Source organism: Streptomyces sp. NPDC050549, assembly GCF_040655035.1.
GTDB lineage: Bacteria > Actinomycetota > Actinomycetes > Streptomycetales > Streptomycetaceae > Streptomyces.
Map to the genome: position 1 here is coordinate 57,672 of NZ_JBFAJD010000022.1, position 56,944 is coordinate 114,615.

47 protein-coding genes, 1 tRNA gene and 1 pseudogene (2 of these 49 only partly in view) are annotated in these 56,944 nt (G+C 70.2%); 26 read left to right on the forward strand and 23 right to left on the reverse strand.

The features are described from left to right. Window positions 1–1,073: the end of a glutamate synthase large subunit gene (gene gltB / locus AB0I51_RS28755; protein WP_362979966.1), read on the forward strand. It extends 3,523 nt beyond the left edge of the window; only the last 1,073 of its 4,596 coding nucleotides appear in the window; the start codon falls outside the window, past its left edge; the stop codon is at window positions 1,071–1,073. Then, window positions 1,066–2,529 (forward strand): glutamate synthase subunit beta, encoded by a 1,464-nt coding sequence (locus AB0I51_RS28760; protein WP_019067693.1) that lies wholly within the window; start codon window positions 1,066–1,068, stop codon window positions 2,527–2,529. The genes gltB and AB0I51_RS28760 overlap by 8 nt, the downstream gene beginning before the upstream one ends. Window positions 2,530–2,650: 121 nt before the next feature. Here the strand turns inward: AB0I51_RS28760 and AB0I51_RS28765 are convergent, their stop codons facing one another. The 3 genes from AB0I51_RS28765 to AB0I51_RS28775 form a co-directional block, all read right to left on the reverse strand. Then, window positions 2,651–3,361, reverse strand: coding sequence for a calcium-binding protein (locus AB0I51_RS28765; RefSeq protein WP_362979968.1), 711 nt, complete (start codon window positions 3,359–3,361; stop codon window positions 2,651–2,653). After that, window positions 3,358–4,521 carry a UDP-N-acetylglucosamine 2-epimerase (non-hydrolyzing) gene (gene wecB / locus AB0I51_RS28770; protein ID WP_362979970.1) on the reverse strand — a complete coding sequence of 388 codons (1,164 nt, stop codon included), beginning with the start codon at window positions 4,519–4,521 and terminating at the stop codon, window positions 3,358–3,360. Before wecB ends, AB0I51_RS28765 begins: the two co-directional genes overlap by 4 nt. 120 nt (window positions 4,522–4,641) lie before the next feature. Further along, window positions 4,642–5,886, reverse strand: coding sequence for a glycosyltransferase family 2 protein (locus tag AB0I51_RS28775; RefSeq protein ID WP_362979972.1), 1,245 nt, complete (start codon window positions 5,884–5,886; stop codon window positions 4,642–4,644). Between the two features lie 412 nt (window positions 5,887–6,298). Between AB0I51_RS28775 and AB0I51_RS28780 the strand changes: the two genes are divergently transcribed. Together AB0I51_RS28780 and AB0I51_RS28785 are read left to right on the forward strand one after the other, a co-directional pair. After that, window positions 6,299–8,155, forward strand: a complete 1,857-nt coding sequence (locus AB0I51_RS28780; RefSeq protein ID WP_362979974.1) for a polysaccharide deacetylase family protein — start codon at window positions 6,299–6,301, stop codon at window positions 8,153–8,155. 29 nt (window positions 8,156–8,184) lie between these two features. Beyond that, the gene (locus tag AB0I51_RS28785; RefSeq protein ID WP_362979976.1) at window positions 8,185–9,168 is read left to right on the forward strand and encodes a hypothetical protein; all 984 of its coding nucleotides are present in this window, start codon (window positions 8,185–8,187) and stop codon (window positions 9,166–9,168) included. A gap of 7 nt (window positions 9,169–9,175) precedes the next feature. Here the strand turns inward: AB0I51_RS28785 and AB0I51_RS28790 are convergent, their stop codons facing one another. Continuing rightward, the gene (locus AB0I51_RS28790; protein WP_362979978.1) at window positions 9,176–10,012 is read right to left on the reverse strand and encodes a chitosanase; all 837 of its coding nucleotides are present in this window, start codon (window positions 10,010–10,012) and stop codon (window positions 9,176–9,178) included. A 116-nt stretch (window positions 10,013–10,128) separates the two neighbouring features. On the opposite strand from AB0I51_RS28790, the gene AB0I51_RS28795 reads away from it, so the two are divergent. Genes AB0I51_RS28795 through AB0I51_RS28805 form a run of 3 tightly spaced genes read left to right on the forward strand, consistent with a single transcriptional unit; the run spans window position 10,129 to window position 13,112 of the window. Continuing rightward, window positions 10,129–10,848 (forward strand): VWA domain-containing protein, encoded by a 720-nt coding sequence (locus AB0I51_RS28795; RefSeq protein WP_362979980.1) that lies wholly within the window; start codon window positions 10,129–10,131, stop codon window positions 10,846–10,848. Further along, window positions 10,845–11,408, forward strand: a complete 564-nt coding sequence (locus AB0I51_RS28800) for a HutD family protein (RefSeq protein ID WP_362979982.1) — start codon at window positions 10,845–10,847, stop codon at window positions 11,406–11,408. Before AB0I51_RS28795 ends, AB0I51_RS28800 begins: the two co-directional genes overlap by 4 nt. 54 nt (window positions 11,409–11,462) lie before the next feature. Continuing rightward, complete coding sequence (locus AB0I51_RS28805) at window positions 11,463–13,112, forward strand: cytochrome bc complex cytochrome b subunit (RefSeq protein WP_362979984.1); 1,650 nt, start codon at window positions 11,463–11,465, stop codon at window positions 13,110–13,112. On the opposite strand, the gene AB0I51_RS28810 is transcribed toward AB0I51_RS28805, so the two are convergent. Together AB0I51_RS28810 and AB0I51_RS28815 are read right to left on the reverse strand one after the other, a co-directional pair. Beyond that, window positions 13,087–14,082, reverse strand: a complete 996-nt coding sequence (locus tag AB0I51_RS28810; protein ID WP_362979986.1) for an acyl-CoA dehydrogenase — start codon at window positions 14,080–14,082, stop codon at window positions 13,087–13,089. The genes AB0I51_RS28805 and AB0I51_RS28810 overlap by 26 nt on opposite strands. Next, window positions 14,082–15,221 carry an acyl-CoA dehydrogenase family protein gene (locus AB0I51_RS28815; RefSeq protein ID WP_362979988.1) on the reverse strand — a complete coding sequence of 380 codons (1,140 nt, stop codon included), beginning with the start codon at window positions 15,219–15,221 and terminating at the stop codon, window positions 14,082–14,084. The genes AB0I51_RS28810 and AB0I51_RS28815 overlap by 1 nt, the downstream gene beginning before the upstream one ends. 48 nt (window positions 15,222–15,269) lie before the next feature. On the opposite strand from AB0I51_RS28815, the gene AB0I51_RS28820 reads away from it, so the two are divergent. Genes AB0I51_RS28820 through AB0I51_RS28830 form a run of 3 tightly spaced genes read left to right on the forward strand, consistent with a single transcriptional unit; the run spans window position 15,270 to window position 17,893 of the window. After that, a complete protein-coding gene (locus tag AB0I51_RS28820) occupies window positions 15,270–16,058 on the forward strand; it encodes an SDR family oxidoreductase (protein WP_362979990.1) in 789 nt (262 codons plus the stop codon). 39 nt (window positions 16,059–16,097) lie between these two features. Then, a complete protein-coding gene (locus tag AB0I51_RS28825; protein ID WP_019067685.1) occupies window positions 16,098–16,709 on the forward strand; it encodes a TetR/AcrR family transcriptional regulator in 612 nt (203 codons plus the stop codon). A gap of 26 nt (window positions 16,710–16,735) precedes the next feature. After that, the gene (locus tag AB0I51_RS28830; RefSeq protein WP_362979992.1) at window positions 16,736–17,893 is read left to right on the forward strand and encodes an acetyl-CoA C-acetyltransferase; all 1,158 of its coding nucleotides are present in this window, start codon (window positions 16,736–16,738) and stop codon (window positions 17,891–17,893) included. Between the two features lie 25 nt (window positions 17,894–17,918). On the opposite strand, the gene AB0I51_RS28835 is transcribed toward AB0I51_RS28830, so the two are convergent. Genes AB0I51_RS28835 through AB0I51_RS28850 form a run of 4 tightly spaced genes read right to left on the reverse strand, consistent with a single transcriptional unit; the run spans window position 17,919 to window position 21,332 of the window. Further along, complete coding sequence (locus AB0I51_RS28835; protein WP_362979995.1) at window positions 17,919–18,971, reverse strand: nitronate monooxygenase; 1,053 nt, start codon at window positions 18,969–18,971, stop codon at window positions 17,919–17,921. Continuing rightward, entirely contained in the window at window positions 18,971–19,717 is a 747-nt protein-coding gene (locus tag AB0I51_RS28840; protein WP_362979997.1) for a CoA-transferase, read from the reverse strand. The genes AB0I51_RS28835 and AB0I51_RS28840 overlap by 1 nt, the downstream gene beginning before the upstream one ends. Beyond that, window positions 19,714–20,571, reverse strand: coding sequence for a CoA-transferase (locus AB0I51_RS28845; RefSeq protein WP_362979999.1), 858 nt, complete (start codon window positions 20,569–20,571; stop codon window positions 19,714–19,716). The genes AB0I51_RS28840 and AB0I51_RS28845 overlap by 4 nt, the downstream gene beginning before the upstream one ends. Continuing rightward, complete coding sequence (locus tag AB0I51_RS28850) at window positions 20,568–21,332, reverse strand: enoyl-CoA hydratase family protein (protein ID WP_362980001.1); 765 nt, start codon at window positions 21,330–21,332, stop codon at window positions 20,568–20,570. Before AB0I51_RS28850 ends, AB0I51_RS28845 begins: the two co-directional genes overlap by 4 nt. A gap of 85 nt (window positions 21,333–21,417) precedes the next feature. Here AB0I51_RS28850 and AB0I51_RS28855 point away from each other — a divergent pair, with 85 nt between their 5' ends. Both AB0I51_RS28855 and AB0I51_RS28860 read left to right on the forward strand, forming a co-directional pair. After that, window positions 21,418–22,206 carry an SDR family oxidoreductase gene (locus AB0I51_RS28855; protein ID WP_362980003.1) on the forward strand — a complete coding sequence of 263 codons (789 nt, stop codon included), beginning with the start codon at window positions 21,418–21,420 and terminating at the stop codon, window positions 22,204–22,206. A gap of 1 nt (window position 22,207) precedes the next feature. Further along, complete coding sequence (locus AB0I51_RS28860) at window positions 22,208–23,113, forward strand: SDR family oxidoreductase (RefSeq protein ID WP_362980005.1); 906 nt, start codon at window positions 22,208–22,210, stop codon at window positions 23,111–23,113. 33 nt (window positions 23,114–23,146) lie between these two features. Here AB0I51_RS28860 and AB0I51_RS28865 read toward each other — a convergent pair whose 3' ends face one another. Beyond that, a complete protein-coding gene (locus AB0I51_RS28865) occupies window positions 23,147–24,028 on the reverse strand; it encodes a hypothetical protein (protein WP_362980007.1) in 882 nt (293 codons plus the stop codon). A gap of 171 nt (window positions 24,029–24,199) precedes the next feature. Here AB0I51_RS28865 and AB0I51_RS28870 point away from each other — a divergent pair, with 171 nt between their 5' ends. The 3 genes from AB0I51_RS28870 to AB0I51_RS28880 all read left to right on the forward strand — a co-directional run bounded on the left by AB0I51_RS28870 (window position 24,200) and on the right by AB0I51_RS28880 (window position 28,220). Next, on the forward strand, window positions 24,200–25,573 hold the full coding sequence (locus AB0I51_RS28870; RefSeq protein ID WP_362980008.1) for a hypothetical protein: 1,374 nt from the start codon (window positions 24,200–24,202) through the stop codon (window positions 25,571–25,573). A gap of 161 nt (window positions 25,574–25,734) precedes the next feature. Next, a complete protein-coding gene (locus AB0I51_RS28875) occupies window positions 25,735–26,976 on the forward strand; it encodes a MoxR family ATPase (RefSeq protein ID WP_362980010.1) in 1,242 nt (413 codons plus the stop codon). Beyond that, window positions 26,973–28,220: a VWA-like domain-containing protein gene (locus AB0I51_RS28880; protein WP_362980012.1), complete on the forward strand. Its 1,248-nt coding sequence runs from the start codon at window positions 26,973–26,975 to the stop codon at window positions 28,218–28,220. Before AB0I51_RS28875 ends, AB0I51_RS28880 begins: the two co-directional genes overlap by 4 nt. On the opposite strand, the gene AB0I51_RS28885 is transcribed toward AB0I51_RS28880, so the two are convergent. Further along, the gene (locus tag AB0I51_RS28885; protein ID WP_362980014.1) at window positions 28,151–29,968 is read right to left on the reverse strand and encodes a beta-galactosidase family protein; all 1,818 of its coding nucleotides are present in this window, start codon (window positions 29,966–29,968) and stop codon (window positions 28,151–28,153) included. The genes AB0I51_RS28880 and AB0I51_RS28885 overlap by 70 nt on opposite strands. 87 nt (window positions 29,969–30,055) lie before the next feature. Between AB0I51_RS28885 and AB0I51_RS28890 the strand changes: the two genes are divergently transcribed. The 7 genes from AB0I51_RS28890 (at window position 30,056) to AB0I51_RS28920 (ending at window position 38,445) form a co-directional block, all read left to right on the forward strand. Continuing rightward, on the forward strand, window positions 30,056–30,946 hold the full coding sequence (locus AB0I51_RS28890) for an AraC family transcriptional regulator (protein WP_362980016.1): 891 nt from the start codon (window positions 30,056–30,058) through the stop codon (window positions 30,944–30,946). 11 nt (window positions 30,947–30,957) lie between these two features. Then, window positions 30,958–31,308, forward strand: a complete 351-nt coding sequence (locus AB0I51_RS28895) for a chorismate mutase (protein ID WP_362980018.1) — start codon at window positions 30,958–30,960, stop codon at window positions 31,306–31,308. A 153-nt stretch (window positions 31,309–31,461) separates the two neighbouring features. After that, window positions 31,462–32,031: a response regulator gene (locus AB0I51_RS28900; protein WP_362980020.1), complete on the forward strand. Its 570-nt coding sequence runs from the start codon at window positions 31,462–31,464 to the stop codon at window positions 32,029–32,031. A 56-nt stretch (window positions 32,032–32,087) separates the two neighbouring features. Next, complete coding sequence (gene pepN / locus AB0I51_RS28905; RefSeq protein ID WP_362980022.1) at window positions 32,088–34,571, forward strand: aminopeptidase N; 2,484 nt, start codon at window positions 32,088–32,090, stop codon at window positions 34,569–34,571. Between the two features lie 113 nt (window positions 34,572–34,684). Continuing rightward, a complete protein-coding gene (locus AB0I51_RS28910; protein WP_362980024.1) occupies window positions 34,685–35,515 on the forward strand; it encodes an NAD(P)H-binding protein in 831 nt (276 codons plus the stop codon). 117 nt (window positions 35,516–35,632) lie between these two features. After that, window positions 35,633–37,000, forward strand: coding sequence for an aminotransferase class I/II-fold pyridoxal phosphate-dependent enzyme (locus AB0I51_RS28915; protein WP_362980026.1), 1,368 nt, complete (start codon window positions 35,633–35,635; stop codon window positions 36,998–37,000). Continuing rightward, the gene (locus AB0I51_RS28920; RefSeq protein WP_362980028.1) at window positions 36,997–38,445 is read left to right on the forward strand and encodes a SidA/IucD/PvdA family monooxygenase; all 1,449 of its coding nucleotides are present in this window, start codon (window positions 36,997–36,999) and stop codon (window positions 38,443–38,445) included. The genes AB0I51_RS28915 and AB0I51_RS28920 overlap by 4 nt, the downstream gene beginning before the upstream one ends. Before the next feature lie 51 nt (window positions 38,446–38,496). Here AB0I51_RS28920 and AB0I51_RS28925 read toward each other — a convergent pair whose 3' ends face one another. Further along, window positions 38,497–40,299 (reverse strand): 5'-nucleotidase C-terminal domain-containing protein, encoded by a 1,803-nt coding sequence (locus AB0I51_RS28925; protein ID WP_362980030.1) that lies wholly within the window; start codon window positions 40,297–40,299, stop codon window positions 38,497–38,499. 127 nt (window positions 40,300–40,426) lie between these two features. Here AB0I51_RS28925 and AB0I51_RS28930 point away from each other — a divergent pair, with 127 nt between their 5' ends. Both AB0I51_RS28930 and pyk read left to right on the forward strand, forming a co-directional pair. Further along, entirely contained in the window at window positions 40,427–41,146 is a 720-nt protein-coding gene (locus AB0I51_RS28930; RefSeq protein WP_362980032.1) for an SIMPL domain-containing protein, read from the forward strand. A gap of 145 nt (window positions 41,147–41,291) precedes the next feature. Next, on the forward strand, window positions 41,292–42,728 hold the full coding sequence (pyk, locus tag AB0I51_RS28935) for a pyruvate kinase (RefSeq protein WP_362980034.1): 1,437 nt from the start codon (window positions 41,292–41,294) through the stop codon (window positions 42,726–42,728). Window positions 42,729–42,738: 10 nt separating this feature from the next. Here pyk and AB0I51_RS28940 read toward each other — a convergent pair. Together AB0I51_RS28940 and AB0I51_RS28945 are read right to left on the reverse strand one after the other, a co-directional pair. Next, window positions 42,739–43,366, reverse strand: a pseudogene (locus AB0I51_RS28940) (helix-turn-helix domain-containing protein). Window positions 43,367–43,590: 224 nt separating this feature from the next. Continuing rightward, window positions 43,591–43,665 (reverse strand) — tRNA-Leu (locus tag AB0I51_RS28945). A gap of 103 nt (window positions 43,666–43,768) precedes the next feature. Between AB0I51_RS28945 and AB0I51_RS28950 the strand changes: the two genes are divergently transcribed. After that, window positions 43,769–44,425, forward strand: coding sequence for a response regulator (locus AB0I51_RS28950; protein WP_019062225.1), 657 nt, complete (start codon window positions 43,769–43,771; stop codon window positions 44,423–44,425). Window positions 44,426–44,511: 86 nt separating this feature from the next. On the opposite strand, the gene AB0I51_RS28955 is transcribed toward AB0I51_RS28950, so the two are convergent. The 8 genes from AB0I51_RS28955 to AB0I51_RS28990 all read right to left on the reverse strand — a co-directional run bounded on the left by AB0I51_RS28955 (window position 44,512) and on the right by AB0I51_RS28990 (window position 53,975). Next, window positions 44,512–45,228 carry an ABC transporter ATP-binding protein gene (locus AB0I51_RS28955; RefSeq protein ID WP_362980036.1) on the reverse strand — a complete coding sequence of 239 codons (717 nt, stop codon included), beginning with the start codon at window positions 45,226–45,228 and terminating at the stop codon, window positions 44,512–44,514. Then, window positions 45,225–46,061, reverse strand: coding sequence for an ABC transporter ATP-binding protein (locus AB0I51_RS28960; RefSeq protein WP_362980038.1), 837 nt, complete (start codon window positions 46,059–46,061; stop codon window positions 45,225–45,227). Before AB0I51_RS28960 ends, AB0I51_RS28955 begins: the two co-directional genes overlap by 4 nt. 6 nt (window positions 46,062–46,067) lie before the next feature. Further along, window positions 46,068–47,867 carry a branched-chain amino acid ABC transporter permease gene (locus tag AB0I51_RS28965; RefSeq protein WP_362980040.1) on the reverse strand — a complete coding sequence of 600 codons (1,800 nt, stop codon included), beginning with the start codon at window positions 47,865–47,867 and terminating at the stop codon, window positions 46,068–46,070. Window positions 47,868–47,871: 4 nt separating this feature from the next. Then, entirely contained in the window at window positions 47,872–48,801 is a 930-nt protein-coding gene (locus tag AB0I51_RS28970) for a branched-chain amino acid ABC transporter permease (RefSeq protein WP_362980042.1), read from the reverse strand. Between the two features lie 133 nt (window positions 48,802–48,934). After that, a complete protein-coding gene (locus tag AB0I51_RS28975) occupies window positions 48,935–50,152 on the reverse strand; it encodes a branched-chain amino acid ABC transporter substrate-binding protein (protein WP_362980138.1) in 1,218 nt (405 codons plus the stop codon). Between the two features lie 222 nt (window positions 50,153–50,374). Further along, window positions 50,375–51,046, reverse strand: a complete 672-nt coding sequence (locus AB0I51_RS28980; RefSeq protein ID WP_362980044.1) for a hypothetical protein — start codon at window positions 51,044–51,046, stop codon at window positions 50,375–50,377. Between the two features lie 97 nt (window positions 51,047–51,143). After that, window positions 51,144–51,632, reverse strand: a complete 489-nt coding sequence (locus tag AB0I51_RS28985) for a hotdog fold thioesterase (RefSeq protein ID WP_362980046.1) — start codon at window positions 51,630–51,632, stop codon at window positions 51,144–51,146. A 63-nt stretch (window positions 51,633–51,695) separates the two neighbouring features. After that, window positions 51,696–53,975: an FdhF/YdeP family oxidoreductase gene (locus AB0I51_RS28990; RefSeq protein ID WP_362980048.1), complete on the reverse strand. Its 2,280-nt coding sequence runs from the start codon at window positions 53,973–53,975 to the stop codon at window positions 51,696–51,698. A gap of 320 nt (window positions 53,976–54,295) precedes the next feature. On the opposite strand from AB0I51_RS28990, the gene polA reads away from it, so the two are divergent. Beyond that, window positions 54,296–56,944, forward strand: partial view of a DNA polymerase I gene (polA, locus tag AB0I51_RS28995; protein WP_362980050.1) — the 5' portion only. It continues 78 nt past the right edge of the window; 2,649 of the gene's 2,727 nt are visible here — the first part of the coding sequence; its start codon is at window positions 54,296–54,298; its stop codon lies off the right edge, out of view.

A 56,944-nucleotide genomic window follows, 5' to 3' on the forward strand; every position in this document is an offset into this window, starting at 1 on the left:
TCATCGCCGAAGAGGTCCGCGAGATCCTCGCCGAGCTGGGCTTCCGCACCATCGAGGAGGCCGTCGGCCAGGCCGGCACGCTGGACGTCGAGCGCGCCGTGAACCACTGGAAGGCGCAGGGCCTCGACCTCGCCCCGCTGTTCTACGTGCCCGAACTCCCCGAGGGCGCCGCCCTCCACCAGGTCATCGAGCAGGACCACGGCCTGGAGAAGGCGCTCGACAACGAGCTGATCAAGCTCGCTGCCGACGCCCTCGCCGCGTCCAGCGCGACCGACGCCCAGCCGGTCCGCGCCCAGGTCGCGATCCGAAACATCAACCGCACGGTCGGCACGATGCTCGGCCACGAGGTGACGAAGAAGTTCGGCGGGGCGGGTCTGCCCGACGACACCATCGACATCACCTTCACCGGCAGCGCGGGCCAGTCCTTCGGCGCCTTCCTCCCGCGCGGTGTCACGCTGCGCCTGGAGGGCGACGCCAACGACTATGTCGGCAAGGGCCTTTCGGGCGGCCGGGTGATCGTCCGTCCCGACCGGGGCGCCGACCACCTCGCCGAGTTCTCCACCATCGCGGGCAACACCATCGCCTACGGCGCGACCGGCGGCGAGCTGTTCCTGCGCGGCCGTACCGGCGAGCGGTTCTGTGTCCGCAACTCCGGTGCCACCGTGGTCTCCGAGGGAGTGGGCGACCACGGCTGCGAGTACATGACCGGCGGCCGGGCCGTCGTGCTCGGCGAGACCGGCCGCAACTTCGCGGCCGGCATGTCCGGCGGCATCGCCTACGTCATCGACCTGAACCCCGACAACGTGAACGTCGGAAACGCGGGCGCCGTCGAGGAGTTGGACGAGACCGACAAGCAGTGGCTGCACGACGTGGTGCGCCGCCACGCCGAGGAGACCGCCTCGACGGTCGCCGAGAAGCTGCTCGCCGAGTGGGCCGTCTCCGTGGACCGCTTCAGCAAGATCATCCCCAGCGCATACAAGGCAGTGCTCGCCGCCAAGGACGCCGCCGAGCGAGCGGGTCTCTCCGAGACCGAGATCACCGAGAAGATGATGGAGGCGGCGATCAATGGCTGACCCGAAGGGCTTTCTGAACCACGGGCGCGAGGTCGCCAAGTCCCGTCCCGTGGACGTCCGTCTGAAGGACTGGAACGAGGTCTACGTCCCCGGTTCGCTGCTGCCGATCATCGGCAAGCAGGCCGGCCGGTGCATGGACTGCGGTATCCCGTTCTGCCACAACGGCTGTCCGCTGGGGAACCTGATCCCCGAGTGGAACGACTACGCCTACCGCGGGGACTGGACGGCAGCCTCGGAGCGTCTGCACGCGACGAACAACTTCCCCGAGTTCACCGGGCGGTTGTGTCCCGCGCCGTGCGAGTCGGCCTGTGTGCTGGGCATCAACCAGCCGCCGGTCACCATCAAGAACGTCGAGGTCTCCATCATCGACAAGGCCTGGGAGACGGGCGATGTCGCCCCGCAGGCCCCGGAGCGCCTCTCCGGCAAGACCGTCGCGGTCGTCGGCTCGGGCCCGGCGGGCCTCGCCGCCGCCCAGCAGCTCACCCGGGCGGGCCACACCGTCGCCGTCTACGAGCGCGCGGACCGCATCGGGGGTCTTCTCCGGTACGGCATCCCCGAGTTCAAGATGGAGAAGCGGCACATCAACCGCCGTATCGAGCAGATGCGCGCAGAGGGCACCCGCTTCCGCACGGGCGTCGAGATCGGCCGCGACCTCAAGGCCACCGACCTGCGCAAGCGCTACGACGCGGTCGTCATCGCCGCCGGTGCCACCACCGCGCGTGATCTCCCCGTCCCCGGGCGGGAGTTGACCGGTGTCTACCAGGCGATGGAGTACCTGCCCCTGTCCAACAAGGTGCAGGAGGGCGACTACGTCACCGCCCCGGTCTCGGCCGCGGGCAAGCACGTCGTCGTGATCGGCGGCGGCGACACCGGCGCGGACTGCGTGGGTACGGCGCACCGTCAAGGGGCCGCCTCCGTCACGCAGTTGGAGATCATGCCCCGCCCGGGAGACGAGCGGAACCCGGTCTCCCAGCCGTGGCCGACCTTCCCGATGCTCTACAAGGTGACGTCCGCGCACGAGGAGGGCGGTGAGCGGGTCTACTCCGTCAACACCACCCACTTCGAGGGCGACGAGGACGGCAACGTCCAGTGGCTGCACCTCGTCGAGGTCGAGTTCGTCGAGGGCAAGCTGACGCAGAAGCCGGGCACGGAGCGCAAGATCCCCGCCCAACTGGTCACCCTGGCCATGGGATTCACCGGAACCGACCGCGAGAACGGTCTCGTCGACCAGTTCGCCCTGGACCTCGACGAGCGCGGCAACATCGCCCGCGACGCCGACTTCCAGACCAACGTCCCCGGCGTCTTCGTCGCCGGTGACGCGGGCCGCGGCCAGTCCCTCATCGTGTGGGCGATCGCGGAGGGCCGCTCGGCCGCCCGCGGCGTCGACCGCTTCCTCACGGGCGCCAGCGAACTCCCGGCCCCGATCCGCCCGACGGACCGCTCGCTGATGGTCTGACGGTCCATCAAAAAACGTCCCGTACAAAGGCGTACGGGCGGGTCATCTGAGGGGAGACCCCCAGACCCCCCGACGGCGCCTGCCTCGTCCCCGACCGGACCCGGCAGGCGCCGCCGCATGACTACGGGCCGGAACTCGCCTTCAGGTCCTCGAACTTCACGGAGGCGTCCTCCGTGTACGCCCCCACCCTGCCCTGCAGGTAGGGGCGTTCGGCGTCCGTGAACGTCACCAGTGGCTTGCCGTCCACCGTGATCGCGAGGACCGCGGCGTCCTGTCGCACTCGCACCTGGTACCAGCCGCCGACCGGGTACTTCGTCCGGCCCGTCGCCAGGAAGCGCTGGCCGCCCGGATAGCCGGGGTCCCGCTTGCCGAGCTCCCAGCCGTTGGGCTTGAGGGTGATGTAGTAGAAGTGCTCGGGATCGGTGTACGCCCAGACCAGCCACGGCACTTCCCAGGGGTTCGGGTCGGGATCGCGCAGCTGCCTGATGGTCCGCATTCGTGCCTCGTACCGCACGTCGCCGTACGAGGCCGTGCTCACGACCAGTCCCGCGTGCGTGGTGCCCGGGTCCTCGGCGGCCCTGGGCGACAGCGACAGCGAGTTGTCGTCGCCCAGGTTGGTGCCGTGGCCGTTGAAGACCGAGACCCAACGGCCGTGCGTGGAACCGTCGGTCCAGGGTGCGGGCGGCGGTGAGTCGTCCGCCCGGCACCGGGTGAGTGTGACGGCCATCAGGACGGCCAGTGCGACGGCCAGGGTCACGGCGGAGACGACCCGGCCCCTGCGCCCCGGCGGAACCAGCGGGATCCGACCGGGGCGCGGGACTGACGGCGTCATGCCGTCGAGTATGGCCCGGACGCCGTGAGACCGACCGGTACATCGGCGGCGAAGTCCTCGGCCAACTGGGTGAGGATCCGGGACGCGGCCCGGCCGTCGCCGAACGGGTTGCCCGCGGTCGCCATCCGCCGGTAGACCGTCGGGTCGTCGAGCAGTTCTTCGGCGGCACTCACCACGGCGTCCGGATCGGTGCCGACCAGCCGGGCCGCCCCCGCGTCGACGGCCTCCGCGCGCTCGGTCGTGGTGCGCAGAACGAGCGTCGGCTTGCCGAGACTCGGCGCTTCCTCCTGGATGCCGCCGGAGTCGGTGAGAACGAGGTCGCACTCGGCGAGCGTCGCCGCGAAGTCCAGATAGCCGAGCGGCTCGACCAGCGAAACGCCCTGCCGGCCCTCCAGTTCGGGTAGCAGCACCTCCCGTACGGCCGGGCTCCTGTGCAGCGGCAGCACGATCTCCACGTCCCCGCGCGCGGCCAGTCGGCACAGTGCCCGGCCCATGCCCCGCATCCGCTCGCCCTGGTTCTCCCTGCGGTGCAGGGTCACCAGGACACGCCTGCCGGCGGTGCGGAACGCGGAGGTGCCGGTGCCCTCGGCCAGCACCCACAGCAGGTTGTCGATCACCGTGTTGCCGGTGGTGAACACCTGCTCCGCCGCCACGCCCTCGTCCGTCAGGTGCCGGGCCGCGCGCGCGGTCGGCGCGAAGTGCCAGCGGGCGATCCGGCCGATCAGACAGCGGTTGAGCTCCTCCGGGAAGGGGTTGTCCATGACGCCGGTACGCAGCCCGGCCTCGACATGGGCGACCGGGATCTTCTCGTAGAAGGCGGCGAGGGCGCCGGCCAGCGCGGTCGTGGTGTCCCCCTGCACCACGACCAGGTCCGGCCGCTGGTCGCGCATCACTTCACCGAGTTCGCCGACCAGCCGGGCGGTCAGCTCGGACAGCTGCTGGCGGTTGCGCATCACGTCGAGCGCGATCCGCACGTCGACGCGGAGCAGGCCGAGCATCTGGTGGAGCATCTCGCGGTGCTGGCCGGTGGTGACGACGATCGGCTCGAACTGCTCGCCGACGGCCATCGCCCGCGCCACCGGCGCCAGTTTGATCGCCTCCGGCCGGGTACCGAGCACCAGCATGGCGCGTACGGGCACAGCTGATGGGTTGGTGGACATGGAGCCCCTTTGTTTCCGGGCGCGCGCGGTCGGCGCAGCGGCCGCGCGACGGTGAGAAGAGGTACTGCGGGACGGGAAGGGCGAGGAGCCGCGCTCGGACTCGGCGCGGGCCGTACGGCCTCAGGTGCGTGCGGTCTTCAGCCAGGTCCGCTGGCCGGTGACCATGCGCCACAGGCCCCACCAGCCGGCGGCGAACCAGATGTAGCCGTAGAAGACGAAGACATGGGCGAGCAGCACCGAGCGCACGAGACCGAGGTCCCGCTCCCGCTTGGCGTACACGTAGCCGTACGCGTAGGCGGTCGTGAACGAGAGCACGTACGGGCCCAGCAGCCACATCGGTGAGACGAGCGGGTGTCCCGCCTCGACGGAGGCCACGGTGGTGGCGCCCAGAGCGACGAGGAACGAGACGGGCAGCAGCGAGGTGAGCAGGATGAGCACCGGGCTGGACAGGTGGTAGAGCAGATCCAGTGCCGGCCGGGTCGGAACGTCCCGCAGGATGAGGGGGACGAGACCGGCCGACTGGAGGTGTCCCTGGAACCAGCGGGATCGCTGGCGGACCAGGCGCCGCAGACTGAGCACGGCCTGCTGGGAGACCGCGGCGGTGGTGCAGTGCTGGTTGGTCCAGCCCTTGGCGATCAGCCGGACCCCGAGGTCGAGGTCCTCGGTCAGGCTGTCGCTCCAAGGGCCGTCGCCGTCCAGCGTGTTGAGCGCCGACAGCCGCATGAACTGTCCGTTGCCGCCCATGCCCACGCTGCCGATGAAGCGGCGCGCGCTCTGGAACACGTCGCCGTAGACGACGAACTCCATGTCCTGCATCCGGGCGAGCAGCCCGAGGTGCCGGTTGTACATGCGGACGCAGACCTGGACCGCCCCCGTACGCCCGTCGTCGAAGTAGGGGTCGACCGACTGCACGACGTGCGGATCGAGGCGACCGTCCGCGTCGACGACACAGAGGATGACCTCGGCCGGGTCGTAGGCGTCGAGGAGACCGGACTCCCTGAGGTGCCGCACCCCGTCGTTGAGCGCGGCGCCCTTGCCTCGGCGTGCGTTCGGCAGAGTGCGCCGGTGCAGCCGGACCCGGTGCGGATCGGCGGCCAGCGCGACCTCGGCGGTACGGTCGTCCGAACCGTCGTCGATAACCAGTGCGAGGAAATTCCCGGCTGGCAGTGAGGTAATGCGTGCCAGGCTTTCGGACAGCACGCTCTCTTCGTTGAGACAGGCCAGCAGGAATACGTAGAGTCGTTCTCCGTGAGGCGCGCGAGACCTGCGTACTCGGCGCCGCGAGGCAAGGAACAGGCCTGTGTTGTAGCAGCCGGCGAGCACGATCAGGGCGATACTCGACCACAGCAGAAATTCAGTGATCACAACTGCTCCCGGCAATGAACCCCGGTGTGTGCGCGTCGTCGCAAGCGTGCCCTGGCCAGCAGTATCAGGACTGCGCTCAGGCAGTAGAGCAGAAATCCGGCTCCCGCAACCGCCTGTAGTGTTCTGGCCAAAGGGAGCCCCGGAATCGCCTCGGGTGAGGCGATGGCCCCGGCCAAAGGCAGCAGTGTACCCAGAGCGGGTCGTCCATACATTGTTCCCCCAGTTGCAACACGCGTCCCCAACGCGTGGAAGGCGAACGTAGCAGAACTCCCGGGCGACTCAGCGCACTATGCGGAAAAGAGGGAATTCGCGGACCGGTCGCATTGACACTCTTCCGGAGCGCACAGAAGAATCTGGGTCTTCTTGTCAGCAAAACCCTTTGCCGGTGATCGGCAAAGTGGGGGGAAAGATCGTGAGAGCAGTGATCCCGTCCACGCGACGGAAGGTCTTCAGGATTTCCATGCCGCTGCTGGTCGTCGCCACCCTCGTGAGCGGCGGTTTCATGGCGGCCGGCGCCCAGACGTCGCCCAAGGGGGACCATCGTCCGGGTGCGCCGCGCGGCCCCGTGTCGGGGCTGAGCCGTATCGACCTCAAGGGCTGGGCGAAGGCCCAGCTCACGGCCGACAAGGCACGCCACGACCGGCCGCACAAGGGGGCTGCCGACCTGGCGAGCCAGACCAGGCTTCCGCTCGCCACCCCGTCCACGGTGACCCGGCAGGCGAGTCTGCGGACACCGGTCGCCGCCGCCGCGACCAGCCCCACGGCTCTCGTCCTCTACGACACGGCAGGCCCCTACGGGCAGTTGGGCGAGCTGTACGCGATGGCCGCGGCCAACCTCGCCGGCCACTTCGGCAGCGTGACGGCCAAACCCGTGCAGCAGTACACCGCGGGGATGGTCAACTCGTACACGGCCGTGGTCTACATCGGCTCGACCTACTACGGCGGTGACGTCCCGGACGCCGTCCCGGCCGCGTTCTACCAGGACGCGATGTCCACCACCAAGCCCGTGACCTGGATCGGCGCCAACATCTGGGGCATGGCGAACGCCGACGGAGTGGACCGGTTCAGCCAGAAGTACGGCTGGGACCCGACCACCTCCTACTACGAGGACGGCGGCTCGGTCGGCACCGTGACGCAGGTGTCGTACAAGGGCCAGACGCTCACCCGGAACATCCCGCCCGGACAGGACGGCGGCGTGCTGCGCCCCAACGTCCTGACGGGTGCCGGCTATCCGGCGGTCACCCGGCTCGCCGAGGGGCTGGACAGCTCGAACGGACACACCTTCGGGTGGGCGGTCCGCTCGTCCAACCTCACCTACATCGGTGAGATCCCCTTCGCCTACGTCTCCGAGACCGACCGGGTCATCGCCTTCGAGGACCTCCTCTTCGACGCGCTCGCACCGGCCACGCCCGAGCAGCACCGTGCGATGGTGCGCCTGGAGGACATCAGCCCCAACTCGGATCCCACCGAGCTGCGGGCCATGGCCGACTACCTCTACTCGCAGCACATTCCCTACGGCATCAACGTGATTCCGGTCTACACGGATCCCAAGGGCACGTACAACAACGGGGTCGCGCAGACGTTCACGCTGGCACAGAAGCCGCAGGTGGTGAGCGCGCTGAAGTACATGCTCGCCCGGGGAGCGGTCCTGATGGACCACGGCTACACGCACCAGTACGGCAATGTGGCCAATCCCTACAACGGCGTGACCGGTGACGACTTCGAGTTCTACCGGTCGCACATCGACTCCGCGAACAACGTCGTCTACGACGGTCCGGTCGCGGAGGACTCCACTCTGTGGGCGCAGACCCGGGTCACCAGTGCGCTGGCGGCTTTCACGGCCGCCGGACTGCCGAAGCCGACGCTGTGGACGACTCCGCACTACGCGGGTTCGGCAGCCGACTACAAGGTGTTCAGTTCGAATTTCTCGGCGCGACTGGAACGTTCGTTGTATTTCTCGGGGACACTCGGCGGGAAGTCGGCCGGTGCCAACACCTTCATCGGGCAGTTCTTCCCCTATGTGGTGCGTGACGTGTACGGAACCAAAGTCATTCCCGAGAACATCGGCAACTACGAGCCGGAGGCATTCAACAACCATCCGGCACGGCTGCCGGCCGACCTCGTCGCCGCCGCCAAGGACAATCTCGCCGTACGGGACGGCTTCGCCAGCTTCTTCTACCACCCGTACTTCCCGCTCCAGCCGTTGAAGGACACGATCGACGGCATCAAGGCACTGGGCTACACCTTCGTCAGCCCGGCCGGCCTGTGAGGGCATGCCTGAAGAGGAGGACCGTCGCCATGGCGGCGACGGTCCTCCTCGCCGTGAGCGGCTGTGCCTCCGGCGGCACCGCCCCCCTCCCGACGATGCGCGGTTTCGCGCTGCCGTCCTGGAACCGCACCGACTACGACAGCCCTGCCGCCCCCCGCTATCTGCGGGACATCCGCGCGACCGGGGCGCGCTGGGTCACCTTCACCCCGACCTGGTACCAGACGCGCGTCACCGACTCCGGCCCGCACACCACGGAGGAGACCGCGAGCGACGCGAGCCTGCGGCACATCGTGGCGCGCGCCCACGAGGCCGGTCTCAAGGTGATGATCAAGCCGCACATCGACCTGCCCGGCGACGTCGACCGCGCGGAGATCCGCCCCCGCGACCGCGCCGCCTGGTTCGCCGCGTACCGCCGTTTCATCACCCACTACGCGGACCTGGCGACGGACACCGGCGCCGAGCAGTTCGCCGTCGGCACCGAACTCGCCGGTGTCTCCGGTGACACCGCCGCCTGGACACGGGTGGTCGAGGCGGTCCGCGACCACTACGACGGGCCCCTGACGTATGCCGCCAACTACGACGAGTACCAGAAGATCCACTTCTGGAAGGCCCTCGACCTCATCGGCATCGACGCCTACTGGCCGCTGTCGGCGAAACCCACTGACGGCACCGCGGGTCTGCGCCGGGCCTGGCAGCCGATCCGCGAGCGGCTCGCCGCGTACGCCGGGCGCCAGGGCCGGCGGATCCTGTTCACCGAGGCCGGCTACGTCAGCCAGCGCGGCAGCACGACGGCACCGTACTCCTGGACCGTGAGCCGCACCCCGGCCGCGGCCGAACAGGCCGCCGCCTACCGGGCGTTGCTCGACTCCTTCGAGGGGCGCGCATGGTGGGCCGGCGTGTGCTGGTGGATGTGGGACGACTGGCCGGACAGCGGTGAGACACCGGGGAAACTGGCGTACACCCCGCACGGCAAACCGGCGGAGGCCGTACTGCGCGACAGGTGGGCCCGGTGAACGCCTGCTACGGCACCCGGTACGTCTCCCCGTACACCTTCCACACCAACGGCGTCCGCAGCGTCAGGTTCCCCTCCTCCAGGAACTTCCGCTGGGCCGTGTCCACGCGGGAGGTGTCGATCCCGGGGTGCTTGGCCCGCATCGCGGCGCGGCGGACGTCGAGGAAGGCGCTCAAGTAGGCCTTCTCGTCGCCTCCTCGGGCGGGAGGCGCGGCCCGCTGCATCGCGCGCTCCCGGATGCCGTAGAAGCCGTCCGTGCCCGGACCGTGGAAGACGATCGCGTCGTAATAGATGAACTGCCCGAGCGAGCCCAGGCCGTCGCGTTTCGCGGCGCTGACCGCAGGGTCGAAGTAGATGCGGTCGCGCTCCTCCTCCTGCGCCGCCTGGAAGGCGGGGACCTTCGCCTCGGCGCGCCAGGCCGCCGGGAAGCCGGGGTCCAGGCCCTGGTGGGAGTCCGTGCCGTCGACGCTGCGCAGCGCGGGGAGGTATCGGGCGAGGCCGTTGTCGGAGTGGGCGGCGGTGTACTTCTCGACGAGGACGAGCAGGTCGTGGGTGCCGGTGCAGAAGCCGATGATGCCCGCGGTGTAGCCCTGGCCGTCGCCGATGTCCTGCACATATCCGTACGCGCTGCGCCAGTCGAGCGTCGAGTTCTCGGCGCTGGCCACCAGTTCCTGCGCGAGGTTCTTCATGGCCGGCGCGGCCAGTCCCTCGGGTGCTCTGCGTTGTGCCGCGGCGGACGCGTGCGCGGGCCGCGGGTCGTCGTGGGCGGTGGGCGAGGAGCCGTAGGCCGTCGCGGCGAGGACGACGGGTACGGCGGCGAGGATCAGGACGCCGACGCGTTTCATGGGACCCAGAGTAGGGGCGGTTACGTCCCTTATTCCGGGGGTTGGGGGGACATTGGGACTGCCCGACCTGCGTGGCGTAATCTCGATGCTTTCGCCGTGATCCGAAGGGAGTCCCTGTGGCCGCGATCTCGCTCAGCAAGGTCGAGGAGACCGCGCCCGCGCTGGTGAGCCTGTACAAGAGCGCCGGGGTCTCGCTCCGCAAGCACGGGCTGGACGGGCAGCGCGCGGCCGTCTATCTGGTGGTCGACTACTCGGGCTCCATGAAGCCGTACTACAAGGACGGCAGCGTGCAGGCGCTGGCCGACCGGGTGTTGGGCCTGTCCGCGCACCTGGACGACGACGGGACGGTGCCGGTGGTCTTCTTCTCGACGGACGTCGACGCCGTCACGGACATCGCCCTCGCCGACCACCAGGGCCGGATCGACCGCATCGTCGCCGGGCTCGGGCACATGGGCAAGACGAGCTACCACCTCGCCATGGACGCCGTCATCGACCACTATCTCGACAGCGGCTCCAAGGAGCCCGCGCTAGTGGTCTTCCAGACGGACGGCGGCCCGATCAACAAGCTCGCCGCGGAACGGTATGTGTGCAAGGCCGCGAAGCTGCCGATGTTCTGGCAGTTCGTCGGGTTCGGTGACGCGAAGAGCAAGCAGTTCGAATTCCTGCGCAAGCTCGACGAGTTGGCGGTGCCGCAGAAGCGGGCGGTCGACAACGCGGGCTTCTTCCACGCCGGTTCGGATCCGCTGCGGATGTCCGACGCGGAGCTCTACGACCGGCTGGTGGGCGAGTTCCCGCAGTGGCTGTCGACGGCTCGTGAGCGGGGGATCGTCCAGTGACCCGCCTCCTGCCCGCCTCGGCCCGAACTGCCGTGCCCTGGAAGAACGGTGGCGGCGTGACGCGGGAGATCGCCGCCTGGCCCGAGGGTTCGGGCATGGACGACTTCGCGTGGCGCGTGAGCCTCGCCGAGGTCGGCGCGGACGGGCCGTTCTCCGCCTTTCCCGACGTCGACCGGACCCTGACCGTCGTCGAGGGCGCCGGCATGGACCTCACCGTCGACGGCGAGCGACAACTCGTCAACACCCGTTACGTACCACGGGACTTCAGGGGCGATGTGCCGACCGGCTGTCGGTTGCTGGACGGCCCGGTCCTCAACCTCAACGTCATGTGGCGCCGGGGCGCGGGCGCCACGGCCCCCACGGTCGCCGTCGTCCGGGGGCGGCTGCGGGTGTGTGCGGGCGCCCTGGTGCTGGCGCTGGACGGGACCGCCGAGGTGGCCGGGCTGACCCTCGGGCCGTACGACGCCGTCCAGCTGGGCGACGAGGAGGCGGTGCTGCACGCGCGGGGGCGTACCGCCGTGATCGGGCTGTCATTGCCCGCTGACGCACCGTTGGCTTAGCCGGGTCCCCGTGACACCCTGTGGGGTGATCCGGACGGGGAGGGCGGCGAACGTATGGACGGCGCGCGAACGGTGAACGGCACAGCGGGCGGCGGACGGCCGGGCGAGGCCGGCAAGGGGGAGAAGCTCGCCGACTGGGCGGACGGACGGCTCGGCCTGTACGCGCTGGCCAAGGCCAATATGCGCAAGGTCTTCCCGGACCACTGGTCCTTCATGCTGGGCGAGATCTGCCTCTACAGCTTCATCATCCTGATCCTCACCGGCGTCTATCTCACCCTGTTCTTCGAGCCGAGCGGCGTCGAGGTCATCTACCACGGCTCGTACACGCCGTTGAACGGCATCCCGATGACGCGGGCGTTCGAGTCCACGCTCGACATCAGCTTCGACGTGCGCGGCGGACTGCTGATCCGGCAGATCCACCACTGGGCGGCCGTCGTCTTCATCGCGGGCATGCTCATCCACATGATGCGGGTGTTCTTCACCGGCGCCTACCGCAAGCCGCGCGAGCTCAACTGGGTGTTCGGCTGGACCCTGTTGTTCCTCGGCATCATCACCGGGCTGACCGGCTACTCGCTCCCCGACGACCTGCTGTCCGGCACCGGTATCCGCTTCGCGGACGGCGCGATCCTGTCCGTGCCGATCGTCGGGACGTATCTCTCGATGTTCCTGTTCGGCGGGGAGTTCCCGGGGCACGACATCATCCCGCGGCTCTTCCCGATGCATGTCCTGGTGCTGCCGGGGATCATGCTGGGCCTGGTGGTCGCGCACCTGATCCTGGTCTTCTACCACAAGCACACGCAGTATCCGGGCGCCGGACGGGACCAGAAGAGCGTGGTCGGCATGCCCTTCCTGCCCGTCTACATGGCCAAGGCGGGCGGCTTCTTCTTCCTCGTCTTCGGGGTGCTCGCCATCATGGGCGGGATCGCCAGCATCAACCCCGTGTGGGCGTTCGGACCGTACCGGCCCGACCTGGTGACGACCGGCGCCCAACCCGACTGGTACCTCGGCTTCTCCGAGGGGCTGGTCCGGGTGATGCCGGGATGGGAGATCAACGCCTGGGGCCACACACTGGAGTTGGGCGTCTTCATCCCCTTCACGCTCTTCCCGCTGATCCTCGCCGCCATCGGCGCCTACCCGTTCATCGAGGCCTGGATCACCGGCGACAAACGCGAACACCACATCCTGGACCGGCCGCGCAACATGCCCGTGCGCACCGGACTCGGCGTGGCCTGGCTGAGCCTGTACGGCGTACTGCTGATCGGCGGCGGCAACGACGTGGTCGCCACCCATCTCAACCTCTCGATCAACGCCATCACCTGGTTCGTACGGGTCTCGTTCTTCGTGATGCCGGTGGTCGCCTTCCTCGTCACCAAGCGCGTCTGCATGGGGCTCCAACGCCGCGACCGGGACAAGGTGTTGCACGGCCGCGAGTCCGGCCTCATCAAGATGCTGCCGCACGGCGAGTACATCGAGGTCCACGAACCCCTCGCGCAGGACGAGCTGTTCAGGCTCACCCAGCACGAACAGGAACCGCCCTACGAGATCGGGCCGCTCGTCGACGCGAACGGCGTGCGGCGGCGGGTCAAGGGCGGGCAGCGGGTGCGGGCCCGGCTCGCCAAGGCGATGTTCGGCCCCGAGACCCGCATCCCGAAGCCGACGGTGGAGGAGTACAAGGAACTCACGAGCGGCGATCACCACCACTGAGGCCGTTGCCACCGTCGAGGCCGTCGAGTCCCTTGAGTACGGCGGCCCGGCATTCGCCCGGGTCGCCCCAAGCCGCGCGCAGGGCACGTGCCTTGGTCAGCCACAGCGACAGGTCGTGCTCCGCCGTGTAGCCGATCGCGCCGTGCAGTTGGAGCGCGGTCCGGGCCGTCGCGTACGCCGCCTCGCACGCGGCGACCTTCGCGGCGGCCACGTCCGACTCCGTCATGGTGAGCGCGGCACCGAAGACCAGCGGGCGCGCGAACTCCAACGCGATCTTCACATCCGCCAGTTGATGCTTCACCGCCTGGAACGAGCCGACGGGGACCCCGAATTGGGTGCGCTGCCTGACGTAGGTGACGGTCCGGTCGAGCAGGGCGAGGCCGACGCCGAGCGCCTGGGCGGCGGTGGCCAGCCGGGCCCAGGTGAGGGCATGGGCCAAGGGCGGCTCCGGGGTGAGCAGTTCACCGCCGGGGTCGAGAAGGGTGAGACGGCGCGCCGGGTCGAGGGACCCGCGTACCGGCCCGTGCCCGGGGGCGAGCCGCAGCCCGTCGGCGTCCCAGCTCAGGCGGATCGCCGCCACGTCGCCGTCCAGGGCGTACGACCCTGCCGGCGCCGCCGTGGCCATCGTCGCGCCCGCCGCCAGTGCGGGCAACAGGCGCTTGGCCGGGGCGGGTTCGGTCAGCAGCGCGGCCGCCACGACCGTCTCCACCAGTGGCCCCGGAACCGCGTGCCGCCCCAACTCCACGAACGCCACCGCGAGTTCGACCGGCCGGGGACCGAGTCCCTCGTACGCCTCGGGCACCGCCAGTGCGAACACCCCGGCCCCCGCGACACGGCGCCACAGCGAGCGCCCGCTCGCCGGTTCGCCGCGGCTCCAGGACCGTACGACCGACGGGGTGTCCGCGGCCGTCAGCATCGCGTTCAACGAGTCGGCGAACGCCCGCTGTTCGGGGTCGAGGCGAAAGCGCATCAGCGGCGGCCCTTCGGCAGGCCGAGCAGGCGCTCGGCGATGATGTCGCGCTGGATCTCGTTCGTACCGGCGTAGATGGGGCCGGCGAGGGAGAAGACATAGCCCTCGGCCCAGTCGGTGTCCGCGAACTCGCCCTGTGCGCCGAGCAGTTCGAGGGCGGTCTCGTGCAGGGCGATGTCGTACTCGGACCAGAAGACCTTGTTCAGGCTGGACTCCGGGCCGATGGACTCGCCGTCGAGGAACCGGGAGGCGTTGGCCTGGGTGAAGAGCTGGTAGGCGCGGGCGCCGATCACCGCGTCGGCCACCCGGTCGCGCAGCGTTTCCGAACTGCCCTGCTCCCGCCAGAGGTTGAACAGGCGGTCGGCGGCGGCGAGGAAGCGGCCGGGGGAGCGGAGGGTGAGGCCGCGTTCGTTGCCGGCCGTCGACATGGCGACCCGCCAGCCCTGGCCCGGCTCGCCGATCACGTCCTCGTCGGGCACGAACACCTCGTCCAGGAACAGCTCCGCGAAGGCCGGTTTGCCGTCCAGCCGGCCGATCGGGCGGACCGTGACGCCGGGTGCGCGCAGGTCGAACATCAGGTAGGTCAGGCCCTGTTGGGGCTTCGGGGTGTTCTGCTCGCTGCGGAACAGGCCGAAGGCGCGGTCCGCGAAGGCCGCCCGCGACGACCACGTCTTCTGCCCGCTCAGCAGCCAGCCCCCGCCCGTGCGCACCGCCCGCGAGGTGAGCGACGCCAGGTCCGAACCCGCCTCCGGCTCCGACCACGCCTGCGCCCACACCACCTCACCCGTCGCCATCGGGGGCAGCACGCGCGCGCGTTGCTCCCGTGTGCCGTGGTCGAAGAGGGTCGGGGCGAGCAGGCTGACGCCGTTCTGGCCGACCCGGCCCGGCGCGCCCGCCGCGTAGTACTCCTCCTCGAACAGCAGCCACCGCACGATGTCCGCGCCCCGGCCGCCGTACTCCTCGGGCCAGGACACCACCGACCAGCGGTCCGCGGCGAGTCGGGCCTCCCACGCGCGGTGCGCGGCGAAGCCGTCCATCGTCTCCAGGGAGGGGAGCGGCGTGGCCGGCACATGCGCGTGCAGCCAGGCGCGGGCCTCGGCGCGGAACGCCTCCTCGGCGGGAGTGAAGTCGAGGTCCATCGACAACCGTCCTTCCCTAACAAGTGTTTGGTAGGTTAGCGTGGCCGTATGACAGGCGTCGAGAGTCCGGCATACGTCCCCGGGCACGGGCTGCTGAAGGGGCGCACCGCCGTCGTCACCGCCGCCGCCGGCGCGGGGATCGGCGGCGCCACCGCCCGCCGCTTCCTCCAGGAGGGCGCCCGCGTGCTGATCAGCGACGCGCACGTGCGACGGCTCAAGGAGTACGAGGCCGAGCTGGCCGGGGAGTTCGGTGCCGAGGCGGTGGGTGCGCTGGCCTGCGACGTCACCGACGAGACACAGGTGCGGGCGCTGTTCGACGCGGCCGTCGCGGCGCACGGACGGCTGGACGTCGTCGTCAACAACGCGGGTCTGGGCGGTACTTCGGACCTCGTCGACATGACGGACGAGCAGTGGTCGAAGGTGCTGGACGTGACGTTGAACGGCACCTTCCGCTGCACCCGGGCCGCCCTGCGCGCGATGCGCGGGACCGGTGGCGGAGTGATCGTCAACAACGCCTCCGTCGTCGGCTGGCGCGCCCAGGCCGGACAGGCGCACTACGCGGCCGCCAAGGCGGGCGTGATGGCGCTGACCCGGTGCGCCGCGATCGAGGCCGCCGGGTACGGGGTGCGGGTCAACGCGGTCTCGCCGAGCCTCGCCATGCATCCGCACCTGGTGAAGGTGACGACGCCCGAACTGCTGGCCGACCTCACCGCGCGCGAGGCCTTCGGGCGGTACGCCGAGCCCTGGGAGGTGGCCAACGTGATCGTGTTCCTGGCCTCGGACTACTCCTCGTACATGACGGGCGAGGTCGTCTCCGTGAGCAGCCAGCATGCGTAGCGGCGCAAGAGGTCACGCGAGGGGCACGACAATGGTCCCGTGCCGACCAAGAAGAAACCCCCGGTGACCGCCGCTCCGGCCCGCCGTCGTGAACTCCTCGACACGGCGGCCGAGGTCTTCGCCGAGCAGGGCTACAACGCCACCACCGTACGGAAGATCGCGGACCACGCGGGCATGCTCGCGGGCAGTCTCTACTACCACTTCGACTCCAAGGAATCGATGCTGGAGGAGATCCTGCGGACCTTCCTCGACGAGCTCTGGGGCGGCTACGACACCGTCCTGGACGCCGAGTTCGGGCCGCGCGAGACGCTGGAGGCCCTGGTCACCGAGTCGTTCCGGGAGATCGACCGGCACCGCGCCGCCGTCGCGATCTACCAGAAGGAGAGCAAGCAACTGGTCGCGCAGGAGCGGTTCGCGTTCCTCGCCGAGTCGCAGCGCAAGTTCGAGAAGGCGTGGCTGTCCACACTGGAGCGCGGGGTCGCCGCCAAGGTCTTCCGGGCCGACCTCGACGTCCGGCTCACCTACCGGTTCGTGCGGGACACGGTGTGGGTCGCCGCGTCCTGGTATCGGCCGGGCGGACAGCACAGCGCCGAGGAGATCGCCCGGCAGTACCTGTCGATGGTGCTGGACGGGATCGCCGTACGCACGTAACCGAAGCGTGAGTCTGGGGAGTTGGCATGGCCGAGGCCTACATCGTCGAAGCGGTCCGGACACCCGTGGGGCGGCGCAAGGGAGGGCTGAGCGGGGTCCATCCGGCCGACCTCGGGGCGCATGTGCTCAAGGAACTGGTCGCGCGCTCCGGGATCGATCCCGCCGCCGTCGAGGACGTCGTCTTCGGGTGTCTGGACGCGGTGGGGCCGCAGGCCGGGGACATCGCGCGCACCGCCTGGCTGGCGGCCGGCCTGCCCGAGGAGGTGCCGGGCGTGACGGTGGACCGGCAGTGCGGTTCCTCGCAGCAGGCCCTGCACTTCGCGGCGCAGGGCGTGCTGTCCGGTACCCAGGACCTGGTTGTCGCAGGGGGCGTCCAGAACATGTCGCTGATCCCCATCGCCTTCGCCTCCCGGCAGGCCGCCGAACCGCTCGGCCTCACGGACGGCCCCTTCGTGGGCAGCGAGGGCTGGCGCGCCCGGTACGGGACACAGCCCGTCAACCAGTTCGCCGGCGCCGAGATGATCGCCGCGAAGTGGGGCATCAGCAGGCAGGACCAGGAGGAGTTCGCGCTCCGCTCGCACCGGCGGGCCCTGCGAGCCATCGACGAGGGCCGCTTCGAACGGGAGACCGTGGCCTACGGCGCGGTCTCGGTCGACGAGGGGCCGCGCCGGGACACCTCGCTGGAGAAGATGGCCGGCCTGAAACCGGTCGTCGACGGCGGCACCATCACCGCGGCCTGCTCCTCCCAGGTCTCCGACGGCGCGGCGGCGATGCTGCTCGCCTCCGAACGGGCGGTGCGGGAACACGGGCTGACGCCCCGCGCCCGCGTCCACCACCTCTCCGTCCGCGGCGAGGACCCGATCCGCATGCTGTCCGCCCCCATCCCGGCCACCGCCCACGCCCTGAAGAAGACCGGCCTGACCATCGACGCCGTCGACCTCGTCGAGATCAACGAGGCCTTCGCGCCCGTCGTCCTCGCCTGGCTGAAGGAGACGGGCGCGGACCCCGACAGGGTCAACGTCAACGGCGGCGCGATAGCCCTCGGCCACCCTCTCGGCGCGACCGGCGTCAAGCTCATGACCACCCTCCTGCACGAACTGGAGCGCACCGGCGGCCGGTTCGGCCTCCAGACCATGTGCGAGGGCGGCGGCCAGGCCAACGTGACGATCATCGAACGGCTGTGAGGGAGCAGGGCGGTCGAAGGGTGGTTCAGGACTCGGCCCGGACCAGCGTCCACAGCACCTCGTCGGACTCCTTCATCACCCGTGCCACCAGCTCCGCACACGACGGCAGGTCGTCGATCACCCCGGCGACCTGCCCGGACGCCATCACCCCGAGATCCGTACGGCCGTCCACCATCGACGCCTTGAGCAGCATCGGCGTGTTCGCGGCCAGCAGCACCTGGCTCCAGGTCAGCTCCTTGCCGTGCTTCATGGCGAGGCCGTCGCGGATCATGCGCCGCCAGGTCAGACCGGACAGGCGGCGGAAGCCGGCAGCCCGGCGTACCGCCTGGACCAGGGTCCGTGCCCGGCCCGAGTGCTCCAGGGCGTCGACCAGTTCCGTGCGGAGCATGCGGTGCGGCAGTCCGTCCACGGCCCGCGTGACCGTGACGTCCTTGACCGTCGCCGCCAGATAGGCCGCCTTCACGGCGTCCGGGACCGTCGAGTCCGAGGTGAGCAGGAAACGCGTGCCCATCGCGACCCCCGCCGCCCCGTACGCCAGCGCCGCGACCAGGCCCCGCCCGTCGAAGAAGCCGCCCGCCGCCACCACCGGTATGTCCACCGCGTCCACCACCTGCGGCAACAGCACCGTCGTCGCCACCTCCCCGGTGTGGCCGCCGCCCTCCCCGCCCTGCACGATCACCGCGTCCGCGCCCCACGCCGCGACCTTCTCCGCGTGCCGCCGCGCCCCGATCGACGGGATCACGACCACACCCGCCTCCTTCAGCTCGGCGATCAGCTCGGCGGACGGCGCGAGCGCGAAGGACGCGACCCGCACACCCTCCTCGATCATGATCCGCACCCGGTCGCCTGCGTCCGCCGCGTCCGCCCGCAGATTCACCCCGAACGGCGCCTGCGTACGGGACTTGACCTCGCGGATCGCCTCCCGGAGCCGGTCGGTGTCCATGGTCGCGGAAGCCAGGATGCCCAGTGCGCCCGCGTTCGCCGTGGCCGACACCAGGCGCGGGCCCGCCACCCAGCCCATCCCCGTCTGCACGATCGGATGCCGCACCCCGACCAGTCTGGTCAGCGCGGTCTCCATCAGACGGCCACCTCCCTGCGGCGGGTGTCGGCGGGGTCGACGACCTCGCGGATCAACCGCAGCTCCTCCGGGGTGGGTTCACGGGTCGGCTCCACCTCGTCCGGGATCGTCAGCTCGAAGCCGGTCGCCTCCCTGACCTGCTCCACCGTGACCCCCGGATGCAGCGAGGCCAGCCGCATCGAGCGGTCCGGGGTCGCGAAGTCGAACACGCCGAGGTCGGAGACGACCCGGGGGATGCGGTGGAAGCGGGCCGTCCCCGGGTGCTCGGCGACCCGGTCGTAGCCCACCCCGCACACCATGTCGACCTTCTCCACGAACACCCGCCGGGAGTGCCGCGGTATCCAGTAACTCGTCGGATTGTTCAGCGTGTTGACCGGCGCCCCGCGCACCCCGAGCAACTGGCGCTTGGGCCGCGTCCAGTCACCGATGCACGAGATGTTCTGGTTGCCGTACCGGTCGATCTGGCTCGCGCCCATCATCACGTGCCGGCGTCCGCCGGACACCAGGGACAGATGCTGCCGGTAGGGCAGCCAGCCCTCCGGGGTGCCGTCCGGTCGCACCAGCAGGGCCTCGCCGTCGGTGAGCAGCAGGTCCGGGGCGAAGGTGAGCCGGGCCAGCCGGGCCCCGACGGAGGGGATCAGCCCCATCGGGCTGGCCAGGATCTCCCCGGCGCCGCGCCATGCCTCGGCGCAGGCGATCACGCAGTACTCGGAGCGCAGCACCTCTGTGCGCCGTAGATCCGTCATCCCCGCTCCCCTTCCTGTTCCTGCCAGTTGCGCACGGCCGACCGGTAGGCCGCCTCGTCACCGGCGAGGAAGCGCTCGGAGAACTCCGCCCAGGATGTCGTCGCGTACAACCGCTGGAACTCCTCGTCCCTGCCGTGGTCGGGGACGCACGACGTGAAGTGGGCCCCGCCCGGAGCCTCGACGACCCCGGTCACGTGCAGCCGCTTGACGAGCAGGGACTGCGGTGGTGCCTCCTTCGTCAACTCGGCCGTGTCCACGATCCGTTCGCAGGAGACATAGGCCGCGTCCGCCGCCTCGCAGAACAGGTCGTCGAAGTACGGGTCCGGGCCCAGATACTGCCCGTTGCCCAGCCGGTCGGCCCGGTTGACGTGCACCAGCGCAGCGTCCAGCCGCAGCGCGGGCATCGCCACGAACGTCTCCCCGTCCTCGTACGGCGAAGTCACCGTCCGCAGGCCGGGGTTGACCCGCATGACGTCCGAGCCGATCCCCGCGCGCACCGGCAGGAACGGCAGCCGGTTCGCCGCGGCGCGCAGGCCCCACATGAACATGGCCTCGTCGACCTCCGTCAGCTCGAACTCCCCGCGCTCGCGCCCCGCCCGGTAGTGCGGTTCGAGCGGGACGGAATCGAGGGTGACGAAGGGCGCCACCAGCCTGCGGACCCGGCCGGCCGCCACCAGCATTCCGACGTCCGGGCCGCCGTACGAGACCAGGGTGAGATCGCCGATGCCGCTCCGCAACAGCGCTCGGACCAGTGACATCGGCTTGCGGCGGGAACCCCAGCCGCCGATGCCCAGGGTCATGCCGCTCGTCAGCCGGGACACGACCTCGTCGGCGGTCATCGTCTTGTCGGTCACTGGTCACCACCCTCCTTCCCGAACGTGTCGCGCACCCGGTCGGCCACCCCGCTGACGCTCGCCTCGAAGGTGAAGCCCTGCTCGAAGCGGTAGCTGCGGCGGACGTCGACGGGGTCGATGCCGTTGATCGCGGACTTGGCGAGCCGGATCAGCTCGCCGTCCTTGGCGGCTATCTCGGCCGCCAACTCCAGCGCGGAGTGAAGCAGATCGGCGCGCGGCACGACCCGCCACACCGAGCCGTGCGCGTGCAGTTCGGCCGCCGTCGCCGTGCGCGAGGTGTAGTACAGGGCGCGCATCAGATGCTGGGGGACCAGCCGGGCCAGGTGCGTGGCGGCGCCCAGCGCGCCCCGGTCCAGCTCGGGCAGCCCGAAGGTGGCGTCCTCGCTCGCCACGATCACGTCCGCGTTCCCCACCAGACCGATGCCCCCGCCCAGACAGAAGCCCTGCACGGCCGCCACCACGGGCACCTCGCACTCGTACACCGCGGCGAAGGCCTCGAAGCAGCCCCGGTTCACCCCGGCCAGGGCCGACTGTCCGCGCGCCTGTATCTCCTTGATGTCCACGCCCGCGTTGAAGCCCCGCCCCTCGGCCGCCAGCACCACACAGCGCACGCCGGGGTCACGGCCCGCCGCGCGCACGGCGTCGGCCAGCGCGAACCAGCCGTCCACCGGCAGCGCGTTCACCGGTGGGTAGTCGACCGTGACGACCGAGATCCCCTTGCTCGCGAACGAGTTTTCCGGGGAGGAGGTGGAGACACCCATGGACGCATCAGCTACCTTTCCACCAAACATTTGTTAGGTGTGAGGCTTCGAAGCTAGCAGCCGCGGAATCCGAGCGGGAGGGCCTGTGGACAACCACCCTGTGGACAACCCCTCTGTGGGCAACTCGCCCGACCGCCCGTTGAACGGCCGTACCGTCCTCGTCACCGGCGGCACCCGAGGCGTCGGCGCCGGCATCGCGCGCGCCTTCGTCGAGGCCGGCGCCCACGTCCTGACCTGCGCGCGCAAACCGCCCGAAAACCCGGTCGAGGGAACGGAGTTCAGCCCCCTGGACCTGCGCGACCCGCCCGCCGTACGGGAGTTCTTCGCCGCGCTGCCCCGGCTCGACGTCCTCGTCAACAATGCGGGCGGCGCGCCCTACCGCCCGCTGGTCGACGCGGAGGCCGAACGGCACGCGCGGATCATCGAGTTGAACCTCCTCGCCCCGCTCACCGCCTCCCTCGCCGCGTACGAACACCTCAGGCGGACGAGGGGCTCGGTCGTGATGATCGGCAGCGTCAGCGGGAGCCGCCCCTCGCCCGGTTCGGCGGCGTACGGGGCGGCCAAGGCCGGCCTGGAGAACCTGGCCCGCTCGATGGCGGTGGAGTGGGCGCCGGACATCCGCGTCAACACCCTCGTCGTCGGCATGGTCCGCACGGAGTCGTCCCACCTGCACTACGGCGGCGAGGACGCCATCGCGGCCGTCTCCCGCACCGTCCCGCTCGGCCGCCTCGCCGACCCCGCCGACGTGGGCGCGGCGGCGGTCTTCCTCGCTTCCCCCGCCGCCGCGTACATCAGCGGCGCGAGCCTCCTCGTCCACGGGGGCGGGGAGCGGCCCGCGTTCCTGGACGCCGCAACCGCCAACAAGGAGACGTGAGATGAGTGCTCTCTGCGACGGCCGGGTCGTCGTCGTCACCGGCGCGGGCCGGGGTCTGGGCCGCGCCCACGCCCTCGCCTTCGCCGCCGAGGGCGCCAGGGTCGTCGTCAACGACCTCGGCGTCGGCCTCGACGGCACCCCGGACCCCGACAGCCCCGCCGCCCAGGTCGTCGCCGAGATCCGCGCGGCGGGCGGCGAGGCGGTGGCCCACGGCGGTGACATCGCCACCGGCACCGGTGCCGCGTCCCTGGTCACGACCGCCCTGGAGACCTACGGCCGCCTCGACACCCTTGTCAACAACGCGGGTTACCTGCGCGACCGGATGCTCGTCAACCTCGACGAGGACGACTGGGACGCGGTGCTCCGCGTCCACCTGAAGGGCCACTTCCTGCCCCTGAAACACGCCGCCGCGCACTGGCGTGCCGAGACGAAGGCGGGCCGGACCCCGACCGCCCGGATCATCAACACCAGCAGCGGAGCAGGCCTGTTGGGCTCGCTGGGCCAGGGCAACTACAGCGCCGCCAAGGCCGGCATCGTCGGCCTCACCCTGGTCGCCGCCGCCGAACTGTCCCGCTACGGCGTCCAGGTCAACGCGATCGCCCCCGCGGCGCGCACCCGTATGACCGAACACACCTTCGCGGAGACGATGACGGCACCCGACTCCGGCTTCGACACGATGGCCCCCGAGAACGTCTCACCCCTGGTGGTGTGGCTGGGCTCCGCCGCGAGCGCGGGGGTCACCGGCCGGGTCTTCGAGACGGAGGGCGGACGCATCACCGTGATGGAGGGGTGGCGGGCGGGGCCGAGCGCGGACAAGGGGGCGCGGTGGAGTGCGGGGGAGGCGGGGGAGACGGTGCTGAAGCTGTTGGCGGAGGCGGAGGTTCCGGGGGCGGTGTACGGGAGTTAGAGCCGTCGGAGGCATCCCCTGTATCGCCGGCACCTACGTGTCGCACTCCAGCACCGTCCGGCACAAGGAACACCGCGCCCTTACCCGCCCCCGCACCGGCACCCTGATCCGCTGATGACACGTGGGGCACGGGAACGACACCCGCAAGCTGCCCCGCCCGTCGGGGGAGAAGGAGTACGGCACCCCTTTCTGCACTCCGGGCCCGTGCCGCCGGTCGTGCGCGTAGCGTCGCCGCCCCGCCCACCCCGCCGCCGTCAGCGGAGGCTGCTGCTCGTCCCGCCGGGCCTGCTCCATGCCCTTGACGTACGCCGTGTAGGCCTGCGGACTCGTGAACCACACCGAGGGATCCTCGCCGAAGACCAGCGCCCGCTTGGCGAGGACGTATCCGAACTCCTCCGGCGTGAGATAGCCGAGCTTCTGCGAGGACGCCGAGTCCTCCCGGTACGCGTCCAGGAGCAGCCACCCCGCGCCGAGATATGTCGCCGCCGTGTCCGTGAGGATCTCGTTCTCCCGGGTGCCGGGGAAGGACAGGTCCAGGCGGTGCAGATAGACATGCATGACCTCGTGCGCGAGAGCCGCGCCGATGTCCCGGCGATGGGTGCGGAACCGGTCGTTCAACTCCACGAAGTACTCGGGCCCGGCCGTGAGTTCGACGTTCGCCGCATGCTTCATCTCACGGAAGCTGACGATCAGCCGGGCATCCGGGAGCCGGTAGTGCCGGACCATCTCCCGCGCCACCCGCTGCGCCCCGAGATGCAGGTCGTCCGTGTCGCAGAACGCCACGTCGACGGGGGCCACACTGGTCGCGAACGTCTGGACGGTGTCGTACGACAACCGCTTGTAGAGCGCGGTGATGGAGTCCCGCACCGTGTCCAGATGCGGGTAGCCGTGCTCGACCGGTCCGTCGTCCGCCACGTCCACAACCCCCAGAGACGCCCTGAACCCGTATCCACTCTATGCCGAGGGGTGCGGATGGACGCCCCCAATATTTCCCTGACGGATCGCGGCGGAGAAGGCTATGCTCCCCGCGATGACGACTCACTCTGTTCACAGAATGGGGGTCCCGTCCGCGCAAGGTGAGTGCTGATGCTCCCTCACACCGCGAACGGGAATTCCCCGCTTTCCTTCTGGCCGCGCGTGCGCGAGTTCGCCGTGCCGCCCTCCATGATCGAGACCGCTGCGGTCCGCCGCCGTGCCGGGGACTGGGCGGGCGCCTGCGCCGCCGCCGGTGTCGACGTCGATCTCGACCTACGGTCCGTCGCGCGCGCCCGCGGCCGGGAACTGGCCGCCCGGGTGCGCGCCGATCTCCGCCGACTCGCCCCCGACCTGCTCCGTTGGCATCTGCCGAGGATCGCGCCCGACGGGCTGCTGCGCCCGGGACTGACCCTCACCCTGGCCCGCTACGGGGACGACGCCACCGGTCCGCCGCACCTGGTGGTCAGGACCCCGCCGGCCTGGGCGGACGGCGGTCAGCGGATCAGCCTCGCGCTGTGGGACGGCACCCGACGGGATGCCGTGGCCCGGCGGCATCCGCATCCCCGGCCGAACCGACGGTTCCGCCTCGACCTGCACCGGCACCTGTGGGACGCGGACCGGAGCGGTGAACTGCGGGTCCGGTCCGGGGCCGACCGGCCGCCCGGCGACGGACCTCCACCGATCCCGGTTCCGCTGGACACGGTGCCCGGAGCGTGGAACTGCGCCGTCGACCGGTGGGCGGACGAGGCGGCGATCCTGCTCCACGCGGAGGGGAGGCCGGCCGGTCCCGTCACCGTACGGTTCGGTTCCCGGCACCGGTTCGTGCTGGATCCGGTCGCGGACACCCTGCGGATCACCCCGGCACCGACCGACGGCAGCGCCGCCGCGCTCCCGGTGCTGCCCGACGCGGCGACCTGGGTCCCGCCCGACCTGGAACTGCTCCGCACCGGCGCGATCGAGGTCGGCCGGCTCCACCCGCTGGTCGCCGCCGCACTCGTACCGGATCGTCCCCGGCCGGACGGCTCCGTACGGATCCCGGACCGGGCGGGCCGGCCGTACCTCGTCGAATGCCGGGGCGCCCGGCACCGGATCGGGCTGGTCGACGGCGTACTGGCACCCCTCGACCACGACCCGGACGAGATCCGGCGCGAGGAACTGCTGGTCGCGCTGACCGGCACTCCGCTGCCCTGCCTCCAGGCCGTCGACGAGGCACACCGCCACCCGGACTGCCTCACCGGCGTCCGCGAACGACTCATCCACGGCGACACCGCCGGTGCGCTGACCGTCGTGGAGGGACTGCTCGGTCCCGACGCGGTGCTGCGCGGTGGCGCGCTGCGGGACGAACTCCAGGCGGCGGCGCAACGGCGGCTCACGTACGGGCTGTTCAGGGCGGGCCTGACCGGCCCCGGACCCCGATCCGGCCACTTCTTCCCGGGACTTCCGCTGCCCCGGAAGGAACGCCCCCGCCGCACCAACGGCCGCTGACCGCACGGAACTACGCCCCCGCCGCACCAACAGGCGCTGACCGCACGGAACTTCGTCCCGCCGCACCAACAGCCCTTGGCCGCACGGGACTTCAACCCAATCCTCGTGCGCGTTCCATCCCTCACCCGCGCACGCCCCATCACAACCCAAAGGTGACCCATATGCCCACACGCACCCTGTACGCCGCCACCGACACCCCCGCCCGCCCCACCCAACTCGACGTCGCCGGCGACCTGTTGACCCTCCTGCGCGACACCACCACCGAATCGCGCCCCGACAACCAGCTGGAGGCCCTGACCCTGGCCGTCGCCGCCGACCTCCCCGTGCTGCTGTGGGGCGAGCCGGGAATCGGCAAGACGGCGGCCCTGACCCAGCTCGCCGCGGCCCTGGACCTGCCGTTGACGACGGTGATCGCCAGCGTGCACGAGCCGTCCGACTTCTCCGGGCTGCCCGTCGTGGGCGACGACCCCGCCGAGCAGGGCGTCCCGATGGCCCCGCCGGACTGGGCAGTACGCCTCGTACGGGCGGGCCGGGGGCTGCTGTTCCTGGACGAGTTGTCGACCGCGCCGCCCGCCGTGCAGGCCGCGCTGCTGCGGCTGGTGCTTGAGCGGCGGATCGGCGCGCTGCGGCTGCCGCCCGGGGTGCGGATCGTGGCGGCCGCCAACCCCCGGTCCTCGGCGGCCGACGGCTGGGAGCTGAGCCCGCCGCTGGCCAACCGGTTCGTGCACCTCCAGTGGACCCACGACCACGAGGTCGTCGTACGCGGCCTCGGCGGCACCTGGCCCCGGGCGACCCTGCCGAGACTCGACCCGGAGAAGCTGCCCGGAGCCGTGGACTACGCGCGCCGCGCGGTGTGCGGACTGCTCACCGGCCGCCCCAAGCTCGTCCACCAGCTGCCCAGCAGCGAGACCCGGCGGGGCGGTGCCTGGCCCTCGCCCCGGAGCTGGGAGATGGCCCTGAGCCTGATCGCTTTCGCGACCGCGGCCGGCTCTTCCCGGGAGGTGCTGTCCCTGCTGGCCAGGGGCACGGTCGGGGACGGTCCCGGGCTGGAACTGCTGGCCGCGGTGGACCGGATGGACCTCCCCGACCCCGAGACGTTCCTCGCCGATCCGGCCGCCGGCGAGCTGCCCGAGCGCGGGGATCTGCGCCAGGCCGTGCTCGACGGTGTGGTGGCCGCGGTCCGCAACCGTCCCGACCGGGCCCGCTGGGACGCGGCGTGGGCGCTCCTGGTCCGGGCGTTGGAGACCGGCGCCCCGGACCTGGTCGTCGTCCCCGCGACCACCCTCGCCTCGCTGCGCCGGGAGGACTGGGACGTACCCGAGTCCATCGAGCAGCTCGCCGGAGTGGTCGCCCTGTCGCAACGGGCGGACCGCGCCGCCGCGACCGTCAAGGGCGGCCGATGAACCCCGACCCGGCCATGGACCTCGACAAGCTCTTCGCCGCCCGCCTCTACGCGGCCCGCGTCCGCCCCTACCTGGCCACCGCCCTGTTCGCCCTGCACACCGTCGCGTCACGGCAGGTACCGACGATGGCCGTCGACCGGCACTGGCGCTGCTACGTCTCGCCGGGGTTCGTGGACCGGATGCCGGTCGAGGACCTGGCCGGAGTCTGGGTCCACGAGGTCTCGCACCTGCTGCGAGACCACCACGGACGCAGCGACCGCCTGGCCCGCGAACGCGGACTGACCGGCCCGGGGGAGCGGCTGCGGATGAACATCGCCGCCGACATGGAGATCAACGACGACGCTTACGGCGAGGGCCTGGTCACCCCCCAGGGCGCGGTCCAGCCAGCGACGCTGGGGCTGCCCGCCGGAAATCTGATGGAGGACTACCTGCGCTGGTTCCAACTGGGGCCGCGCACCCGGGCGTTGGCGTGGCTGGACTGCGGCAGCGGCGCCGACGGGCTCGACCGGGGCTGGGAGCTGGGCCCGGACGGCGCGCACGGGCTCAGCGAGCAGCAGCGCGACGCGGTCCGCTTCCGGGTGGCGCAGGGCATCGCCGGCCGCCCGGGCAGCGCCCCGAGCGGGTGGCGGCGGTGGGCCGAGGAGGCGTTCCATCCGCCGCAGCCGTGGCGGGAGTTGCTGGGGGCGGCGGTCCGTTCGGCGGTCTCCGCCCCCGGCGCGGGCGAGGACTACAGCTACGGCAGACCCTCGCGCCGCTCGGCCGGACTGCCCGGCATCGTGCTGCCGAGCCTGCGCCGCAGACCGCCCCGGGTCTGCGTGGTCATCGACACCTCCGGGTCGGTCAGCGACGTCGAGCTGGGCAGCGCGCTCCTCGAAGTCGCCGCGATCTCAAGGGCGGTCGGTGGCCGCCGCGACCTGGTCACCGTGGTGCCCTGCGACGCGGCGGCCAGGGTCGCGCAACCACTGTGCCGCGCCGAGGGCATCGAGCTGCTGGGCGGCGGCGGTACCGATCTGCGCACCGGCTTCACCAAGGCGCTGCGCACCCGGCCCGACGCCGTCGTGGTCCTCACCGACGGCCAGACCCCCTGGCCGGAGCGGCGACCGCCGTGCCGGACGGTGGTGGGCCTGTTCCCGCGCCGGTACGAGACCGGGATGTACGCCGAGGACGACCCCGACTACGTGCCGGACACACCGCCCGACTGGGCCCGCGTCGTCGAGATCGGGTCCGCCCCCGTCTCCCGGTGAGCACGCAAGGACACGGACTTCCCGGCGAGCGGCGCCTCCTGGAGTTCGAGGACCCACACGTCGTTCACCCCTTCCCGCAGCACGGGCCCGGGCACGTACAGCTCCCGCTGCGGCCCGGCCGACCAGTACCGCCCCAGGTTGAACCCGTTGACCCACACGAAGCCCCGCGTCCAGCCCGGCAGTTCGAGTACGGCGTCCCCGGCGCCCCGCACCTCGACGGTGCCCCGGTACAGGCCGGGGGAGTCGCCCGGGGGCAGCGCCCCCAGAGGAATGCCCTCGACGTCGTCCAGCGCGTCCAGCCGCAGCCCACGCGCGCGTACGTCGTGCAGATACTGCCGCTCGTGCAACAGGCCCCCGGTGATCCCCTTCGGCTCTCCGAGCCGGGGCCCGTAATTGGCCCTCCCCAGGGACTCCACCCACAGCTCCACGCGCGCGTGCCCGGCGACGGGTTCCTTGAGCTGCTCGTCGCCCTCCGTGAGGATCCCGGCCCGCTCGCCGTCGACGTGGACCACCGCCAGGTCCCGCAGCCCGCGCGCGGTGAGCGGATACGGGGCGCGCGGTCCCGGCACGGTCACCGCGTAGCGGACGAGACCGCGGTCGACGTCCAGCTCCTCGAAGGTGGGCGGGACCGGGCCCTCGGACTCCGGTCCGCCGCGTGCCTCCAGTACGTCGGCCAGGGGCGCCCAGCCGGTCAGGTGCGCCTCGGCCGGGTGCTCCAACACGGCTGGTGCGGGCGGGAGTTCGGGCAGCGGGGCGTCGGCGTACTCGGCGAACACCTCACGCATGCGCCGGAACTTCTCCGTGGGGCGCCCGTACTCGTCGATCGGGGCGTCGTAGTCGTAGGACGTCACGTCGGGCTCCAACGGGCCCTCGTGCAGGGCGCCGCCGCCCCGGTTGGCGCCCGCCCAGCCGGCGAAGCTGGTGCCGCCGTGCGCCATGTAGACGTTGACCGACGCGCCGCACTCCAGGATCTCGCGCAGGGCGGACGCCGCGTCCTCGGCATCACGGACGACGTGTTCGCCGCCCCAGTGGTCGAACCAGCCGCACCAGAACTCCATGCACATCAGGGGCCCCTCGGAGCGGAAGGCGCGCAGTGTCTCGAAGGCCTCGCGCGCGTGGGACCCGAAATTCACCGTCGCCAGGACACCGGGGAGCGAGCCGCCGTCCAGCATGTGGTCCTCGGGGCCGTCCGAGGTGCACAGCGCGACCGTGACCCCCAGGTCGCGCAACATCGCCTCCAGGCGCCGCAGATAGGCCGCGTCGGAGCCGTAGCTGCCGTACTCGTTCTCGACCTGCACCATGATCACCGGGCCGCCGCGGTCGAGCTGGCGGGGCACCACCTCGGTCAGCAGCCGGCGAAACCAGCGCTCCAGGTGGCCCAGGAAGCGTGCGTCACGGGTACGCGCGCGTGGCCCCAGCTCGCCGGTCAGCCAGTGCGGGAGCCCGCCGTTCTCCCACTCCGCGCAGATGTAAGGCCCCGGGCGCACGATCGCCCACAGACCCGCCTCCCGGGCCGCGTCCAGGAACCGGCCCAGCGCCTCCACGTTCCGGAAGTCGCCCGGCGCCGGCTCGTGCAGGTTCCACGGGACGTACGTCTCCACGCAGTTGAGGCCCATCGCCCGCAGCATCGCCAGCCGGTGCCCCCACTGTGCCTCGTGCACCCGGAAGTAGTGCAGCGCCCCGGACAGCAGCCGCACCGGCCGCCCGTCCAGCAGAAAGTCCCTGTCGCCCACGGTGAACTCGCTCATGCCCCGACTCTCTCCCCTTGGCGGCGATCACGTCCATGGACAAAGATCGCCACTACTTGGACCGAGTGATGTGTGAGGGGGCCGCGGATGTACCACACCTGGATGCGGTTCTTCACGCCCACACCCGCCCACCACCGCCTCGGTCTCGCCTGCCTCGGGGTGGGCCTCCAGTACGGCGAACTGCCCACGGTCGGCCCGCGCACCCTCGACCACCACGTGGCCGTGGTGATCAGCGCGGGCGGCGGCTGGTACCTGACCCCCGACGGCCGCCGCACCACCGTCACCGCGCCCGCGCTGCTGTGGCTCACCCCCGGCGTGCCGCACCACTACGCGCCCGACCCCGGCGCCGGCTGGGACGAGGGGTTCGTCGACTTCACCGGGCCCGCGACGGCGACGTACACCGAACTCGGCTACATCGAGCCGGAGCGGCCCGTGGTGCCCCTCTCGGACGCGAGCGGACCCCGCGCGGTCATCGGGCGCATGGCCCGCGCCGCACGGCGCGGAAACCCCCTCCTGGAGGTGGAGACCGGCGCCGCCGTCCACGAACTCCTCGTCGCCCTGCGCCGGGCCCGCGCCGACCTCGCCCCCGACGGCGACCCGGTCCTCCAGGGCCTCGCCCGCGACGCCTGTCTGCCGCTGACCGTCGCCGACCACGCGGCCCGGCACGGCCTGACCCCCGCCGCACTGCGCGCCGCCGTCCGCCAGAGCGCCGGCTGCAGCCCCAAGGACTACCTCCTCGGCATCCGCCTGGGCCGCGCCAAGGAACTCCTCGCCGCCACCGAACTCCCCGTCGCCGCCGTCGCCCGCCGCGTCGGCTACGACGACCCCGCCTACTTCTCCCGCCTGTTCACCCGCCGCGTCGGCATGCCCCCGGTCCGCTTCCGCTCCCAGCAGGGCCGCACCGTCCCCGGCGGCTGGAGCGACCAGGTCCCCGATCCGGCCGATCCGCCGATCATCGCGTGGGCGCACTCCACGTAGGGTGGTCGCCCATGACCACCAGCAACAACGGAACCGGTGACGTCGACCCCGCCGTGCGCGAGGAACTGGCCAGGCTGCGCGACAGCATCGACAACATCGACGCGGCCGTCGTCCACATGCTCGCCGAACGCTTCAAGGCCACCCAGCAGGTCGGCTTCCTCAAGGCCACCCACCGGCTGCCGCCCGCCGATCCGGCCCGCGAGGCCCGGCAGATCGAGCGCCTGCGCATCCTGGCCGAAAACGCCAAGCTGGACCCGGCGTTCGCCGAGAAGTTCCTCAACTTCATCATCGCCGAGGTGATCCGGCACCACGAGCGCATCGCGGAGGACGCCGTGAACGGCGGTTCACCCACGGCGAACTGACCCCGACAAACCCGTAAGGGGCGTGACACCGGGGTGTGTTCGGGGCGATGCTGCGCTGTGCACCTGCTTGTGCACTCCTCGTCAGCCGACGGGCACACCCCGTCAGCGCCTGCGTCATAAGCTGGTCGCCCCACGCGGGAGGGACCTCGGGTCATGCCGTCGGATGCCAGGATCCTCATCGTCGACGACCATGAGGACACGCTGTACGCGCTGGAGAGCGCCCTCGCCCCGCTGGGCTATCGGCTCGCCCGCGCCACCAGCGGCGACGAGGCGCTCAAGCAGGTGCTGCGCGGCAGGGTCGGCCTGCTCCTGCTCGATGTGCGGATGCCCGGTGTCAGCGGCCTGGACGTGGTCCGCTACCTGCGCCGCCTCGAACAGACCCAGCACATCCCCGTCGTCCTCCTCACCGGCTTCGGCCTCGACCCCGAACTGACCGCCACCGCCTTCGGCCTCGGCGTCGCCGACCTCATCGCCAAACCCGTCGACCCCTGGACCCTGCGCACCAAGATCCGCTACCTCTACGACGCCCACCAGCGCCACCAGGCCCTGGAACAGGAGCTCCGCGAACTGCGCGCCCTCCTCGAGGACCCGCCCGACCCCGGCTCGGCGCTGCCCCACCCGTCCCCGCAGCACCCGGACGCGCGCGTGCCCTACCAGCGCGACCCCCAGAACCCCGATGCCACCCCCACCTCGACCCCCACCCCCACCTCCGACCGGACATAGGCCGCGTACCGGACGGGCTCTGTGCCATGTCGGTGCCATCAGGCAGCATGTCCACCATGTCCGTACTGACGCGCGACGAAGCGCAGACCCGTGCCAGGCTCCTCGACGTCCACCGCTACACGATCGAACTCGATCTGACGACGGGCGAAGACACCTTCGACTCCCGCACCGTCATCCGGTTCACCGCTCGTGCCGACGCGGACACCTTCGTCGAACTCAAGCCCGCCGAGCTGCGCTCCGTCACCCTCGACGGCCACCCCCTCGACCCGGAACAACTCGTCGAGAACCGGCTCCCGCTGCCCGCCCTCACTGCGGGCGAGCACGAACTGCGCGTCGACGCGAGCATGCGCTACTCCCGCACCGGCGAGGGCATGCACCGCTTCACCGACCCCACCGACGGCGAGACCTACCTCTACACCCAGCTCTTCATGGAGGACGTCCAGCGCGTCTTCGCCGCCTTCGACCAGCCCGACCTCAAGGCCGTCTTCGACCTCACCGTGACCGCCCCCGAAGGCTGGACCGTCCTCGCCAACGGCATCACCGAACACCTCGGCGAAGGCCGCTGGCAGGCCGCCCCCACCCCCCTCATCTCCACCTACCTCGTGGCCGTGGCCGCCGGCCCCTGGCACTCGATCCGCACCGAACACCGAGGCCTGCCCTTCGGTATCCACTGCCGCCGCTCCCTGGCCCCCCACCTCGACGCGGACGCCGAGGAGATCCTCGACATCACCCGCCAGTGCTACGACCGCTACCACGAGAAGTTCGAGGAGCCCTACCCCTTCGACTCCTACGACCAGGCCTTCGTCCCCGAGTTCAACGCCGGTGCCATGGAGAACCCCGGACTCGTCACCTTCCGCGACGAGTTCGTCTACCGCTCCGCCGTCACCGACACCGAGCGCCAGACCCGCGGCATGGTCATCGCCCACGAGATGGCCCACATGTGGTTCGGCGACCTCGTCACCCTCCAGTGGTGGGACGACATCTGGCTCAACGAGTCCTTCGCCGAGTACATGGGCTACCAGACCCTCACCGAAGCCACCCGCTTCACCGACACCTGGACCGACTTCGGCGTCGTCCGCAAGGCCTGGGGCTACGACGCCGACCAGCGCCCCTCCACCCACCCCGTGGCCCCCGAGAACGTCGACGACACCGCCTCCGCCCTCCTCAACTTCGACGGCATCTCCTACGCCAAGGGCGCCTCCGCACTACGGCAGTTGGTGGCCTGGCTCGGCGAGAAGGACTTCCTCGCCGGCATCAACACCCACTTCGCCCGCCACAAGTTCGCCAACGCCACCCTCGCCGACTTCATCGACTCCCTCGCCTCCGGCACCGAACGGGACGTCCACGCCTGGGCGGACGCGTGGCTGCGCACGACGGGCGTGGACACGCTCACGCCCACGATCACCCGCGGCGACGACGGCACCCACACCCTCACCGTCGACCGCGCCGGCAGCCGCCCCCACCGCATCGCCGTCGGCCTCTACGACCAGGACCTCGGCGACACCGGCCGCCTCGTCCTGCGTGAACGCCTCGACCTCGACATCCCGCAGAGCGACCCCCAGCCCCTCGGCAAGCGCCCCGCACTGCTCCTCCTCAACGACGGCGACCTCACCTACACCAAGGTCCGCTTCGACCCCGACTCCTTCGAAGCCGTCCGCACCAGCCTCTCCGGCCTCCCCGAACCCCTCACCCGCGCGGTCGCCTGGAACGCCCTGCGCGACGCCGTCCGCGACGGCGAACTCCCCGCCTCCACCTACCTGGACGCCGCCCGCGCCCACCTCCCGCACGAGACGGACCTCGCCCTCGTCCAGGGCGTCCTGGCCTTCGCCTCCGCCCAGATCACCGACCGCTACCTCACCCCCGAGGCCCGCCCGGCCGCCCTCGCCACCCTCACAGCCCTGTGCCGAGACCTCATCCGCCGCACCGAGGACGGCTCCAACCCCGGCCTGCGCCTCATCGCCGTACGCCACTTCATCGACGTCGCCGCCCACCCCGACACCGTCGCCGCCTGGCTCGCCGAGGGCACCGTCCCCGGCGGCCCCGAACTGGACCCCGAGCTGCGCTGGCGCGTCCTGGGCCGCCTCGCCGTCCTCGGCGCCACCGAAGAGACCGCGATCGCCGCCGAGTTGGAACGCGACCCGTCCGCCACCGGCCAGGAAGGCGCCGCCCGCTGCCGCGCCGCCCTGCCCGACCCCGAGGCCAAACGCGCGGCCTGGGACGCGATGTTCACCACCGACGACCTCTCCAACTACCTCTTCACCGCCACCGCCCAGGGCTTCTGGCAACCCGAACAGGCCGATCTCGTACGGGAGTACGTGCCGCGCTTCTACGAGGACGCGGTCACCCTCGCCGCCCGCCGGGGCCCGGCCATGGCCGACGCCGCAGGCCGCTGGGCCTTCCCCACCCACGCCGTAGACCCCGAATCCCTCCGCCTCGGCGAGCAATGCCTCCGCGACGCCGACCTCACCCCCTCCCTGCGCCGCAAGCTCGTCGACCAACTCGACGACCTGGCACGGGCGTTGCGGGTACGAGAGGTGTAGGACCCGGGCCCTGCACCCTCACGGGCACGCCTCGTCCCTGTCGACGATGCGGCGGGCTGATCGTCCTTCCTGGGCTCGATGCCGCCAAGGACGATCAGCCCCAGGAGGAACCCGTGATCGTAGTGACAGGCGCCACCGGCAACGTCGGCCGCGCCCTGGTGGAACGCCTCACCGCCGCAGGCCGGCCCGTACGGGCACTGACGCGCGACCCCCGGCGGGCCGGATTGCCGCAGCAGGCGGAGGTCGTCCAACACCAACTCGACGACCCCGCTGCCCTGTTCACCGGGGCGACCCAGCTCTTCCTGAACCTCCGGGCCACCGGCGACGCGACCGAGGCACTGCTCGACGCGGCCCGCGCGGCCGGCGTCCGGCACGTCGTCATGCTCTCCTCCGGAATCATCCGAGAGGGCGCCGACACCAGCCACCCCATCCACATCTGGCACGCCAAGGCCGTACAACAGGTACGCGACAGCGGCCTCGCGGCGACCATCCTGCAGCCCAACGCCTTCGCGTCCAACGCCCTCCAGTGGGCCCCGCAGATCCGCGCGGGCGACACCGTACGCGGCCCCTTCGCCGACGGCGTCTCGGCACCGATCCACGAGGACGACATCGCCGCCGTCGCCGAACGCGCCCTCCTCGACCCCGGCCACGAGGGCGCCGCCCACCGCCTCACCGGCACCGAACCGGTCACCACGGCCCAGCAGATCACCGCGATCGGCCACGCGATCGGCCGCGACCTGCGCTTCAACGAGATCCCCGTGGACGAGGCCAGCCCCGAACTCTTCCCCCACGTACCCCCGGAGATGCTCCCCGGCCTCCTCAAGGCCTTCGGCGGAAGCGTCGGCACGACACCGGAGATCACCACCACGGTCGAGGACATCACCGGGGTACCGGCCCGCCCGTTCACCGCCTGGGCGAAGGACCACGCGGACGACTTTTGCTGACCCTCCCACCCCGCTCACACAACACTTTCGGGTTCTGATCGTTGTTCTTCCCGGGCGCGCCGACCCATCCAGGTACAAGCTGGAACTCCCCCTGCCCCGCGCCCCGGAGGACAGCCAATGAGCAACGCGCCCCTCGCCTCAGGCGCCGAAGGCCCGGACGCCCTAAGGCCGTTGCTCGACACCGTCCTCGACGCCCTCGGCACCGGACGCCGCGCACGCGGCGGACCCTTCCCCGCCGGCGGCCCCGACGCGGTCGCCGCCCGCATGCGGGACGCCGCAGGGGACGTACTCCCGGACGAAGGCGACCCGACCGCCCTGCGCACCCTCGTGCACGCCCTCGCCGAAGGCGCCTCCGACCCCGCCGACCCGCTGTGCGCGGCACACCTGCACTGCCCGCCGCTCGCTGTCAGCGCCGCCGCCGACCTCGCCGTCAGCGCGCTCAACCCGTCCCTCGACTCCTGGGACCAGGCTCCCGCCGCCTCCGCCCTCGAAGCCCTGGTCACCCGCACCCTCGCCCACGAGATCGGCCTCGCCGACGCCCTCGTCACCACCGGCGGCACCGAAGCCAACCAACTCGCCCTGCTCCTCGCCCGCGAAGCCCACAGCGGCACCGTGCAGTTGGTCTGCGGAAGCAACGCCCACCACTCCCTGCCCCGCGCCGCCTGGCTCCTCGGACTGCCCGACCCCGTCGTCGTCCCCGCACCCGCCGGCACCCTCGACCCCGCCGCCCTCGACGAGGCCCTCACCGCACTGCCAGGCCCCCGCGGCTCCGTCCTGGTCGCCGCCACCGCGGGCACCACCGACGCCGGACTCATCGACCCGCTCCCCGAGATCGCCGGCCTGTGCGCCGCCCACGGAGCCCGCCTCCACATCGACGCCGCCTACGGCGGAGGCCTCGTCTTCAGCGACCGCCACCGCGACAAACTCGCCGGCCTCGACCGCGCCCACACCGTCACCCTCGACCTGCACAAACTCGGCTGGCAGCCCGTCGCCGCCGGCCTCCTCGCCGTACGCCACCCCCGCGACCTCGCCGCCCTCACCCAGCGCGCCGACTACCTCAACGCCGACGACGACACCGAAGCCGGCCTCCCCGACCTCCTCGGCCGCTCCATGCGCACCACCCGACGCCCCGACGTCCTCAAACTCGCCGTCACCCTGAAAACCCTCGGCCGCACCGGACTCGGCACCCTCGTCGACCAAGTCTGCGCCCGCGCACGGGAGTTCGCCGCCATGGTCCACAACCACCCCGGCTTCGAGCTCTACGACCCGCCCGTCATCAGCACCGTCCTGTTCCGGCCCGCCGAAGCCACCGACGAAGCCGTGGCCGCCGTACGCCGACAACTCCTCCACGACGGACGCGCCGTCCTCGGCCGGGCCGCCCTCGACGGCCGGCTCTGGCTCAAGGCCACCCTCCTCAACCCCCACACCCGGCCCGACGACCTGGCCGCCCTCCTGAAACTGGTGGAAGGACACACCCCGCGATGAGCCACCCCCCGACGGGTCACCCCCAGACCCCCAACCCCCCACACCACGAACCCGATCCACCCCGCGACCTGGTCGGCATCGGCATCGGCCCCTTCAACCTCTCCCTCGCCGCCCTCGCCCACCCCCTCACCGAACTCGACACCGCCTTCTACGAACAGCGCCCCGGCTTCGACTGGCACCCCGGCCTGCTCATCGACGGCACCACCGTCCAAGTCCCCTTCCTCGCCGACCTGGTGACCCTCGCCGACCCCGCCAGCCCCTGGTCCTTCCTCAACTACCTGAAGGCCCGCGACCGGCTCTTCCCCTTCTACTTCGCCGAGCGCTTCCGCATCCAGCGCGCCGAGTACGACGCCTACTGCCGCTGGGTCGCGGACAGCCTTCCCGGACTCCACTTCGGCCACCAGGTCGACGCCGTCCGCTTCAACCCCGAACGCGACGTATTCGAGGTCGACTTCACCCAGCTCGACAGCGACGGGGAGGCCGAAGCCCTCGGGCGGACGTACACCAAGAACATCGTCCTCGGCGTCGGCACCGCCCCCTACGTCCCCGACCCGCTCAAACCCCTCGTCGAAGCCCCTGGCGTCCCCGTCATCCACGCCGCCGACTACCTCGCCCACCGCGAGACGTTCCTCGCCGCCGAACACATCACCGTCATCGGCTCGGGACAGACCGGCGCCGAAGTCTTCCTCGACCTGCTCCGCAACCGGCCCGCAGGACACGAGAAACTCCACTGGATCGGCCGCAGCGAGGCCTTCGCCCCCATGGAGTACTCCAAGCTCGGCCTGGAGCACTTCACCCCCGACTACACCCGCTACTTCCACGCCCTCGCCGAACCCGTCCGCGACCGCCTCGTCACCGCACAGTGGCAACTCCACAAAGGCATCGACGCCGACACCATCGCCGCCATCCACGACGAGCTCTACCGCCGCACCCTGCACGGCGGCTGGCCCGACGCCGTCCTCACCCCCGGCGTCCGCGTCCGCACCGCCGGCCGGATCGCGACCACCAAGGTCGAACTCCACCTGGAACACGTCCAGCAGAACACCCGCTCCCGCCTCACCACCGACGCCGTCGTCCTCGCCACCGGCTACCGCGAACGCCCCCTCGGCCGCATCCTCGCCGGACTCGACCCCTACCTGCGCCGCGACAGCGCCGAACGCCCCCGCGTCGACGAGCAGTTCAGACTCGTCCTCGACCCCTCCGTCACCGGCGCCGGCTGCCACGTCTACGTCCAGAACGCCGAACTCCACACCCACGGAGTCGGCGCCCCCGACCTCGGCCTCGCCGCCTGGCGCAGCGCCACCATCCTCAACTCCCTGACCGGCAAAGAGCCTTACCCCCTGCCGGACCGAACCGCCTTCACCACCTTCGGCCTCGACCCACAGGCCCAGATCCCCCAGGCCCGGCAGGCCCGGACCCTCACCCCCCTCGTCGAAGGCAGGTGAGGGCTCCAGCCGCCACTGGAAGACCAGCGGGAACCAGAAGACAGGCGGGAACTAGAAGACAGGCGTGCCGTTCCGCGTCAACTTCCAGTCCACCGACGCGAACTCCGCCGGATCCAGCACACCCTTCGCGGTCACCCACTCCGCGATCCGGGTCCGGATCTCCGTCGACTCCGACCACACCTCGGTCGCCGACGCCACATGCGGGAAGGCACCGCCGCCGTTCGCCCGGTAGTTGTTCACCGCCAGCACGAACTGCTGCGCGTCGTCCAGCGCCGCACCGTTGTACGTCAGGTTCTTGATCCGCGAACCGGCCGCCTGCGCGATGTCAATGTCGTACGAGAACCCCGACACGTAGTCGTAGTTGTAGTCCGGACGGCCGTTCGCGTTCGTCAGCTTCTCCGGGTCCACGACCGCGTCGGCGGCCGTCCGCACGAAGTACTCCGCCGAGTACTCCAGATACGCCCGCACCTGAGCACCCGTCAGCAACTTCGCCACCAGCGTGTTGTCGTACACATACAGACCCGACAGATCCCGGATCGTCACCTCGCCCGCCGGGATCTCCGAGGTCCGCGAGAACGGCGACGCCTGCGCGATCACCGGCAGCGACGCATACGTCGTCCCCGCCAACGCGGCCTTCACCACGTCCTCCTGGACCTTGGTGATCAGATCGATGATCGGGGCGTCCTTGTACCGCGCCTCCACCGTCGTCAGCGTCGCCGTCGCCGTACCGACCACCTGGTTGACGTACTCCACGACCAGCGCGTGCTCGTCCTTCAGCAGGCGCGTGATCCTCGGATCGTCCGCGACCGTCTTCGCGTCCCGCAGCGAAGCCGCCACCGACTCGACCGTCCAATGCCCCTTCTCGAAGACCAGCTCGAAGTTGAACACGCTCAACCGCTCGGCGTAGCACAGCGGTTCGGACAGCACGACCGTCTTCCCCGTCGCCGTGTTCGTGACCTTCAACTCCGGGATCTCCACATGCGCGTGACCCACCAGAATCGCGTCGATCCCCGGCACCTGCTGCGCCACCAGCGCCGCCGAGTTCTCCACATACGGCAGCTGATCACCGTACGACGACGTCCCCGACGACCCCGAATGCGCCGACACCACGACGACGTCCGCCCCCATCGACCGCAGCCTCGGCACCCACTTCGCCGCCTGCTCCTCAAGCCCCGGGAACGTCAACTTCCCCTGCACATACGCCTTGTCCCAGATCGCGATCCCCGGGTTGGTCAGCCCCAGCACCGCCACCTTCACCGGCGGCGCCCCCGGCACCTGGAACCTCTTGATGAAGTACGGCGGGAAAGCGGGCTTCAGCGTCTTCGCGTCCAGCGCGTTCGCGCCCAGTAGCGGGAAACGGCACTGGTCCTCGAACTTCCGCAGCGTCTCGATGCCGTAGTTGAACTCGTGGTTGCCCAGCGCCGCCGCGTCGTACCCGATCGCGTTCATCGCCTGCGCCATCGGATGCACAGGACCACCCTTGACGGTGATCGGATCCACCTTCGCGAAGTAGTACGTCAGCGGAGTGCCCTGGATCGTGTCGCCCGCGTCCAGCAGCAGCGTGTTCCGCCGCCCCTTCTCCTGACGGATCTGGTTCACCAGCGTCGAGACCCGCGCCAGACCCATGGCATTGCCCTTGGCGTCCGAGTACTCCGCGTCCTTGAAGTAGTCCCAGTTGAAGACATGCCCGTGCAGGTCCGTCGTGCCCATCACGGTCAGCGAGTACCGCTTGGCGGGCCTGCCCGGCTTCTTCTCCGCGGCCTGCGCCGCCGGAGCCGCCGCCGCACCGGCCAGCGCGACCCCGGCGCCCGTCGCGGCGGACTTCTTCAGGAACTTCCGGCGGTTCAAGGGCATGTCTGGATCTCCTCGGGAAACGGTCAACAACGCGCGTAGATTCTTACTTGCTTCTTACTCGATGCGACAGGTCCCGCAGGTTTCGATCTGATGACCAGCAGGCGGCACGGCTGACAGAGTGGGACGTATGACCACGCCCAGCACGGATGACCAGCAACCCCCCGTCCCCTACGGCACCCCCGACGCACCCCGCATCGCCGTCCGCGGCGAAGCCCGCCTCGAAGTCGACCCCGAGATCGCCCGCATCGGCATCACCGTCGCCGCCCGCGGCACCGACCGCCGCACCGCCCTCGACGACCTCACCCGCCGCAACGCCACCGTCCTCGACCTGGTCAAAAGCTACGGCGAAGCAGTCGAACGCCTCGAAACCGGCGGCTTCTCCATCACCCCCGAACTCACCAAGCACGGCCGCGGCGAACGGGTCCACCGCTACCACGGCAGAGTCCACATCACCGCCGAACTCGCCGACTTCACCACCCTCGGTGAACTCACCACCCGCCTCGCCGACCTCGAACTCACCCGCGTCGACGGCCCCTGGTGGGCGCTGCGCCCCGACTCACCCGTCCACCGCCAGGCCCGCCAGCAAGCCGTACGTGAAGCCGTCCAACGCGCTCGCGAATACGCCGAAGCACTCGGCACCACCCTCGCCGCCCTCGTCGAACTCGCCGACATCGGCGCCGAGAACGCCGAAACCTACGGCACTCCCCAGCGCCGTATGCGCTCCATGTCCCTCGCCGGCGCAGCCGCCGAGGACACCGCCGCCGCACCCCTCGACCTCGAACCCCAACGGCAACACGTCTACGCCCAGGTCAACGCACGCTTCACGATGCTGCCCCCGAGCCTGTGACCGGAGCCCCCAAATCGACGATTCGAACGCTCATTGGAGCACCCCACCGCACATTCAAGCCTTGTCAATAACCCTTCACCCAAAGGTTGTTGAGTAGTCATGCGCGACCAATTCCCTACCCGCCGGTAAGGCCTAGGCTCAAACCATGCGCCGAGCAAAAATCGTCTGTACTTTGGGCCCCGCCACCGACTCGTACGACCAGATCAAAGCCCTGGTCGAAGCCGGAATGGACGTAGCCCGCTTCAACCTCAGCCACGGCACCCACGCCGAACACGAGGAGCGCTTCCACCGCGTCCGAAAGGCCGCCGAAGAGACCGGCCGCAGCGTCGGAATGCTCGCCGACCTTCAAGGTCCGAAGATCCGACTCGGCCGATTCACCGAAGGCCCCGTACTCCTTGAACGCGGAGACACCTTCATCATCACCGTCGAAGACGGCGCCGAAGGCGACCGCCAGTCCTGCGGCACCACCCACGCCGGCCTCGCCGCCGACGTCACCCCCGGCGAACGCGTCCTCGTCGACGACGGCAGGGTCTGCCTCGAGGTCACCTCCGTCGACGGCCCCCGCGTCCACACCAAGGTCGTCGAAGGCGGCATGGTCTCCGACCACAAGGGCCTCAACCTCCCCGGAGTCGCCGTCTCCGTCCCCGCCCTCTCCGACAAGGACGAGGACGACCTCCGCTGGGCGCTGCGCGCCGGCTTCGACGTCATCGCCCTCTCCTTCGTCCGCAGCGGCAAGGACATCGACGACGTTCACCGCATCATGGACGAGGAGGGCCACCGCCTCCCCGTCATCGCCAAGGTCGAGAAGCCCCAGGCGGTCGAGGCCATCGACGGCATCGTCGCCGCCTTCGACGGCATCATGGTCGCCCGCGGCGACCTCGGCGTCGAAATGCCCCTCGAACAGGTCCCGATCGTCCAGAAGCGCGCGATCAAACTGGCCAAGCGCAACGCCAAGCCGGTCATCGTCGCCACCCAGATGCTCGACTCGATGATCGAGAACTCCCGCCCGACCAGGGCAGAGGCCTCCGATGTCGCGAACGCCATCATCGACGGCACGGACGCCGTGATGCTCTCCGGCGAGACCAGCGTCGGCAACTACCCCATCGCGACCGTCACCACCATGGCCCGCATCGTCGAAGCGGCGGAGGAAGACATCCTCGCCAAGGGCCTGCCCCCACTGACCGAACGCAACAAGCCCCGCACCCAGGGCGGCGCGGTGGCCCGGGCCGCCGCCGAGATGGGCGACTTCCTCGGCGCGAAGTACCTGGTGGCCTTCACCCAATCCGGCGACACGGTACGGCGGTTGTCGCGCTACAGGTCCCCCATCCCCGTGATGGCCTTCACCCCCGACCCGGCCACCCGCGCCCAACTCACCCTCACCTGGGGCGTGGAGACCATCCTCGGTCCCCATGTCGACTCCACCGACGCGATGGTCGACCAGGTCGACGAACTCCTCCTCAAGTACGGCCGCTGCCAGAAGGGCGACATCGTCGTCATCACGGCGGGCTCGCCCCCCGGAGTCGCCGGCTCGACGAACCTCGTCCGCGTGCACCATGTCGGCGAGGACGACAGCCCCAAGTAGCGGCGGGGGGTCAGTGTTTGGGGCCTACGTGCGTTTCCATGAGGGCTGCTGAGGCTTTGCGGGCGACGGAGATGTTCTGGGCGTTCGCCTGCTTCCAGCTGACGCCGACTTTGTCGAGGGTGTCGGTGCAGAGCTGCCTGATATCCGTCGAGAGGTTGGTGAAGAAGTACCGGGGGTATTCGTGGCGCTTGCGCCCACCCGCGATTGTGCGGGTCGTCCAGTTGGTGATAAGGCAGCCGGCGGAGTGGATGAGACCCCGGATGAATTCCCAGGGGGTGAGCGTCGACGATTTCCTGCTGCCAGGGTTCGAGGGCGATACAGCGCTCGTGCTTCCTGCCGGGGGCGTGTTGGGGAAACAGATCGGGCCAGTGCCGGAAGTAGCTGGTGACCATCGCGTAGCCCTCCTTCTGGAGTGCGTGGACGCCGATGCCCGGGCGCACCTTCGTGATGGCCTCGCGGCACAGTTGCAGGAGCCCCGGTCATGCGTCGGCGCACGTGATCCTGAGGTAGTGGCCGGTGCCGCGAGGGTGGGGGCTGATACAGCCTTCGCCGAGGTACAGGCCCAGGAGATAGGCGTAGGCGTGATTGTCGGCAGGTGACCCGGGGTCCGGAGCCGTGATGCCGGGCAGGGGTTCCAGGCGGTCCTGTCAGGAGCGGATCGCGGCGCTTGGGATACCGGTCTCGCGACTCACGGAGCTGAGGCTGCGCCCCTGTTCGAGCAGCGCGAGGGCTCGCTTGCGTGTACTGATGTCGTACATGTGCACACTCTGTGAGAGTGATCGCGATGACACGCGGCAAAAGGCGGAGGTTCACGCGAACGTGAACCTCCGCCAAAATGCCGACCTTCGATTCGAAGGAAAAGTGCCCCGGGTGGGACTCGAACCCACACTGGATGCTGTTTGAGAGCACTGCCTGCTGCCGATTGGGCTACCGGGGCCTAACGAATCGAAGGTTTGCCTCGACCCGCTGCCCGTCTACCTTATCGCAGCTAGGTAGGCTCTTGCTCAGCACTACCCCCGTGCCCTGAACGAGGAGCCCCCGTGACCGCCCCCGAGTCGCCCCAGCCCGTAGACGCGCCCGACGACGACAAGTCGCACGTGCCTCCGCTGACGACCCGTGTCGTCATCGCCGAGGACGAGGCCCTGATTCGGCTCGATCTCAAGGAGATGCTCGAAGAAGAGGGGTACACCGTCGTCGGTGAGGCCGGTGACGGTGAGCAGGCCGTCGAGCTGGCTCGTGAGCACAAGCCCGACCTGGTGATCCTCGACGTGAAGATGCCGAAGCTGGACGGTATCTCCGCCGCCGAGAAGATCGCCGAGGAGGGCATCGCGCCCGTGCTGATGCTCACCGCCTTCTCGCAGCGCGACCTCGTCGAGCGGGCCAGGGACGCCGGTGCGATGGCGTACCTCGTGAAGCCCTTCAGCAAGAGTGACGTCGTGCCCGCGATCGAGATGGCGGTGTCGCGCTTCACCGAGCTCAAGCAGCTGGAGCAGGAGGTCGCCGACCTCACGCTGCGGCTGGAGACGCGCAAGCTGGTCGACCGTGCGAAGTCGATCCTGCAGACCGAGTACGGGCTGTCCGAGCCCGCCGCGTTCCGGTGGATCCAGAAGACGTCGATGGACCGCCGGATGTCGATGCAGCAGGTCGCCGAGGCGGTCATCCAGGACGCGGACGAGAAGAAGTCCTCGAAGGGCTGACACCCGAGACGGTGAGTACGACGAGGCCCGCGCCCCCCAGCTTGGGGGCGCGGGCCTCGTCGTAGAGAAGAGCGGCGGCAGGGACCTCAGTCCTCGCCGAGGTACGCCTTCCGTACCGACTCGTCGTGCAGCAGGTCCTCGCCCGAGCCGGAGAGGACGATGTTGCCGACCTCCATGACGTGGCCCTGGTCGGCGAGCGACAGGGCCGCTTGGGCGTTCTGTTCGACGAGGAGGATCGTCGTGCCGGACGCCTTGAGCTCGACGATCGTCGCCATGATCTTCTGCATCATGATCGGGGAGAGGCCCATGGACGGCTCGTCCAGCATGAGCAGTTTCGGCTGGGACATGAGCGCGCGGCCCATGGCCAGCATCTGCTGCTCGCCGCCGGAGAGGGTTCCCGCGGCCTGCTTCTGACGTTCTCCGAGGATGGGGAAGAGGTCGTAGGCGCGCTGGATGTCCTTTTCGATGCCTTCCTTGTCCTTGCGGAGGAAGGCGCCGAGCTGGAGGTTCTCCGCGATGGTGAGGCGGGGGAAGATGTGCCGGCCTTCGGGGGAGTGGGCCAGGCCGAGGGCGACGATCTTGTGGGCGGGGACGCTGTTGAGCGGCTTGCCGTCGAAGGTGATCTTGCCGCCGGAGGGCTGGAGCAGGCCCGAGAGGGTGCGCAGGGTCGTTGTCTTGCCGGCGCCGTTGGTGCCGATGAGGGTGACGACCTGGCCGGCCTCGACGCTGAAGGAGATGCCCTTGACGGCTTCGATCTTGCCGTAGGCGACCCTGAGGTCCTCGACCTCTAGCAGTGCGGTCACTTGGCTTCTCCCTCGGTGCTGGTGGTGCTCTCCGCTTCCGTCGTGGGCGGGGTGTCGTCGGGTGCGCCTTCGAAGGGTTCGCCGAGGTAGGCGGCGACGACGCGTTCGTCGGCCTGGACGACGTCGGAGGTGCCTTCGACGAGTTTTTCGCCCTGGACGAGGACGGCGACGCGGTCGCAGAGGTTGAAGATGAAGCGCATGTCGTGCTCGATGACGAGGACGGCGATGCCCATGTCGCGGATGGCGAAGACCAACTCCTCGGTCGCCCGCGTCTCTTGGGGGTTCATGCCGGCCGTCGGCTCGTCGAGCAGGAGCAGGCCCGGCTCGGAGGCGAGGGCGCGTGCGATCTCCAGCTTGCGCTGCTCGCCGTAGGGGAGATTGCGTGCCAGGTGGTCGCGCTTGTGGGCGAGGCCGATGAACTCCAGGAGTTCCATGGCGCGTTCTTCGCTGGCCTTTTCGGCCTTCTTGAAGCCGGGGCCGCGCAGGAGGGCCGACCAGAGGCCTTCCTTGGTGCGGGTGTGGCGGCCGACGAGGACGTTTTCCAGGACCGTCATGTTGGCGAACAGGCGGATGTTCTGGAAGGTGCGGGCGATGCCGGCCTTGGTGACGAGGTGGGGCTTCGGGGGAAGCACCGTGCCCTGGTAGGAGACCGTGCCCTCGGTGGGGACGTAGAGGCCGGTGAGGCAGTTGAAGAAGGTGGTCTTGCCGGCGCCGTTGGGGCCGATGAGGCCTACGATCTCGCCGGAGTTGACGGTGAAGTCGACGGATCGGACGGCGGTGAGGCCGCCGAAGCGCATGGTGACGTCACGGGCTTCGAGTACTGGTGTCGTCATGGCTCTCTACGCCCCTGCCTTGGTGATGGCCGGTTCGTCGGTCAGGGTCGTGGTGTCCGGTACGTCGAGTTGGCCGGTCTCGTGGAATTCGAGCTGGCGTCGGCGGTTGGGGATGATTCCTTCGGGGCGGAAGCGCATCAGGAGGATGAGCGCGATGCCGAAGGCGAGGAGCGACTTGTCCTGGAGGGCGACGAGCTTCTCCGGGAGCAGGTAGAGCAGGGCCGCGCCGAGGAAGGGTCCGGAGACCGTGCCCATGCCGCCGAGGACGACGGCGGCGAGGAGGAACGCGGAGTTGGGCGGGGCCGCTCCGGCGAACTGGTACGGGTTCGGCACCACGCTGTAGGTGACGTGGGCGCTGACCGTGCCGGCGAGGCCGGCGAGGGTGGCGCCGAGGGCGAACGCGATGAGCTTGACGCGGAAGCCGTTGATGCCCATGGCGGTGGCGGCGGTCTCGTCCTCGCGGATGGCGATCCAGGATCGGCCGATGCGGGAGTCGGAGGCGCGGCGGTAGATCGTGACCACGAGCGCCATGATCAGGACCATGAGGAGGTAGTAGTTGGCGAACCGGCCGATGGTGAAGGGGCCGAGGTCGTGGGTGTCCCCGAAGTTGAAGCCGAAGAACGACAGGTCGGGGATGGACGGGATGCCGTTGGGGCCGTTGGTGATGTCGGGGCCGGAGACGCCGTCCATGTTGTTGACGGCGATGCGGAAGATCTCTCCGAAGCCGAGGGTCACGATGGCGAGGTAGTCGCCGCGCAGGCGCAGGGTCGGGGCGCCGATGAGGACGCCGAAGACCAGGCTGGCGGCTGCGCCGGTGAGGGCGGCGGCCCAGAAGGGGAACTGGACGCCGGAGAACTTGGAGAACTCGGAGCCGGAGACCAGGGCGGCGGTGTAGGCGCCGACGCCGAGGAAGGCGACGTAGCCGAGGTCGAGGAGTCCGGCGAGGCCGACGACGATGTTGAGGCCGAGGGCGACGGTCCCGAAGATCAGGATGTTGACGCCGAGGTTGGCGTAGTGGTCGTTGGTCTGGGTGAGGGGGAAGGCGATCGCGGCGACGAAGCCCATGGCGAGGGCGAAGCTGCGGTTGGTGGCCGTGAGGTGGCTGAACCGGTCGAAGAGGCCGGCGGTGTGCAGGGCCCAGGAGGTGAAGACGACCACGATGAGGAAGCCGACGAAGAGCTCGTCCTCTGCGTCTATGCCGTAGGCGAAGACGGTGAGGCCGAGGGCGGCGACGATCGTGATGACGAGTCGCTGGATCCAGGGAGCGGTGGGCTGGGGGGCCGGGATGCTGTTGGGTTTGGCGATGTACGCCTTGAGCGCTTCCTTGGTGGTGTCGGTGGCGTCCTGCGGGAGGGCGAGGGCGCCGATGACGGGGAGCAGGGAGGCGATGGCGGCGATGTAGGTGCCGGGTTCCCAGTTGACGATTCCGCCGAGTTCGGCGGCGATCGCGATGACCGTGTACCAGGTGACGGCGAAGCCGCCGAGGGCGGTGAGGACGAGGGGTGCGTTGTTGCGGGCGGGCAGGAGCCAGCCGAGTCCTCGGACGCCGTAGGAGGAGAGGGCGAACAGCGCGGTGAGGAGGCCTGCGACGAGGGTGAGGACCTGGAGGCCGCCGGGGTAGCCGTTGACGGTGAGGTCGCCGGGGAAGTCGGAGGTCCAGGTCCAGCGCAGGAAGGTGGAGGCGGTGGTGGCGATGCCGCCGGCCAGGAGGAGGGCGCGGGCGGCACCGAGGGGCAGCGGGATGAGGCCGCGCTGTCCTGCGGGGGCGGTGGCCGGCGTCTTGGGGGTCTCGGTCGTCTCGGTCATGTGATCACGCCCTGTCCGCGACGCGTTCGCCGAGCAGGCCCTGTGGCCTGAACAGCAGTACGAGGATGAGGAGACAGAAAGCCCAGACGTTTGCCCAGCTGGAGCCGCCGAGCTGTTCCATGCCGGGGATCTTGCTGATGTAGGCGGAGGCGAGGGTCTCGGCGACGCCGAGGACGACTCCGCCGAGCATGGCGCCGTAGATGTTGCCGATGCCGCCCATGACGGCCGCGGTGAAGGCCTTGAGGCCCATCAGGAAGCCCATGCGGTAGTCGATGTTGCCGTACTTGAGGCCGTAGGAGACGGCTGCCACGGCGGCGAAGAAGCCGCCGATGGCGAACGCGATGACGATGATCCGGTTGGTGTCGATGCCCATGAGCTGGGCGGTGTCCGGGTCCTGGGCGGTGGCCTGCATGGCGCGGCCGGTGCGGCTCTTGCGGACGAACCAGGCGAGGCCGGACATGCAGATGACGGCGGCGATGACCAGGAAGATGTCGGCGTCGGAGATGGTGACGGAGCCGATGTCGTGGTTGCCGTCGAGGCTCGGGAAGGAGCGGGCCTTGTCGGCGCCCGGGTAGAAGTTCCGGACGAGTTCCTGGAGGGAGAGGGAGAGGCCGATGGCGGTGATGAGGGGCGCCAGTCGTGGTGCTTGCCGCAGGGGGCGGTAGGCGAATCGTTCGGCCCCTACCGCGACGAGGACGGAGACAATTCCGCCGCCGATCAGCATGAGTGGTACGGCGACCACCATCGAGGTGCCGTCGGGCAGGATGTAGGCGTAGACCGTGAGGGCGCCGAAGGCCCCGGTCATGAAGATCTCGCCGTGCGCGAAGTTGATGAGCTGGACGATGCCGTACACCATCGTGTAGCCGATGGCGATCAGCCCGTACATCGAGCCTAGGAGCAGCCCGTTGGCCAGCTGCTGCGGCAGGGTGTTCACCGCGTGGCCTCCATTGTCGCTGGTGGTCGTGTGCACAGATCGCGTGCCTGGGGGTGGGGGGGTGTGACAACGGGCCGCGCGGTCGGGATCCTCCTTCCGCGCGGCCCGTGGTGCGGTGGTGCTGGAGCTGAGATCAGCTGCCGTTGAAGGTGCCGGTCTTCACGGCCTTCCAGGCGCCGTTGGTGACCTGGTAAACGGTGAGCTGCTTGTTCGTGGTGTCGCCGTACTGGTCGAAGGCGACCTTGCCGGAGATGCCCTCGAAGTCGGACTTCTGGACGGCGTCGACGACCTTGGAGCGGAGGTCGTTGCTGGCGGGCAGCTTGTTGCCGTTGGCGTCCTTGACGGCCTTCACTGCCTTGATGATGGCGGTGGCGGCGTCGTAGGCGTAGGCGCCGTAGGCGCCGTAGTCACCCTTGTAGCCCTTGGCCTTGTAGGTCGCGATGAACTGCTTGGCGGCGGGCAGGGTGTCGGCGGGGACGCCGACGGAGGTGGCGAGGTCGCCTTCGGCCGCCTTGCCGGCGGTCTGGATGTAGGTGGTGGCGAACATGCCGTCACCGCCGAACAGCGGGATCTTGACGCCGGCGCCCTTGAGCTGCTTGGTGATCTTCTCCGACTCGTCGTACTGGCCGCCGTAGTAGAGCAGGTCGGCGCCGGAGTTCTTGATCTTGGTGACGAGCGAGCTGAAGTCGGTGTCGCCGGTGTTGACGTGGTCGGTGCCCGCGATGGAGCCGCCGAGCTTCTTGAAGGCGCTGTTGAAGATTCCGGCCAGGCCGGCGCCGTAGGTCTGCTTGTCGTCGACGACGAAGGCCTTCTTCTTCTTGAGGCCGTTGTACGCGTAGTCGGCGGCGAAGGCACCCTGGAGGGCGTCGGTGGTGGCGGTGCGGAAGTACGTCTTGTACGGCCGCGTCTTGGTGGTGGCCCAGTCCTTGCCCTGGGTGAGGGCGGGGTTGGTGTTCGAGGGGGAGATCTCGACCATGTTGGCCGAGGCGAACACCTGCTGCATCGACTGGGCGACGCCGGAGTTCAGCGGGCCGACGGCACCGACGACGTTGCTGTCGCCGGTGAAGGCGGTGGCGTTGGACTGGCCGGTGGCGGGCTGCGCCTTGTCGTCCAGGGCCTTGATCTTGAACTTGACGCCCGGGACCCAGTTGTTCTTGTTGGCGTCGTCGACGGCGATCTGGACGCCGTACTGGATGCCGAGGCCGGTGGTGGAGTTCTCACCGGACAGGGGAGCGTCGACGCCGATGGTCAGGGTGGTGGACCCACTGTCACTCTTGCTGCCGCTGTCCCGGGAGCCGCAGGCGGTGAGGGTCAGAGCTCCGGTGGTGAGTACGGAGGTAAGAATCACCAGAGAACGCTGTCGCACAATCTGTCCTTTCCGCAGGCACAGTCGCCCGGGTGGGGCGGAGGGTGCTGCGCTGGTACCGAACTCCCGATGGAGCGGTGACTGGCCGTGACTCTAAGCCCGGTCTGTAGGCATGGGCATCGTCGTGCGCGGGCTTGTGACTTTCTTGTTATGACGTGCCGGTTGGAGGGCTTCGTGGAAGGTGGGTCTCGGCCGGTTTGGCGGAATTCAGCCGAGGTCCACATTTTGAGAACCTGCACTTCCGCTTGGCCGCAGGCCTGGCCTGGCGTTTGTCGTACTGCAGGCCCTGTGGAGGAGCTGGGAAAGGTCCTTGGAGTAGGAGGCGCCGAAGATGAAACTGTGGCGTTGTATTGCGCGCGTGTTACGCAGCGTTACGTCCAGAAAGGCGAGGTCCGCATTCAGGGGCAGTCCCGAACAGTCGGAAACGGATATCTCCACGGTGACGCGGCGGGTTGCTCCGGTGTGCACGGTGAAGGACGGTTCCGGGACGGCCTGGGCGGTGAGTCCGTCGAAGGCGGCGCCGGTGACTCTCAGGGTGACGGCGGGGCCGCTGTCCACGGCGACCGCGAAGCGGAAGAAACCGGTCGTGGTGGGGGTGTCGGTGGTCTGGGCGAGTCCGACGTAGCGCCACTCGGTGACGTTCGCGGGCCATGGCGTGGGTGGCCGCGGGTCGCTCTGCCGGGAGGAGTGGACGGGGGGCAGGAGGACGGCTCCGACGCCCAGGGCGACGACCGCGCCCGCCCCGAGCACGGCTCTGCGGGTGCGCGGCGACAGGGTGTGCCAACGGTCCGTCAGATGGGGCGGATCGCCGCCGATGACTTCGTAACTCCCGTTCGTCTCCGGCGAGTCGACGGATTCGACGGGCCCGATACCGCTCATGCCGGCAGCCTCATGGGAAAACGGTAGGGGAGTGGACGGGGGTGCGGAAGACGGAGTCCGGCCCACCACCCCCGGCGGGGGCGACGGACCGGCGGGATCAGCTCGCGGCGCTCGCGGGGATTCCGTCCCCCGGCTTCACGTCCCGCAGCAGACAGGTCAGCCGCGCACTGCACACCCGTCGTCCCTCCTCGTCACTGATCACGATGTCGTACGTCGCCGTCGAGCGCCCCCGGTGCACGGGTGTGGCCACTCCGGTGACGAGGCCGGAGCGGGCGCCGCGGTGGTGGGTGCAGTTCAGGTCGACGCCGACGGCGATCTTCGAGCTGCCGCCGTGCAGCATGGACCCCAGGGAGCCGAGGGTCTCGGCGAGCACCGCGGAGGCGCCGCCGTGCAGCAGTCCGTAGGGCTGGGTGTTCCCCTCGACCGGCATGGTGCCGACGACGCGCTCGGCGGACGCCTCCACGATCTCCACGCCCATACGTGTGCCGAGGTGGCCCGCCGAGAACAGGGCGACCAGGTCGATGCCGAGTGCCGAGTACTCGTCGATGACGTCCTGCGGGAACTTCCCTTGCTGCTGCTCGCCCATGGGACCGGACTCCGTTCGTCTTTCGCCTGACTGGATGGACCTGACGGTCGGCTGAGCAAACGCTCAGTCGGTCGTCGATTGTTCCAGACGTACGACGACGGACTTGCTGGCCGGGGTGTTGCTGGTGTCGGCGGTGGCGTCCAGCGGGACGAGGACGTTGGTCTCGGGGTAGTAGGCGGCGGCGCAGCCCCGCGCGGTCGGGTAGTGCACCACCCGGAAGCCGGGCGCCCGCCGCTCCACGCCGTCCTTCCACTCGCCGACCAGATCGACGTACGACCCGTCGGCGATCCCGAGCCGGGCCGCGTCGTCGGGGTGGACCATGACGACCCGGCGGCCGTTCTTGATGCCCCGGTAGCGGTCGTCGAGGCCGTAGATCGTGGTGTTGTACTGGTCGTGCGAGCGCAGCGTCTGCAACAGCAGGCGCCCTTCCGGGAGTTCGGGGTATTCGACGGGCGCGGCGGTGAAGTTGGCCTTGCCGGTGGCCGTCGGGAAGCGGCGTTCGTCGCGCGGGGCGTGCGGGAGGGCGAAGCCGCCGGGGTGGGCGACGCGCTTGTTGAAGTCCTGGAATCCGGGGACCACGCGCGCGATGCGGTCGCGGATCGTCCCGTAGTCCTTCTCGAACTTCTCCCAGGGGGTGCGGGACTCGGGGCCGAGGACGCGGCGGGCGAGGCGGCACACGATGGCCGGCTCGGACAGCAGGTGGGTGCCCGCGGGCTCCAGACGGCCGCGCGAGGCGTGCACCATGCCCATGGAGTCCTCGACGGTCACGAACTGCTCGCCGCCGCCCTGGAGGTCGCGCTCGGTACGGCCCAGGGTGGGCAGGATGAGGGCTCGCGCGCCCGTGACGGCGTGCGAGCGGTTGAGCTTCGTCGACACGTGCACGGTGAGGCGGGCGCGCCGCATGGCCGCCTCGGTGACCTCGGTGTCGGGGGAGGCGGCCACGAAGTTGCCGCCCATGGCGAAGAACACCTTCGCGTCGCCGTCGCGCAGGGCGCGGATCGCGGCGACCACGTCGTAGCCGTGCTCGCGCGGCGGGGCGAAGCCGAACTCCTTCTCCAGGGCGTCCAGGAAGGCGGGCGCGGGGCGCTCGAAGATGCCCATGGTGCGGTCGCCCTGCACGTTGCTGTGGCCGCGCACCGGGCACACACCCGCGCCGGGGCGGCCGATGTTGCCGCGCAGCAGAAGGAAGTTGACGACCTCGCGGATGGTCGGCACGGCGTGCTTGTGCTGGGTGAGGCCCATCGCCCAGCACACGATGGTGCGCTCGGAGGCGAGCACCATTTCCAGGGCCTTCTCGATCTCCGGGCGGGTCAGCCCGGTCGCGAGCAGCGTCTCGTCCCAGTCGGCGTCCCGCGCGGCGGCGGCGAACTCGTCGTAGCCGTGGGTGTGTTCGTCGACGAAGGCCTGGTCGACGGCGCCTTCCGTCTCCAGGATCAGCTTGTTCAGGAGGCGGAAGAGGGCCTGGTCGCCACCGATGCGGATCTGCAGGAACAGGTCGTTGAGGGCGGCGCCCTTGAGCATGCCCTGCGGGGTCTGCGGGTTCTTGAACTTCTCCAGGCCCGCCTCGGGCAGCGGGTTGACGCTGATGATCTTCGCGCCTTTGGCCTTGGCCTTCTCCAGGGCGGAGAGCATGCGCGGGTGGTTGGTGCCGGGATTCTGGCCGGCGACGATGATCAGATCCGCCCGGTAGATGTCCTCCAGGAGGACGCTGCCCTTGCCGATGCCGATCGTCTCGTTCAGCGCGGAACCGGACGACTCGTGGCACATGTTCGAGCAGTCCGGCAGGTTGTTGGTGCCCAGCTCCCGAGCGAACAACTGGTACAGGAAGGCTGCCTCGTTGCTGGTGCGGCCCGAGGTGTAGAACAGCGCCTCGTCGGGCGAACCGAGGGCGGCGATCTCCTCGGCGACGATGTCGAACGCCCGCTCCCAGGTGACCGGTTCGTAGCGCTCGGCCCCTTCGGGGAGATACATGGGATGCGTGAGACGGCCCTGCTGGCCCAGCCAGTAGCCGCTGCGCGTCGCGAGATCGGCCACCGGATGGGCGGCGAAGAACTCCGGGGTGACCCGGCGCAGGGTGGCCTCCTCGGCGACCGCCTTCGCGCCGTTCTCACAGAACTCCGCCGTGTGCCGGTGCTCCGGCTCGGGCCAGGCGCAGCCCGGGCAGTCGAAGCCGTCCTTCTGATTGACCCGCAGCAGCGTCAGCGCGGTGCGCTTCACACCCATCTGCTGCTGGGCGATGCGCAGCGTGTGCCCGATGGCCGGGAGGCCGGCCGCGGCGTGCTTCGGCTCGGTGACCTGCGGTGCGTCCTGGACCGGATCGCCCTTGGGCGGCTTCGTGGCCATCGCGGGCCTCTCCTTCGCTGGCACGTGTGCACTACATCTCTGATCCTCGCATGCGGTAGTGACAGCGCCGAGTCCGGTTCGTGGGATCTATGGGTGCAGGGGTGGGACGAGGCCGGCGGGTGCGTGAGGTGGTGCGGGGCGAGGAGCGGGGTGAGACGGGGCGGGCTCGTCCGGCTCCTCTCCGCGGCGGCGGCCACGCACGCGTGGCACTCCGTACGGCCACGGCCCCGGTTCTCCTACGACCGCTGCCGCGGCGGAACCGGCCTCCGACGCGGCGACCGTGACCCCGACTGTCAGTGGGGCGTGGCAGGATCGGGGTCGTGGCAGAGACAGCATCGAAGAAGACCGACAAGACCTCCGGCGGAGACCGTCCACGGCTGATGCTGATGGACGGGCACTCGCTGGCCTACCGCGCGTTCTTCGCGCTGCCCGCGGAGAACTTCACGACCGCGACGGGCCAGCCGACGAACGCGATCTACGGCTTCGCGTCGATGCTGGCCAACACCTTGCGCGACGAGGCGCCCACGCACTTCGCGGTGGCCTTCGACGTGTCCCGCAAGACCTGGCGTTCCGAGGAGTTCACCGAGTACAAGGCGAACCGCTCCAAGACCCCGGACGAGTTCAAGGGCCAGGTCGAGCTGATCGGCGAGCTGCTCGACGCGATGCACGTGTCGCGGTTCGCGGTCGACGGCTTCGAGGCCGACGACGTCATCGCCACGCTCGCCACCCAGGCCGAGGCCGAGGGCTTCGACGTGCTGATCGTCACCGGCGACCGGGACTCCTTCCAGCTGGTGTCCGACCACACCACGGTGCTGTACCCGACGAAGGGCGTCTCCGAGCTGACCCGGTTCACCCCGGAGAAGGTCGTCGAGAAGTACGGGTTGACGCCGGCCCAGTACCCCGACTTCGCGGCCCTGCGCGGCGACCCGTCCGACAACCTCCCCGGCATCCCGGGCGTCGGTGAGAAGACCGCCGCGAAGTGGATCAACCAGTTCGGTTCCTTCGCCGACCTCGTCGAGCGCGTCGACGAGGTCAAGGGCAAGGCCGGACAGAACCTTCGCGACCACCTGGACGCGGTCAAGCTCAACCGCCGCCTCACCGAGATGGTCAAGGACGTGGAACTGTCCAAGACGGTCGTCGACCTGGAGCGCGCTCCGTACGACCGCACGGCCGTCGCGATGGTTCTCGACACCCTGGAGATCCGCAACCCCTCGCTGCGCGAACGGCTCCTCGCCGTCGATCCGGGCAGCGAAGAGGCCGACGCGACCCCGCCCGCCGAGAGCGGTGTCGCGGTCGACGGCTCGGTCCTCGGCACCGGCGAACTGCCCGGCTGGCTCGCCGACTACGGCACCGAGCCCCTCGGCGTCGCCACCGTCGACACCTGGACGCTCGGCTCGGGTTCGGTGACCGAGGTCGCGCTCGCCACCGCCGGGGGAGCGGCCGCCTGGTTCGACCCCGCCGAGGTGGACGAGAGCGACGAGAACGCGTTCGCGGCCTGGCTGGCCGACGCCGACCGCCCCAAGGTGTTCCACAACGCCAAGAGTGCGATGCGGGTCTTCGCCGAGCACGGCTGGACCATCGCCGGCATCTCCATGGACACCGCGCTCGCCGCCTACCTGGTCAAGCCCGGCCGCCGCTCCTTCGACCTGGACGCGCTGTCCCTGGAGTACCTCGGCCGCGAGCTGGCACCCGCCGCCACGGCCGACGGCCAGCTGGCCTTCGGCGCGGACGACGGCGCCGAGGCGGACGCCCTGATGGTGCAGGCCCGCGCGATCCTCGACCTGGGAGCGGCCTTCGGGACCCGCCTCCAGGAAGTCGGTGCGGCGGACCTCCTCCGGGACATGGAGCTGCCCACCTCGATCCTGCTCGCCCGCCTGGAGCGGTACGGCATCGCGGCCGACAAGGCCCACCTCGAAGCCATGGAGCAGATGTTCGCCGGTGCAGTGCAGCAGGCGGTGAAGGAGGCGCACGCGGCGGCCGGACACGAGTTCAATCTCGGCTCGCCCAAGCAGCTCCAGGAAGTCCTCTTCGGCGAACTCGGCCTGCCCAAGACCAAGAAGACGAAGACCGGCTACACGACGGACGCGGACGCTCTGGCCTGGCTGGCCAACCAGACCGAGAACGAACTGCCGGTCATCATGCTCCGCCACCGCGAACAGGCGAAGCTGCGCGTCACCGTCGAGGGCCTGATCAAGACGATCGCGACGGACGGCCGTATCCACACCACGTTCAACCAGACCGTCGCCGCGACCGGCCGCCTCTCCTCCACGGACCCGAACCTGCAGAACATCCCGGTCCGCACGGACGAGGGCCGGGCGATCCGCCGCGGCTTCGTGGTCGGCGAGGGATTCGAGTCCCTGATGACCGCGGACTACAGCCAGATCGAACTGCGCGTGATGGCCCATCTCTCCGAGGACGAGGGCCTGTTGGAGGCGTTCACCTCCGGCGAGGACCTGCACACCACGGTCGCCTCCCAGGTGTTCTCCGTCGAGGGCTCCGCGGTGGACGCGGAGATGCGCCGCAAGATCAAGGCGATGTCGTACGGCCTCGCCTACGGGCTCTCTGCCTTCGGTCTCTCCCAGCAGCTGAACATCGACGCGGGCGAGGCACGGGTCCTGATGGACACGTACTTCGAGCGCTTCGGCGGTGTACGGGACTATCTGCGGCGCGCGGTCGACGAGGCACGGGCCACGGGCTACACGGCGACGCTCTTCGGGCGCCGCCGCTACCTCCCCGACCTCAACAGCGACAACCGCCAACGCCGTGAAGCCGCCGAGCGGATGGCGCTCAACGCGCCGATCCAGGGCACCGCGGCGGACATTGTCAAGATGGCCATGCTCAAGGTGGACAGTGCCCTGCGCGAGGCCGGCCTCAAGTCCCGCATGCTCCTCCAGGTCCACGACGAAATCGTCCTGGAGATCGCCCCCGGCGAGCGGGCGGCCACGGAGGAACTGGTCCGCCACGAGATG

What these genes read in the sequence shown, in the direction of transcription:
- AB0I51_RS28760 (WP_019067693.1), top strand. Translation starts at nt 1,066, where the DNA reads ATGGCTGACCCGAAGGGCTTTCTGAACCACGGGCGCGAGGTCGCCAAG.
- AB0I51_RS28765 (WP_362979968.1), bottom strand. Translation starts at nt 3,361, where the DNA reads ATGACGCCGTCAGTCCCGCGCCCCGGTCGGATCCCGCTGGTTCCGCCG.
- wecB (WP_362979970.1), bottom strand. Translation starts at nt 4,521, where the DNA reads ATGTCCACCAACCCATCAGCTGTGCCCGTACGCGCCATGCTGGTGCTC.
- AB0I51_RS28785 (WP_362979976.1), top strand. Translation starts at nt 8,185, where the DNA reads ATGGCGGCGACGGTCCTCCTCGCCGTGAGCGGCTGTGCCTCCGGCGGC.
- AB0I51_RS28790 (WP_362979978.1), bottom strand. Translation starts at nt 10,012, where the DNA reads ATGAAACGCGTCGGCGTCCTGATCCTCGCCGCCGTACCCGTCGTCCTC.
- AB0I51_RS28805 (WP_362979984.1), top strand. Translation starts at nt 11,463, where the DNA reads ATGGACGGCGCGCGAACGGTGAACGGCACAGCGGGCGGCGGACGGCCG.
- AB0I51_RS28810 (WP_362979986.1), bottom strand. Translation starts at nt 14,082, where the DNA reads ATGCGCTTTCGCCTCGACCCCGAACAGCGGGCGTTCGCCGACTCGTTG.
- AB0I51_RS28815 (WP_362979988.1), bottom strand. Translation starts at nt 15,221, where the DNA reads ATGGACCTCGACTTCACTCCCGCCGAGGAGGCGTTCCGCGCCGAGGCC.
- AB0I51_RS28820 (WP_362979990.1), top strand. Translation starts at nt 15,270, where the DNA reads ATGACAGGCGTCGAGAGTCCGGCATACGTCCCCGGGCACGGGCTGCTG.
- AB0I51_RS28830 (WP_362979992.1), top strand. Translation starts at nt 16,736, where the DNA reads ATGGCCGAGGCCTACATCGTCGAAGCGGTCCGGACACCCGTGGGGCGG.
- AB0I51_RS28835 (WP_362979995.1), bottom strand. Translation starts at nt 18,971, where the DNA reads ATGGAGACCGCGCTGACCAGACTGGTCGGGGTGCGGCATCCGATCGTG.
- AB0I51_RS28840 (WP_362979997.1), bottom strand. Translation starts at nt 19,717, where the DNA reads ATGACGGATCTACGGCGCACAGAGGTGCTGCGCTCCGAGTACTGCGTG.
- AB0I51_RS28850 (WP_362980001.1), bottom strand. Translation starts at nt 21,332, where the DNA reads ATGGGTGTCTCCACCTCCTCCCCGGAAAACTCGTTCGCGAGCAAGGGG.
- AB0I51_RS28860 (WP_362980005.1), top strand. Translation starts at nt 22,208, where the DNA reads ATGAGTGCTCTCTGCGACGGCCGGGTCGTCGTCGTCACCGGCGCGGGC.
- AB0I51_RS28870 (WP_362980008.1), top strand. Translation starts at nt 24,200, where the DNA reads ATGCTCCCTCACACCGCGAACGGGAATTCCCCGCTTTCCTTCTGGCCG.
- AB0I51_RS28875 (WP_362980010.1), top strand. Translation starts at nt 25,735, where the DNA reads ATGCCCACACGCACCCTGTACGCCGCCACCGACACCCCCGCCCGCCCC.
- AB0I51_RS28880 (WP_362980012.1), top strand. Translation starts at nt 26,973, where the DNA reads ATGAACCCCGACCCGGCCATGGACCTCGACAAGCTCTTCGCCGCCCGC.
- AB0I51_RS28885 (WP_362980014.1), bottom strand. Translation starts at nt 29,968, where the DNA reads ATGAGCGAGTTCACCGTGGGCGACAGGGACTTTCTGCTGGACGGGCGG.
- AB0I51_RS28890 (WP_362980016.1), top strand. Translation starts at nt 30,056, where the DNA reads ATGTACCACACCTGGATGCGGTTCTTCACGCCCACACCCGCCCACCAC.
- AB0I51_RS28895 (WP_362980018.1), top strand. Translation starts at nt 30,958, where the DNA reads ATGACCACCAGCAACAACGGAACCGGTGACGTCGACCCCGCCGTGCGC.
- AB0I51_RS28900 (WP_362980020.1), top strand. Translation starts at nt 31,462, where the DNA reads ATGCCGTCGGATGCCAGGATCCTCATCGTCGACGACCATGAGGACACG.
- pepN (WP_362980022.1), top strand. Translation starts at nt 32,088, where the DNA reads ATGTCCGTACTGACGCGCGACGAAGCGCAGACCCGTGCCAGGCTCCTC.
- AB0I51_RS28915 (WP_362980026.1), top strand. Translation starts at nt 35,633, where the DNA reads ATGAGCAACGCGCCCCTCGCCTCAGGCGCCGAAGGCCCGGACGCCCTA.
- AB0I51_RS28920 (WP_362980028.1), top strand. Translation starts at nt 36,997, where the DNA reads ATGAGCCACCCCCCGACGGGTCACCCCCAGACCCCCAACCCCCCACAC.
- AB0I51_RS28925 (WP_362980030.1), bottom strand. Translation starts at nt 40,299, where the DNA reads ATGCCCTTGAACCGCCGGAAGTTCCTGAAGAAGTCCGCCGCGACGGGC.
- AB0I51_RS28930 (WP_362980032.1), top strand. Translation starts at nt 40,427, where the DNA reads ATGACCACGCCCAGCACGGATGACCAGCAACCCCCCGTCCCCTACGGC.
- pyk (WP_362980034.1), top strand. Translation starts at nt 41,292, where the DNA reads ATGCGCCGAGCAAAAATCGTCTGTACTTTGGGCCCCGCCACCGACTCG.
- AB0I51_RS28960 (WP_362980038.1), bottom strand. Translation starts at nt 46,061, where the DNA reads ATGACGACACCAGTACTCGAAGCCCGTGACGTCACCATGCGCTTCGGC.
- AB0I51_RS28965 (WP_362980040.1), bottom strand. Translation starts at nt 47,867, where the DNA reads ATGACCGAGACGACCGAGACCCCCAAGACGCCGGCCACCGCCCCCGCA.
- AB0I51_RS28980 (WP_362980044.1), bottom strand. Translation starts at nt 51,046, where the DNA reads ATGAGCGGTATCGGGCCCGTCGAATCCGTCGACTCGCCGGAGACGAAC.
- AB0I51_RS28985 (WP_362980046.1), bottom strand. Translation starts at nt 51,632, where the DNA reads ATGGGCGAGCAGCAGCAAGGGAAGTTCCCGCAGGACGTCATCGACGAG.
- AB0I51_RS28990 (WP_362980048.1), bottom strand. Translation starts at nt 53,975, where the DNA reads ATGGCCACGAAGCCGCCCAAGGGCGATCCGGTCCAGGACGCACCGCAG.